The sequence below is a fragment of the Mesorhizobium kamtschaticum genome (assembly GCF_056174585.1).
This window is the reverse complement of record NZ_CM149691.1, coordinates 1,746,287-1,800,511: the sequence shown is the minus strand read 5'-3', so window position 1 is coordinate 1,800,511 and position 54,225 is coordinate 1,746,287. Positions and strand designations below refer to the sequence as shown.

60 protein-coding genes, 1 tRNA gene and 1 pseudogene (2 of these 62 only partly in view) are annotated in these 54,225 nt (G+C 62.7%); 23 read left to right on the top strand and 39 right to left on the bottom strand.

Features of this window, described 5'->3' with window-relative positions; all coding sequences use genetic code 11:
* The 4 genes from AC0V7N_RS08845 to xylF form a co-directional block, all read right to left on the bottom strand.
* A protein-coding gene (locus tag AC0V7N_RS08845) for a CHASE domain-containing protein (protein WP_475456521.1) crosses the window boundary here: on the bottom strand, window positions 1-1,574 show its 5' portion. Its footprint begins 67 nt before the window's first position; 1,574 of the gene's 1,641 nt are visible here — the first part of the coding sequence; it begins with the start codon at window positions 1,572-1,574; the stop codon falls past the left edge of the window.
* Between the two features lie 151 nt (window positions 1,575-1,725).
* Window positions 1,726-2,538: an ATP-binding cassette domain-containing protein gene (locus AC0V7N_RS08840; protein ID WP_475456519.1), complete on the bottom strand. Its 813-nt coding sequence runs from the start codon at window positions 2,536-2,538 to the stop codon at window positions 1,726-1,728.
* A 13-nt stretch (window positions 2,539-2,551) separates the two neighbouring features.
* Window positions 2,552-3,904 carry a sugar ABC transporter permease gene (locus AC0V7N_RS08835; protein WP_475456517.1) on the bottom strand — a complete coding sequence of 451 codons (1,353 nt, stop codon included), beginning with the start codon at window positions 3,902-3,904 and terminating at the stop codon, window positions 2,552-2,554.
* 142 nt (window positions 3,905-4,046) lie between these two features.
* The gene (gene xylF, locus AC0V7N_RS08830) at window positions 4,047-5,087 is read right to left on the bottom strand and encodes a D-xylose ABC transporter substrate-binding protein (RefSeq protein ID WP_475456515.1); all 1,041 of its coding nucleotides are present in this window, start codon (window positions 5,085-5,087) and stop codon (window positions 4,047-4,049) included.
* Window positions 5,088-5,357: 270 nt separating this feature from the next.
* On the opposite strand from xylF, the gene AC0V7N_RS08825 reads away from it, so the two are divergent.
* Both AC0V7N_RS08825 and AC0V7N_RS08820 read left to right on the top strand, forming a co-directional pair.
* The gene (locus AC0V7N_RS08825; protein ID WP_475456514.1) at window positions 5,358-6,602 is read left to right on the top strand and encodes an ROK family protein; all 1,245 of its coding nucleotides are present in this window, start codon (window positions 5,358-5,360) and stop codon (window positions 6,600-6,602) included.
* 15 nt (window positions 6,603-6,617) lie between these two features.
* A complete protein-coding gene (locus tag AC0V7N_RS08820; RefSeq protein WP_475456512.1) occupies window positions 6,618-6,962 on the top strand; it encodes a DUF6881 domain-containing protein in 345 nt (114 codons plus the stop codon).
* 15 nt (window positions 6,963-6,977) lie between these two features.
* On the opposite strand, the gene phoB is transcribed toward AC0V7N_RS08820, so the two are convergent.
* From phoB to AC0V7N_RS08785, 7 genes are all read right to left on the bottom strand, one after another.
* Window positions 6,978-7,667, bottom strand: coding sequence for a phosphate regulon transcriptional regulator PhoB (gene phoB, locus AC0V7N_RS08815; RefSeq protein ID WP_032917568.1), 690 nt, complete (start codon window positions 7,665-7,667; stop codon window positions 6,978-6,980).
* Between the two features lie 19 nt (window positions 7,668-7,686).
* Window positions 7,687-8,394: a phosphate signaling complex protein PhoU gene (phoU, locus tag AC0V7N_RS08810; protein ID WP_010911897.1), complete on the bottom strand. Its 708-nt coding sequence runs from the start codon at window positions 8,392-8,394 to the stop codon at window positions 7,687-7,689.
* 25 nt (window positions 8,395-8,419) lie between these two features.
* Window positions 8,420-9,223 (bottom strand): phosphate ABC transporter ATP-binding protein PstB, encoded by an 804-nt coding sequence (pstB, locus tag AC0V7N_RS08805; protein WP_027041877.1) that lies wholly within the window; start codon window positions 9,221-9,223, stop codon window positions 8,420-8,422.
* Window positions 9,220-10,071 carry a phosphate ABC transporter permease PstA gene (gene pstA / locus AC0V7N_RS08800; protein WP_475456509.1) on the bottom strand — a complete coding sequence of 284 codons (852 nt, stop codon included), beginning with the start codon at window positions 10,069-10,071 and terminating at the stop codon, window positions 9,220-9,222. Before pstA ends, pstB begins: the two co-directional genes overlap by 4 nt.
* A gap of 3 nt (window positions 10,072-10,074) precedes the next feature.
* Window positions 10,075-11,058 (bottom strand): phosphate ABC transporter permease subunit PstC, encoded by a 984-nt coding sequence (gene pstC / locus AC0V7N_RS08795; RefSeq protein WP_475456507.1) that lies wholly within the window; start codon window positions 11,056-11,058, stop codon window positions 10,075-10,077.
* Between the two features lie 66 nt (window positions 11,059-11,124).
* Window positions 11,125-12,180, bottom strand: coding sequence for a phosphate ABC transporter substrate-binding protein PstS (pstS, locus tag AC0V7N_RS08790; protein WP_475456505.1), 1,056 nt, complete (start codon window positions 12,178-12,180; stop codon window positions 11,125-11,127).
* Between the two features lie 529 nt (window positions 12,181-12,709).
* Window positions 12,710-16,882, bottom strand: a complete 4,173-nt coding sequence (locus AC0V7N_RS08785; RefSeq protein ID WP_475456503.1) for a PAS domain-containing protein — start codon at window positions 16,880-16,882, stop codon at window positions 12,710-12,712.
* A 216-nt stretch (window positions 16,883-17,098) separates the two neighbouring features.
* Between AC0V7N_RS08785 and AC0V7N_RS08780 the strand changes: the two genes are divergently transcribed.
* Window positions 17,099-17,419 carry a hypothetical protein gene (locus AC0V7N_RS08780; protein WP_475460253.1) on the top strand — a complete coding sequence of 107 codons (321 nt, stop codon included), beginning with the start codon at window positions 17,099-17,101 and terminating at the stop codon, window positions 17,417-17,419.
* Between the two features lie 42 nt (window positions 17,420-17,461).
* On the opposite strand, the gene AC0V7N_RS08775 is transcribed toward AC0V7N_RS08780, so the two are convergent.
* Together AC0V7N_RS08775 and AC0V7N_RS08770 are read right to left on the bottom strand one after the other, a co-directional pair.
* Entirely contained in the window at window positions 17,462-17,698 is a 237-nt protein-coding gene (locus tag AC0V7N_RS08775; RefSeq protein WP_475456501.1) for a hypothetical protein, read from the bottom strand.
* Window positions 17,699-17,827: 129 nt separating this feature from the next.
* Entirely contained in the window at window positions 17,828-18,742 is a 915-nt protein-coding gene (locus tag AC0V7N_RS08770) for a DUF2865 domain-containing protein (RefSeq protein WP_475456499.1), read from the bottom strand.
* A gap of 323 nt (window positions 18,743-19,065) precedes the next feature.
* Here AC0V7N_RS08770 and AC0V7N_RS08765 point away from each other — a divergent pair, with 323 nt between their 5' ends.
* Window positions 19,066-19,281 carry a hypothetical protein gene (locus AC0V7N_RS08765; protein WP_475456497.1) on the top strand — a complete coding sequence of 72 codons (216 nt, stop codon included), beginning with the start codon at window positions 19,066-19,068 and terminating at the stop codon, window positions 19,279-19,281.
* A gap of 95 nt (window positions 19,282-19,376) precedes the next feature.
* Here AC0V7N_RS08765 and tolA read toward each other — a convergent pair whose 3' ends face one another.
* The 8 genes from tolA to AC0V7N_RS08725 form a co-directional block, all read right to left on the bottom strand.
* Window positions 19,377-19,748 (bottom strand): cell envelope integrity protein TolA, encoded by a 372-nt coding sequence (tolA, locus tag AC0V7N_RS08760; RefSeq protein WP_475456496.1) that lies wholly within the window; start codon window positions 19,746-19,748, stop codon window positions 19,377-19,379.
* 269 nt (window positions 19,749-20,017) lie between these two features.
* Complete coding sequence (locus tag AC0V7N_RS08755) at window positions 20,018-20,860, bottom strand: glutathione binding-like protein (RefSeq protein ID WP_496627792.1); 843 nt, start codon at window positions 20,858-20,860, stop codon at window positions 20,018-20,020.
* A gap of 29 nt (window positions 20,861-20,889) precedes the next feature.
* The gene (locus AC0V7N_RS08750) at window positions 20,890-21,471 is read right to left on the bottom strand and encodes a VOC family protein (protein ID WP_475456492.1); all 582 of its coding nucleotides are present in this window, start codon (window positions 21,469-21,471) and stop codon (window positions 20,890-20,892) included.
* A gap of 647 nt (window positions 21,472-22,118) precedes the next feature.
* Complete coding sequence (locus AC0V7N_RS08745) at window positions 22,119-22,550, bottom strand: hypothetical protein (protein WP_475456490.1); 432 nt, start codon at window positions 22,548-22,550, stop codon at window positions 22,119-22,121.
* Between the two features lie 142 nt (window positions 22,551-22,692).
* A complete protein-coding gene (locus tag AC0V7N_RS08740) occupies window positions 22,693-23,757 on the bottom strand; it encodes a hypothetical protein (RefSeq protein WP_475456488.1) in 1,065 nt (354 codons plus the stop codon).
* A gap of 198 nt (window positions 23,758-23,955) precedes the next feature.
* Window positions 23,956-24,030 (bottom strand) — tRNA-Glu (locus tag AC0V7N_RS08735).
* 90 nt (window positions 24,031-24,120) lie between these two features.
* Window positions 24,121-24,528, bottom strand: coding sequence for a VOC family protein (locus AC0V7N_RS08730; protein ID WP_475456486.1), 408 nt, complete (start codon window positions 24,526-24,528; stop codon window positions 24,121-24,123).
* A gap of 39 nt (window positions 24,529-24,567) precedes the next feature.
* Complete coding sequence (locus tag AC0V7N_RS08725) at window positions 24,568-24,951, bottom strand: fimbrial protein (RefSeq protein WP_475456484.1); 384 nt, start codon at window positions 24,949-24,951, stop codon at window positions 24,568-24,570.
* A gap of 26 nt (window positions 24,952-24,977) precedes the next feature.
* Here AC0V7N_RS08725 and AC0V7N_RS08720 point away from each other — a divergent pair, with 26 nt between their 5' ends.
* Both AC0V7N_RS08720 and rpoH read left to right on the top strand, forming a co-directional pair.
* Window positions 24,978-26,018 carry an RluA family pseudouridine synthase gene (locus AC0V7N_RS08720; protein WP_475456482.1) on the top strand — a complete coding sequence of 347 codons (1,041 nt, stop codon included), beginning with the start codon at window positions 24,978-24,980 and terminating at the stop codon, window positions 26,016-26,018.
* A gap of 211 nt (window positions 26,019-26,229) precedes the next feature.
* Window positions 26,230-27,141 carry an RNA polymerase sigma factor RpoH gene (gene rpoH, locus AC0V7N_RS08715; protein ID WP_172223104.1) on the top strand — a complete coding sequence of 304 codons (912 nt, stop codon included), beginning with the start codon at window positions 26,230-26,232 and terminating at the stop codon, window positions 27,139-27,141.
* A gap of 85 nt (window positions 27,142-27,226) precedes the next feature.
* On the opposite strand, the gene AC0V7N_RS08710 is transcribed toward rpoH, so the two are convergent.
* The 4 genes and pseudogenes from AC0V7N_RS08710 to AC0V7N_RS08695 form a co-directional block, all read right to left on the bottom strand.
* Window positions 27,227-28,075, bottom strand: coding sequence for an MBL fold metallo-hydrolase (locus AC0V7N_RS08710; RefSeq protein ID WP_475460251.1), 849 nt, complete (start codon window positions 28,073-28,075; stop codon window positions 27,227-27,229).
* Between the two features lie 168 nt (window positions 28,076-28,243).
* Window positions 28,244-28,903, bottom strand: a complete 660-nt coding sequence (locus AC0V7N_RS08705; RefSeq protein ID WP_475456480.1) for a peroxiredoxin — start codon at window positions 28,901-28,903, stop codon at window positions 28,244-28,246.
* 163 nt (window positions 28,904-29,066) lie between these two features.
* Window positions 29,067-29,428, bottom strand: a pseudogene (locus tag AC0V7N_RS08700) (cell division protein ZapA).
* A 10-nt stretch (window positions 29,429-29,438) separates the two neighbouring features.
* The gene (locus AC0V7N_RS08695; RefSeq protein ID WP_195177939.1) at window positions 29,439-29,711 is read right to left on the bottom strand and encodes a DUF4164 domain-containing protein; all 273 of its coding nucleotides are present in this window, start codon (window positions 29,709-29,711) and stop codon (window positions 29,439-29,441) included.
* Window positions 29,712-29,973: 262 nt separating this feature from the next.
* Between AC0V7N_RS08695 and tkt the strand changes: the two genes are divergently transcribed.
* The 7 genes from tkt to AC0V7N_RS08660 all read left to right on the top strand — a co-directional run bounded on the left by tkt (window position 29,974) and on the right by AC0V7N_RS08660 (window position 39,408).
* Window positions 29,974-31,965 (top strand): transketolase, encoded by a 1,992-nt coding sequence (tkt, locus tag AC0V7N_RS08690; RefSeq protein ID WP_475456477.1) that lies wholly within the window; start codon window positions 29,974-29,976, stop codon window positions 31,963-31,965.
* 159 nt (window positions 31,966-32,124) lie between these two features.
* Complete coding sequence (gene gap, locus AC0V7N_RS08685) at window positions 32,125-33,135, top strand: type I glyceraldehyde-3-phosphate dehydrogenase (RefSeq protein WP_475456475.1); 1,011 nt, start codon at window positions 32,125-32,127, stop codon at window positions 33,133-33,135.
* Window positions 33,136-33,330: 195 nt separating this feature from the next.
* Window positions 33,331-35,214, top strand: a complete 1,884-nt coding sequence (locus tag AC0V7N_RS08680; protein WP_475456473.1) for a potassium/proton antiporter — start codon at window positions 33,331-33,333, stop codon at window positions 35,212-35,214.
* Between the two features lie 158 nt (window positions 35,215-35,372).
* Window positions 35,373-36,569, top strand: a complete 1,197-nt coding sequence (locus tag AC0V7N_RS08675; protein ID WP_475456471.1) for a phosphoglycerate kinase — start codon at window positions 35,373-35,375, stop codon at window positions 36,567-36,569.
* Window positions 36,570-36,696: 127 nt separating this feature from the next.
* Window positions 36,697-37,722 (top strand): class I fructose-bisphosphate aldolase, encoded by a 1,026-nt coding sequence (locus AC0V7N_RS08670; protein ID WP_475456469.1) that lies wholly within the window; start codon window positions 36,697-36,699, stop codon window positions 37,720-37,722.
* A gap of 170 nt (window positions 37,723-37,892) precedes the next feature.
* A complete protein-coding gene (locus AC0V7N_RS08665) occupies window positions 37,893-38,633 on the top strand; it encodes a DUF899 domain-containing protein (protein WP_475456468.1) in 741 nt (246 codons plus the stop codon).
* A gap of 61 nt (window positions 38,634-38,694) precedes the next feature.
* Window positions 38,695-39,408, top strand: a complete 714-nt coding sequence (locus AC0V7N_RS08660; protein WP_475456466.1) for an SGNH/GDSL hydrolase family protein — start codon at window positions 38,695-38,697, stop codon at window positions 39,406-39,408.
* A gap of 29 nt (window positions 39,409-39,437) precedes the next feature.
* Here the strand turns inward: AC0V7N_RS08660 and AC0V7N_RS08655 are convergent, their stop codons facing one another.
* Together AC0V7N_RS08655 and AC0V7N_RS08650 are read right to left on the bottom strand one after the other, a co-directional pair.
* Complete coding sequence (locus AC0V7N_RS08655) at window positions 39,438-39,599, bottom strand: hypothetical protein (RefSeq protein ID WP_080512074.1); 162 nt, start codon at window positions 39,597-39,599, stop codon at window positions 39,438-39,440.
* 116 nt (window positions 39,600-39,715) lie between these two features.
* Window positions 39,716-40,669, bottom strand: coding sequence for a ring-cleaving dioxygenase (locus tag AC0V7N_RS08650; RefSeq protein WP_475456463.1), 954 nt, complete (start codon window positions 40,667-40,669; stop codon window positions 39,716-39,718).
* A 309-nt stretch (window positions 40,670-40,978) separates the two neighbouring features.
* Here AC0V7N_RS08650 and AC0V7N_RS08645 point away from each other — a divergent pair, with 309 nt between their 5' ends.
* The 4 genes from AC0V7N_RS08645 to AC0V7N_RS08630 all read left to right on the top strand — a co-directional run bounded on the left by AC0V7N_RS08645 (window position 40,979) and on the right by AC0V7N_RS08630 (window position 43,095).
* Window positions 40,979-41,146, top strand: a complete 168-nt coding sequence (locus AC0V7N_RS08645; RefSeq protein ID WP_081850348.1) for a hypothetical protein — start codon at window positions 40,979-40,981, stop codon at window positions 41,144-41,146.
* Between the two features lie 84 nt (window positions 41,147-41,230).
* On the top strand, window positions 41,231-41,821 hold the full coding sequence (locus AC0V7N_RS08640; RefSeq protein ID WP_475456462.1) for a DJ-1/PfpI family protein: 591 nt from the start codon (window positions 41,231-41,233) through the stop codon (window positions 41,819-41,821).
* Between the two features lie 74 nt (window positions 41,822-41,895).
* A complete protein-coding gene (locus AC0V7N_RS08635; protein WP_475456460.1) occupies window positions 41,896-42,303 on the top strand; it encodes a hypothetical protein in 408 nt (135 codons plus the stop codon).
* A 72-nt stretch (window positions 42,304-42,375) separates the two neighbouring features.
* Entirely contained in the window at window positions 42,376-43,095 is a 720-nt protein-coding gene (locus AC0V7N_RS08630; RefSeq protein WP_027041910.1) for a helix-turn-helix transcriptional regulator, read from the top strand.
* Between the two features lie 62 nt (window positions 43,096-43,157).
* Here the strand turns inward: AC0V7N_RS08630 and AC0V7N_RS08625 are convergent, their stop codons facing one another.
* From AC0V7N_RS08625 to AC0V7N_RS08610, 4 genes are all read right to left on the bottom strand, one after another.
* Complete coding sequence (locus tag AC0V7N_RS08625; protein ID WP_172223075.1) at window positions 43,158-43,853, bottom strand: DUF1013 domain-containing protein; 696 nt, start codon at window positions 43,851-43,853, stop codon at window positions 43,158-43,160.
* Between the two features lie 182 nt (window positions 43,854-44,035).
* A complete protein-coding gene (locus tag AC0V7N_RS08620) occupies window positions 44,036-45,118 on the bottom strand; it encodes a helix-turn-helix transcriptional regulator (RefSeq protein WP_475460249.1) in 1,083 nt (360 codons plus the stop codon).
* 363 nt (window positions 45,119-45,481) lie between these two features.
* Window positions 45,482-45,622 carry a DUF1127 domain-containing protein gene (locus tag AC0V7N_RS08615; RefSeq protein ID WP_081850349.1) on the bottom strand — a complete coding sequence of 47 codons (141 nt, stop codon included), beginning with the start codon at window positions 45,620-45,622 and terminating at the stop codon, window positions 45,482-45,484.
* Between the two features lie 217 nt (window positions 45,623-45,839).
* On the bottom strand, window positions 45,840-46,850 hold the full coding sequence (locus AC0V7N_RS08610) for an NAD(P)H-quinone oxidoreductase (protein ID WP_475456456.1): 1,011 nt from the start codon (window positions 46,848-46,850) through the stop codon (window positions 45,840-45,842).
* Window positions 46,851-46,972: 122 nt separating this feature from the next.
* Between AC0V7N_RS08610 and AC0V7N_RS08605 the strand changes: the two genes are divergently transcribed.
* The 3 genes from AC0V7N_RS08605 to AC0V7N_RS08595 all read left to right on the top strand — a co-directional run bounded on the left by AC0V7N_RS08605 (window position 46,973) and on the right by AC0V7N_RS08595 (window position 48,800).
* The gene (locus AC0V7N_RS08605; protein WP_475456454.1) at window positions 46,973-47,167 is read left to right on the top strand and encodes a DUF1192 domain-containing protein; all 195 of its coding nucleotides are present in this window, start codon (window positions 46,973-46,975) and stop codon (window positions 47,165-47,167) included.
* 90 nt (window positions 47,168-47,257) lie between these two features.
* The gene (locus tag AC0V7N_RS08600; RefSeq protein ID WP_475456452.1) at window positions 47,258-48,505 is read left to right on the top strand and encodes an MFS transporter; all 1,248 of its coding nucleotides are present in this window, start codon (window positions 47,258-47,260) and stop codon (window positions 48,503-48,505) included.
* Window positions 48,506-48,536: 31 nt separating this feature from the next.
* Window positions 48,537-48,800: an ArsR/SmtB family transcription factor gene (locus tag AC0V7N_RS08595; protein ID WP_027031521.1), complete on the top strand. Its 264-nt coding sequence runs from the start codon at window positions 48,537-48,539 to the stop codon at window positions 48,798-48,800.
* Window positions 48,801-48,836: 36 nt separating this feature from the next.
* Here AC0V7N_RS08595 and AC0V7N_RS08590 read toward each other — a convergent pair whose 3' ends face one another.
* From AC0V7N_RS08590 to AC0V7N_RS08570, 5 genes are all read right to left on the bottom strand, one after another.
* Entirely contained in the window at window positions 48,837-49,301 is a 465-nt protein-coding gene (locus tag AC0V7N_RS08590; protein WP_475456450.1) for an SRPBCC family protein, read from the bottom strand.
* 18 nt (window positions 49,302-49,319) lie between these two features.
* The gene (locus AC0V7N_RS08585) at window positions 49,320-49,694 is read right to left on the bottom strand and encodes a nuclear transport factor 2 family protein (protein WP_475456448.1); all 375 of its coding nucleotides are present in this window, start codon (window positions 49,692-49,694) and stop codon (window positions 49,320-49,322) included.
* 23 nt (window positions 49,695-49,717) lie between these two features.
* Window positions 49,718-50,044, bottom strand: coding sequence for an ArsR/SmtB family transcription factor (locus AC0V7N_RS08580; protein WP_475456446.1), 327 nt, complete (start codon window positions 50,042-50,044; stop codon window positions 49,718-49,720).
* A 5-nt stretch (window positions 50,045-50,049) separates the two neighbouring features.
* The gene (locus AC0V7N_RS08575; protein ID WP_475456444.1) at window positions 50,050-50,706 is read right to left on the bottom strand and encodes a glutathione S-transferase family protein; all 657 of its coding nucleotides are present in this window, start codon (window positions 50,704-50,706) and stop codon (window positions 50,050-50,052) included.
* A 121-nt stretch (window positions 50,707-50,827) separates the two neighbouring features.
* Window positions 50,828-51,664 (bottom strand): alpha/beta fold hydrolase, encoded by an 837-nt coding sequence (locus tag AC0V7N_RS08570; protein WP_475456442.1) that lies wholly within the window; start codon window positions 51,662-51,664, stop codon window positions 50,828-50,830.
* A 94-nt stretch (window positions 51,665-51,758) separates the two neighbouring features.
* Between AC0V7N_RS08570 and AC0V7N_RS08565 the strand changes: the two genes are divergently transcribed.
* The 3 genes from AC0V7N_RS08565 (at window position 51,759) to AC0V7N_RS08555 (ending at window position 53,189) form a co-directional block, all read left to right on the top strand.
* Window positions 51,759-52,280, top strand: a complete 522-nt coding sequence (locus AC0V7N_RS08565) for a winged helix-turn-helix transcriptional regulator (protein ID WP_475456440.1) — start codon at window positions 51,759-51,761, stop codon at window positions 52,278-52,280.
* A 76-nt stretch (window positions 52,281-52,356) separates the two neighbouring features.
* Window positions 52,357-52,590 carry a hypothetical protein gene (locus AC0V7N_RS08560; RefSeq protein WP_475456438.1) on the top strand — a complete coding sequence of 78 codons (234 nt, stop codon included), beginning with the start codon at window positions 52,357-52,359 and terminating at the stop codon, window positions 52,588-52,590.
* A gap of 167 nt (window positions 52,591-52,757) precedes the next feature.
* On the top strand, window positions 52,758-53,189 hold the full coding sequence (locus AC0V7N_RS08555; RefSeq protein ID WP_027053935.1) for a GlcG/HbpS family heme-binding protein: 432 nt from the start codon (window positions 52,758-52,760) through the stop codon (window positions 53,187-53,189).
* 9 nt (window positions 53,190-53,198) lie between these two features.
* Here AC0V7N_RS08555 and AC0V7N_RS08550 read toward each other — a convergent pair whose 3' ends face one another.
* The 3 genes from AC0V7N_RS08550 to AC0V7N_RS08540 form a co-directional block, all read right to left on the bottom strand.
* Window positions 53,199-53,600, bottom strand: coding sequence for a hypothetical protein (locus tag AC0V7N_RS08550; protein ID WP_095201239.1), 402 nt, complete (start codon window positions 53,598-53,600; stop codon window positions 53,199-53,201).
* Between the two features lie 243 nt (window positions 53,601-53,843).
* Complete coding sequence (rpmF, locus tag AC0V7N_RS08545; RefSeq protein WP_008834724.1) at window positions 53,844-54,026, bottom strand: 50S ribosomal protein L32; 183 nt, start codon at window positions 54,024-54,026, stop codon at window positions 53,844-53,846.
* Window positions 54,027-54,166: 140 nt separating this feature from the next.
* Window positions 54,167-54,225: the 3' end of a biosynthetic peptidoglycan transglycosylase gene (locus tag AC0V7N_RS08540; protein ID WP_475460247.1), read on the bottom strand. 703 nt of this gene lie beyond the right edge of the window; 59 of the gene's 762 nt are visible here — the last part of the coding sequence; its start codon lies off the right edge, out of view; it ends in the stop codon at window positions 54,167-54,169.

The following is a 54,225-nucleotide window of genomic DNA, read 5'->3' as shown; positions in this document are numbered from 1 at the left end:
CCGCGCAGTTCGCGCGTGACATTGAGGTCGATCAGCTTGGTGCCGAATCCGGTCTCGGCCGGCGCCTCGACTTTCTTCTTTCCGGCCTCTCGCCAGTTCAGCGCCAGCGTCCGCTCGCGCCCACGCCCTTCCACCGACCAGTCGACCTTGAGCGCCCAATCACTCCTGAGCGAATTGGCGGAATTGCCGGCTTCGCCATATTTCAGCGCATTGGTTGCCAGTTCATGGAAGGTCAGGCCAAGCGCCTGCGTCGTGGTCTCGTCGAGCAGCACCTCCGGCCCGGACAGGAGACCCTCGGGCAAGTCCTTGCCGAACACCTGGCCTAGCTCGATGCGCAGGAGATCGGCGAGATCGGCCTTCTGCCAGCGCGAGCGCGTCAGCATGTCCTGGGAGGCCGCCATCGCCTGCAGCCTCGCCGAGAAGGATGCCGAAAACTCGCTGACGTCGGTCGCCCGCGAAGCCGTCTGCCGCGCGATCGCCAGCACCCTGGTGATCGAATTCTTGATGCGATGCTTCATCTCCTGCAGCATCAGGTCCTTTTCGAGCAAGCTCCTTTCGGTCGTCTCGTGCAGGCGCGATGCCGCCTCATAGGCCCGCTCCTGATAGCGCGCCACCAGCGCGATGGCGCCCGCCGCCAGCAGGCCGAACAGCCCCAGCATCACCGGAATGGCGCGCGACGACGGCTGCGAGAAGGCGCTGGTCGGCCTGAACAGCACGATCCACGGCCTGCCGGCCACCGTGATCTTGCGGGTGACCAGCAACCGGTCGCCAAAGGATGAAGCCGGCGGCGTCTCCGACCGGAACAAGAGGTCGTCGCTGTTCACCGCGCCGTCATAGATCTCGGTGTTGACCGGCAGCAGCGGCGCACGGCTGAGTGCGATCTGGAACAGGTCGCGGGCCCGGAAGGCCGCGTAGAGAAAGCCCGCGGTCGAGGATCGCGATGCGTTGATAACCTCCGGAGCGGTTTCGACATTGAGCCGCACAAAGACCAGGAAGCCGGTAAAGGTCTGTGTCGCACCCGTGCCCTCGCCCAGCTGCACCAGCCCGCTCGCGTGCTGCTGGTCGTCGGCCATTGCCTTCTCGATCGCCGCGCGCCGCACCGGTTCGCTGAACATGTCGTAGCCGATGGCGGCCTGGTTGGACGGATCCAGCGGCTCGAAGAGCATGATGGGCGCGCGCCAGGGCTGTGTCGTGTCCGGATAGACCGGATGGCTGGCGCCAAAATCGTGGAGGATGTCGCGTTCGACCGCCGCCTCGTCGCCCGTCTTGACGAGCCCGAGGAAGCCAATGCCGCGCAGGCCGGCGAAATTGTTGTCGACATCCAGCGCGTTGAAGAACGCCTTGAACTCGCTCTGGGAGATGTCGCCATTGCGGGCGTCGAACAGCGCCTGTGTCGATCGCAAAAGCGACAAATGCAGGTCGATCCGGCTCTCGATCCTGTTGAGGGCGTCGTCGGCAGCCGCTTCGAACTTGATGCGGGAGGCTTCCTGCGTCGCGAAATAGGCGAACCCCGCCATGGTCATGCTGATCAGCGCAACGGCGATGAACGCGACAATCGGAAAGAGTTTCTTCAACGGATGATGCGGTCCATGAGCAATACCGGACCTTTATGGGCAAGTCGCCGGGCCAACACAATGGCAAGGCCAAGCCATCGCGATCACTGGCATATCACGTGACCGGCAACCGGCCATGCCTGATCAGCCCATACCGGGCCGCCGGCAGACCTCAGGCCGCGATCTTCAGCGCGCCCGGCCCGGGAATGGCGCCCGGAGGACATTTGCCCAGGATGATCATGCCGAGCACCTCGTCCTGCGTCACATCGGTGGTGCGTGCGGTGCCGACGACCTGGCCGTTCTTCATGACGCAGACCCGGTCGGCCAGTTCGAACACATCGTGGATGTCGTGGCTGATCAGGAAGATGCCGATACCATCGGATTTGAGCTGCTTGACCAGTTCGCCGACCTGCGCCGTTTCCTGCGGACCAAGGGCTGCCGTCGGCTCGTCCATGATCAGGATACGGGCGTTGAACAGGATCGCGCGTGCAATCGCCACCGATTGCCGCTGGCCGCCAGACAGCTTGATCACCGGCTCCTTGAAGCGCTGGAAGCGCGGATTGAGCCGGCCCATCACCTTGCGTGCCTCGGCCTCCATCGCAACGTCATCGAGCGTGCCCCAGGCGGTCATCAGCTCGCGGCCGAGGAACAGATTGGCGGCAGCGTCGACATTGTCGGCCAAAGCAAGCGTCTGGTAGATCGTCTCGATGCCGTATTTCTTGGCATCGCGCGGATTGGAGATCGAAGCCTCCTCGCCATTGACGAATATCTGGCCGGCATCGCGCTTGTAGGCGCCGGACAGGATCTTGATCAGGGTCGATTTGCCGGCGCCATTATGGCCGAGCAGCGCCATCACCTCACCCGGGAAAAGATCGACGGAGGCATCGTCAACGGCTCGGATACCGCCAAAGGCGATGGAAATGTTGCGCATGTCGACCAGCGGCGTGCCCACGGGGGCGGTTGCGGGAGCGATTTTGTCAGCCATGAACTTTCTCCCCCTAAACGCGCTTGCGGTAAACAGTGTCGAGCCAGACAGCAATGACCAGCACGGCGCCGACGACGATGCTCTGCAGCGGCGAGTCGACGCCGAGCAGCACCATGCCAGACTGCAGCGACTGCATCAAAAGCGCACCGAGCATGGCACCGATGATCGTTCCCGAACCGCCGGCAAGCGAGGTGCCGCCGATGACGGCCGCGGCAATGACAAGCAGCTCATCCAATGTGCCGAGCACGTTGGTCGACGAGTTCTGCCGGGCGGACGAGATCGCGGCGGCGATCGTCGCCAGCACGCCCATGATCATGAACACCTTCATGGTGATCCAGCGCGTGTTGATGCCGGCGAGATTGGCGGCCTCCGGATTGCCGCCGATGGCGAAGACATAGCGGCCGAAACGGGTGCGGCTGGTGACGAAGGTCATGATCAGCCCGACCGCGATCGCCATCAGCACCGGGATGGCAATGCCGTGGGCGATGAACAGGCCGCCTTCGGGAACCGTGATGTTGTTGGCCGCTGCATAGCGGTTCACGATGCCGATCGGCCACGGATAGGAATTGGCGAGCCAGACAGCGCCCATGATGATGGCGCAGGTGACCGCGCCGAGCAGCGTCTCGGCCCAGATCGGGCGCAGCGGAAAGCGGAAACGCTTGCGCTGGACGCGTCCGTTGAACAGGGCAAACACCACCGCCAGGCAGGCGACGATGCCGACGACCCAGCTCCATGTCGCTCCGATCGATCCTGCCGGCCCGCCGCCCATCAGCTGGAAGGTGGCATCCATTGGCGCCACGGTCTGGCCTGACGTGACCCACCAGGCGGCACCGCGCCAGATCAGCAAACCGCCCAGCGTGACGATGAAAGCCGGCACTTCGAGATAGGCGATGATGAAACCTTGAAAGGCGCCGATCAGCAGCCCGAGCGCCAGGCCGATGACCAGTGCCAGAACCCAGATCCACGGATTGCCGAGTTCGAGCCCGACGAACCGCACCAGGAAATGCACCTGAGCAAAGCCCATGACCATGCCGATCACGCCTTCGGCGGAGCCGACGGACAGGTCGATGTTGCGCATGACGATGACCAGCACCATGCCGCAGGCCATGATGGCGACGGCGGATGTCTGCACCGACAGGTTCCACAGATTGCGCGGCGTGAGAAAGGTGCGGCTGTCGAAATCGAGCGGATTGACGCCGAGACGCAGGCTGGAAATCACGTGCAGCCCGATCCAGATGATCAGCAGCGCGCCGACCATGCCGAGCATGCGGGTATCGATTTCGGTTGCCTTCAGGAACCGCGCCAGCGCGCCGAGTTCCGACGCACGCGCGGTGTCGGCCTGCGGGTTGGACGTCGTATCGGTCATGATTTCCTCCCACCGGCTTGCCGTCTGACGCGGATGCCGAGACCAGCCTAGAAGCTATCCGCGCGATGCGGAAACACAAATCTTTTTGAGAAAACGCCGCGGCTTTGGGCCGCGGCGTTTTCATTGCTTCAAACGGTCAAGCTCAGTTGCAGGCCGCGACGCTGCCGGCGGCGACGCCCGCGCAGACTTCGTCCTTCTTGATCCAGCCGGCGTCGATGACGACTTTGAGATTGTCCTTGGTGATGGCGACCGGGGTCAGGAACAGCGACTTGACGGTGTTGCCACCAGGCGTCGTGAAGTCCTTGACGCCGGCGATGTCGGTCATCTTCTTGCCATCGGCCAGCTGCGAGGCGATCTCGGCGGCGTTCTTGCCGAGTTCGCGCGCGTCCTTCCACACCGACACGGTCTGGGTGCCGAGAGCGATGCGGTTCAGCGCGGCATGGTCGCCGTCCTGGCCCGACACCGGCACGGTGCCGGCGAGCCCCTGCGCCGTCAGCGCCGCGACAACGCCACCGGCTGTGCCGTCATTGGCGGCGACCACGGCATCGACCTTATTGTCGTTGGCGGTCAGGAACTGCTCCATGTTCTTCTGGGCGTTGGCGGGCAGCCAGCCGTCCGTATAGGCCTCACCGACATTCTTGATCTTGCCGCTGTCGATGGCCGCCTTGAGCACTTCCATCGAGCCCGAGAACAGGAAATCGGCGTTCGGATCGGCACCCGAGCCCTTGATGAAGACATAGTTGCCTTCCGGCTTGGCCTTGAACACCGCAGCCGCCTGCAAGCGGCCGACTTCCTTGTTGTCGAAGGTCAGATAGAAGACGTCCTTGTTCTCGATCAAGCGGTCATAGCCGACGACCGGAATGCCTTCGTCCAGCGCCTTCTGCACGGCCGGGCCGATGGCCGAGGCATCCTGCGCCAGGATGATCAGCGAATTGGCGCCCTGCGAGATCAGGCTTTCGACATCGGTAAGCTGCTTGCCGGGATTGGACTGCGCATCGGCGGAGATGTACTTGTCGCCGGCGGCCTCGATCGCCTTCTTCATGGCGGCTTCGTCGGTCTTCCAGCGCTCTTCCTGGAAGTTGGACCACGAGACGCCGATGACCTTGTCCTTCGCCTGCGCGACCGACACAAGCGTCAGCGACATGGCGACACCCGCCAGGATGGCGGCTGTGAATCTCTTCATGATATTCCTCCCTGCGCCGAGTATGGCGCGACCAAACTGGCCCGAAGGCCGGCACAGAGGCTCTATTTTTTCGAGCCTCGAAAAAACACTGATCCAACACCGGAACGCTGTCAACAACGATTCTGATGGATTTTGATGCCCTTGTGAATTTTTTTCGAGCCTCGGAATAAATAAATGACAGGACGGGCCGCTTCTGCCAGTATTTGACCGTGTCGTCGGCAGCGTTCGAGGGGCCGGAGGAACCGCGGCGACCAGGAGGATGTGGGAAAGATGTCGGTCGGAATCCGCCACGACGATCTGCGCCGGCGCAACCGCGCCATGGTGATTACGGCCGTGCGCCGGGCCGGTCGGCCCTCGCGCACCGAGATCGCAGCGACCACCGGCCTCAGCCATTCGACCATATCGGCGATCTCTTCCGACCTGATCGGCGAAGGCATACTGGCCGAGAGCAAGCCGAGCGAGGCCGGCGCACTGAAACGCGGCAGGCCGCAGGTCGGCCTCGGCCTCAATCCGGAGGCCGCGGCTGTCATGACCGTGGTGCTGTCGCTGAATTTCCTCTCCGTCGCCGTCATCGACTATGCCGGCCAGGTGGTATCAGAGGAACAGCGCCGGCTGGACACGCTGACCATGTCGCGCGAAGCGCTGATCGGCGAATGCGTCGCCATCGTACGGCGGCGCCTCGACGATCCCGATATCGACGTGCGCAGCGTCGCTCGCATCGCGCTGGCGATCCAGGGCATCACCGACACCGAGGCCCGGGCGATGCTCTGGTCGCCGATCACGCCGCAGACCGACATCGCCTTCGCCGACATACTCGAAGCCGAGTTCCGCATCCCCGCCACCATGGAGAACGACTGCAACATGATGGCGGTGGCGCTGCGCTGGCGCGATCCCGAGCGCTACCGCGACGACTTCATCGCCATCCTTCTGTCGCACGGCATCGGCATGGGCCTGGTGCTGAAGGGCGAGCTGTTCACCGGCACTCATTCCTCGGGCGGCGAGTTCGGCCACATGATCCACCGGCCAGGCGGCGCGCTCTGCCGCTGCGGGCGCCGCGGCTGCGTCGAGGCCTATGCCGGCAACTATGCCATCTGGCGCAACGCCAGGCAGCTCAGTGAGGACACCGAGCCGGTCGCCGACGTCAGCGACACGCAGATGCGGGCACTCGCCGCCACCGCAAGGGAAAGAGACGGACCTGAGCGCGAAGCCTACCGCAAGGCCGGCGAGGCACTGGGCTATGGCCTCGGCAGCCTGTTCGCGCTGATCGATCCCGCACCCGTCGCCATGGTCGGCGTCAGTGCCGCCGCCTTCGACCTGATCGAGCCGGCATTGCGCGAGGCCATCGCCCAGACCGCCGGCGGCCAGCACTCGAAATCGATTTCCTTCGACACCGAACCGAACGAACTGCCGCTGATCCGCGAGGGCTGCGCCATGCGTGCGCTGACCTTCGTCGACCAGGAGATTTTCGCACCGGGCGTGCAGGCACGAGCTGGCGCCGGAAAGAGCGTGGCCTGAGCACGACCGATGTCCATGATGAAGAGCTACAAGAACCGACTTGGCGTGACATATTACCTGCCGGACTTCGGCCCTCCCGTTCACTGGCTCATGAATGTCTCGTCCGGAGACCCGGATCTGCCAGTCGTGTACTATTTCGAATGCGATGCTGAGAACCTTGGTTGTCGGGCAATCCACGTATACGCCGATGGTCGCGTGCTCCTCGCATATCCCGGAGGCCTCAACGGCGATCACCTGCCCGAAGGGGAACTGCCGACAGTAGAAGAGGTCGAGCAAGGTGACTGGCAAGTCCGCGAGATCACCAAAGCTGAATTCGACGCGCTTTGGGCTGCGCTGTCTCGCCTGGAAGGCACCGAGTGAACCCCAGACCGCCGTCTAATCTTCCCGAATAGCGTAGCCCGCACCGCGGATGGTGCGGATGACGTCCGGCATGCGGCCATTGTTGACCGCCTTGCGCAGCCGGCCGACATGCACGTCCACCGTGCGCTCGTCGATGTAGATCGTCTCGCCCCAGACATTGTCGAGCAGCTGGCTGCGCGAGAACACGCGGCCGGGATGGCGCATCATGAATTCGAGCAGACGGAATTCGGTCGGCCCGAGCCGGATCTCGCTCTTCTTGCGATAGACCCGGTGCGATTCACGGTCGAGCACGATGTCGCCGACCTTGAGCACACTGGACAGAACTTCCGGCTTGGCGCGGCGCAGCAGCGCCTTGACGCGAGCCATGAATTCCGGCGTCGAGAACGGCTTGACCAGATAGTCGTCGGCGCCGGTGGAGAGCCCACGTACGCGGTCGCTTTCTTCACCCCGCGCGGTCAGCATGATGATCGGCAGCCGCTCGGTCTCGGGCCGCATCCGCAGGCGCCGACAGAGTTCGATGCCGGACACCGCCGGCACCATCCAGTCGAGCACCAGAAGGTCGGGCACGTTCTCCTGCAGGCGGATTTCAGCCTCGTCGCCGCGCGGCACCACCTCCACCTGGTAGCCTTCGGATTCAAGATTGTAACGGAGCAGCACCCCCAGCGGCTCCTCATCCTCCACCACCATAATGCGTGGCGCGATCATCGATTGGTCACCTCTTGCGTCAGGCCGCGGGCGCCGACATCGCCGTCTCGTCCTGCTTGGGACGATTAGCGGGCAACTGCGTGCCGGTCAGGACATAGTAGGCGTTTTCGGCAATGTTGGTCACGTGGTCGCCGATGCGTTCGAGATTCTTGGCGCAGAACAGCAGATGCGTGCAAGCCGTGATGTTGCGCGGATCCTCCATCATGTAGGTCAGCAGTTCGCGGAAGACGGAGGTGTATTTGACGTCGATGCGTTCGTCGTCGGCGCGCAGCTTCGCCAGTGCCGCGGCATCGCGCGCCGCATACTCTTCGATCACGCCCTGCACCTGGATCAGCACCAGCTGTGCCATAGCGTCGATGGAATGCGACAGGTCGCGCGGCGTGGCGCTGAGACCGACGGTGCCGACGCGCTTGGCGATGTTCTTGGCAAGGTCGCCAATGCGCTCGAGATCGCCAGCCATGCGGATCGAGCCGACGACATGACGCAGATCGTCGGCCATTGGCTGGCGCTTGGCGATCAGCGTGATGGCGCGGTCGTCGAGTTCGCGCTGGCGCGCGTCCATGATGGCATCGTCGGAGACCACGCGCTGTGCCAGCGCATTGTCGGAATTCAGCAGCGCCTTGGTGGCGCCACCGACCATCGAGCCGGCTAGATCGCCCATGTCGCTGATCAGCCTGCTGATCTGTCCGAGATCCTCGTCGAAGGCTGCGACTGTGTGTTCGGCCATGATCCTGGTCCTCGTATGCGTGAGATCAGCCGAAGCGGCCGGTGATGTAGTCTTGCGTGCGCTTCTCGCGAGGCGACGTGAAGATCTTCTCGGTTTTGTCGAACTCGACCAGTTCGCCCAGATACATGAAAGCAGTCTGCTTCGAGACGCGCGCCGCCTGCTGCATGTTGTGGGTGACGATGACGATCGTGTAGTCGGCCTGCAGCTCGTCGATCAGCTCCTCGATCTTGGCGGTCGACAGCGGGTCGAGCGCCGAGGCCGGCTCGTCGAGCAGGATGACTTCCGGCTTCACGGCCACGGTACGGGCGATGCACAGCCGCTGCTGCTGCCCGCCTGACAGGCTGAGGCCGCTGGCATTGAGCTTGTCCTTGACCTCGTTCCACAGGGCTGCGCGCTTCAGCGCCTGCTCAACGCGGCCGTCCATCTCGGCCTTGCTGATCTTCTCATAGAGCCTGACGCCGAAGGCGATGTTCTCATAGATCGACATCGGGAACGGCGTCGGCTTCTGGAACACCATTCCGATCTTGGTGCGCAGCAGGTTGAGGTCTTGCGAACGGTCGAGAACGTTCTGACCGTCGAGCAGCACCTGGCCCTCGGCGGTCTGCTTGGGATAGAGTTCATAGATGCGGTTGAAGACGCGCAGCAGCGTCGACTTTCCGCAACCCGACGGTCCGATGAAGGCGGTGACACTGCGCTCGGGCAGCGATAGCGTGATATCCTTCAGCGCCTTCGACTGGCCGTAGTAGAAGTTGAGGTTCTTGACCTCGATCTTTACCTTGGCGGCTGCCTCGGCGGCGATCGTCATGTCTGGAGACAACATCTGGCTCATTTGTCCTCTCTGCGTCCGGTCAGGCTGCGCGCAACGATGCTGAGCGCGAGAACCGTCAATGTGATGATGAGTGCGCCAGTCCAGGCCAGCTGCTGCCATTCCTCGTAAGGGCTGAGAGCGAACTGGAAGATGGTGACTGGCAGGCTGGCCATCGGCGCGTTGAGATTGCTCGACCAGAACTGGTTGTTCAGCGCCGTGAAAAGAAGGGGTGCCGTCTCGCCGGAGATGCGGGCGATGGCCAGCAATATGCCGGTGACGATGCCCGACATTGCGGCGCGGTAGGCAACCGACTTGATGACCACCCAGCGCGGCGCACCGATCGCGGTGCCGGCTTCGCGCAAGGCGTTGGGCACCAGGTTGAGCATATCTTCAGTGGTGCGCACGACGACCGGGATGACCAGGATGGCAAGCGCGACGGCGCCGGCGATCGCCGAGAAGTGCCCCATAGGCCGCACCATCAGCTCATAGACGAACAGGCCGATAATGATCGACGGCGCCGACAGAAGGATGTCGTTGATGAAGCGCACCACGGTGGTGAGTTTCGAGAAACGGCCGTATTCAGCCATGTAGGTGCCGGCCAGCACACCGATCGGCGTGCCGACGATGATGCCGATGATGGTCATGACGATGCTGCCGTAGATAGCGTTGAGCAGACCGCCGGCATCGCCGGGCGGCGGCGTCATTTCCGTGAAGACCGCAAGATTGACACCTGAAAGGCCCTTGTAGAGCAGTGCGCCGAGGATGAGCGCCAGCCAGGCAAGGCCGATGCCGGCGGCGGCAACGCACAGCGTCATCATCACGCCATTCTTGCGCTTGCGGCTCTGGTGAAGCGACGTGGCTGTCGACATCGGTCAGGCTCCCGTGCGGGCGTCGATGCGCATCAGCATGTAGCGTGCGATGGCAAGGATCAGGAAAGTGATGACGAACAGGATGAGGCCGAGCGCCACCAGCGAAGAGGTGTAGAGATCGCCGACCGCTTCGGTGAATTCGTTGGCGATGGTCGCGGAGATCGTCGTTGCCGGCGCGAACAGCGAGGTCGAGATGCGGTGCGCGTTGCCGATGACGAATGTCACCGCCATGGTTTCGCCGAGCGCGCGGCCGAGGCCGAGCATGACGCCGCCCATGATGCCGATGCGGGTGTATGGGATGACGACGCGGCGGGTCACTTCCCAGGTCGTGCAGCCAATGCCGTAGGCCGATTCCTTCAATACGGGCGGCACCGTGTCGAAGACGTCCTTGGTGATCGAGGTGATGAACGGCAGCACCATGATGGCCAGGATCATCGACGAGGTCAGCAGGCCGATGCCATAGGGCGGGCCGGCAAACAGGCTGTTGAGGCCAGGTACGCCGTGGAACACGCTGATGATGAAGGGCTGCACGGTCGTCTGCAGGAACGGTGCCAGGACGAACAGGCCCCAGATGCCGTAGATGATTGAAGGGATGCCGGCCAGCAATTCCACCGCCATGCCGATCGGGCGCCGCAGCGGGCGCGGGCAAAGCTCGGTGAGGAAGATGGCGATGCCGATGCCGAGCGGCACGGCGATCAGGATGGCGATGGCTGAGGTGATGATGGTGCCGTAGATCGGCGCCAGGGCACCGAATTTCTCCGTCACCGGGTTCCAGCTCTCGCTGGTCAGGAAGGAGAAACCGAAGGTCGAGAGGGCTTGCCAGGAGCCGGCAAACAGCGAGATCGCAACGCCGCCGAGCAGGACCAGCACCAGGATCGCGGCAGCGCGGGTCATTCCATGGAAGATCGAGTCGGTCAGCGCGAAGCGTCGGACGGTGGCATCGCGCGAACTTCTAACGGCTGGCAAGGCTTCCTGGACAGCGCTCATGTCAAGCTCGGCTCTTTGAGTGAAGGAAAAGGAGCGCCGCAGGGCGCGGCGCTCCTTCAGGGGATGTTACTCGCCGGCGTAGACGGGCTTGCCGTCGGCCTGGATGTCGGCCTTCCACGAAGCCTTGATCAGGTCGACGACGCTGTCGGGGATCGAGACATAGTCGAGCGCCTTGGCGGTTTCCTTGCCGTCCTTGTAGGCCCAGGCAAAGAACTTCAGGGCTTCGCCGGTGGCGGCGGCATCATCCGGAGCCTTGTGGATCAGGACCCAGGTCGAGGCCGCGATCGGCCAGGTGGTGTCGCCGGGCTCGTTGGTGATGATGACGTTGAAGTTCTTGGCAGTCTTGAAGTCGGCATTCGAAGCGGCAGCGCCGAAGGATTCGAGCGACGGCTCGACGACCTTGCCGGCTGCATTCAGCATTTTGGAATACGACAGGTTGTTCTGCTTGGCATAGGCGTATTCGACATAGCCGATGCCGCCGTCCGTCTGCTTGACGGTGTTGGCAACGCCTTCGCTGCCCTTGGCGCCGACGCCCGTGGGCCATTCGACGGCGGTGTCCGAACCAACCTTGTCCTTCCAGTCGGGCGAGAGCTTCACCAGGTAGTTGGTGAAGTTGAAGGTGGTGCCCGAGCCGTCCGAACGATGCACGACGGCGATCGCGGTCGACGGCAGCTTGAGGCTGGGGTTCAGCGCCTTGATCGCGGCATCATCCCAGGTGGTGATGGCGCCGAGATAGATCTGGGCAATCGTCTTGCCGTCGAGAACCAGTTCGCCCGGCTTGACGCCCGTGAGGTTGACGATCGGCACGATGCCGCCCATCACCATCGGGAACTGCACGAGGCCGTTCTTTTCCAGATCGGCATCGGACATCGGCTTGTCGGTGGCGCCGAAAGTCACGGTCTTGGCGATGACCTGCTTGATGCCGCCGCCGGAACCAATCGACTGGTAGTTGAGGCCGATGCCGGTGTCCTTCTTGTAGGTGTCGGCCCACTTGGCGAACACCGGATAGATGAAGGTCGAGCCGGCGCCGGAAAGGTCAGCTGCCATGGCTGCGGAAAGGGTGAAGGTAGACGCTGTAGCCATTGCAATAGCAACGGCCGTCGAGCGGATGAAATGTCTCATGTGGCCTGCTCCTGTTCGGAAGATGGTCTCTCGGCGCCATTCTAACCAGCGCCCGCTGAGGCCAATAGCCTTCGATTATTACAGTCGCATGACAGTTTCATGTCACCCCGGTAACGCGTCGTCGGCGCCTCGAAAGACGACAGCGACCGGTACCAGCGGCATGGTCCGGGTTTACCCTCTGAATCAGTGAGTTGAGCGGTCCCGAGGCTACAGCTCCCGTCGGATTCGACGGGGCTGGCTTTGGCAAAGAAAATCCGGACGGGAGTGCGTTGCTCGAGGCCAGAGCGTGTCGTGGCCGGGCCATCGCCAAAAACAGGTCCGTTGGGGTAGGTTGACGCTGTTCCATACTGGCGGTCGCTGCTCCCGCCCGTAACTGCAAGGGCGGAATTCGATTTTGCTATTGTCCCGGCTGGGCGCCGCCTTTGATATGGTGCGATCGCACCATAGGCATTGCACGCAGGGGTAGCAGCAAATCGGCGATTGATTCCCTCGGCTTGCCTCTTCGGATCCCTGAAACCGGCGGCGGATGCTATCCCGCGTTGCGCCGGACCTGGCTGCCGGCGCCTATCCAGCGCTCGACTTTCTCCAGCAGGGCCCTGGGGCTGATCGGCTTGGGCAGATAGTCGTCCATGCCCGCCTCCAGGCAGCGTTCGCGATCACCCTTGAGCGCATGCGCGGTGACACCGACGATCGGCACATGCGTGCCGGTTTCCTCTTCCAGCCGGCGGATCGCGGCGGTCGCCTCGAGCCCGCTCATCTCCGGCATCGAGACATCCATCAGGATCATGCACGGATTGAGCTTGCCGAAGGCGTCGAGCGCCTTGCGGCCATTGCCGACGATCTCGAAGCCGTAGCCGGTCTCGCCGAGGATCTGGGTGAAGACCATCTGGTTCACTTCGTTGTCCTCGGCCACGAGGATATCCAACCTGTGTCCGCCATCGCCGGTGGCGGGCAGCCGGGGACGAACCGGCGGCGGCTGCAATTGCGCGCGTTGTTCGGACGGCGCCAGCGGTGGCCGCTGGGGGGCAGCGAGCGCCTCGCCTGCGGGCGGCTGCGCGGTGTGGCCGTCCGTGGTGTGGCGATGGCGCTGGATGGTCGCCACCAGCGTTTCCAGAAGCACGGAGGAGCGCGCCGGCTTGATCAGCTGGGCATCGATGCCGAGATCGCGGTAGCTGGTGTTGGCGAGTGACTGGTCGACCGAGGTCAGCATGATGATCGGCGTGTCGGCGAGACCTTCGGTGTTGCGCACGATGCGCGCCATTTCGGCGCCGCTCATCTCGGGCATCTGGTAGTCGAGCACCACGCAATCCACGGCCACGCCATAGGCAGCGGCGGCGATCAGCACCTTCAGGCCCTCGGCGCCGCTCTCGGCCGCACAGGAATCGAACGTCCACGAGACCATCTGCTCGGTCAGGATGGCCCGGTTGACGGCATTGTCGTCGACGATCAGCACGCGTGCGCCCGTCACGTCCACCGGCATGATGCGCTGCCCGTTCTGCTGACCGGCCCTGGGCAGCGTCACGGTGAACCAGAAGGTCGAGCCTTTGCCCTCGGCGCTCTCGACACCGATGGTGCCGCCCATCAGCTCGACCAGCCGTGAGGTGATGGCAAGGCCAAGCCCGGTGCCTTCGTGCCGCCTTGTCGAGGAGGTGTCGACCTGGCTGAATTTTTCGAACACCAGTTTCAGTTTTTCCTCGGGGATGCCGATCCCGGTGTCGGTGACCGAGATCGTCAACCTGGTTCCGGTCGGGACCCTCTCGCCGGTCACGTCGACCAGCACATGGCCCTCATCGGTGAATTTCACCGCATTGCCGACGAGGTTGGTGACGATCTGCCTGATGCGGCCGACATCGCCGATGAACAGGCTTTCGAGCCTCGGCTCGACACGCACGATGAGCTCGAGGTCCTTTTCCTTGGCGCGCGTCGACACCAGCGTCGCCACATCCTCGATCGCCTCGGCAAGGTTGAAGGGCGCCGGATCGAGCACCATCTGGCCGGCATCGATCTTGGAGAAATCCAGGATGTCATTGATGATGGTCAAGAGCGCGTTGCCCGACTTGACGATGATGTCGGTGAACGTCTTCTGCTTCGGATCGAGATTGGATTTAGCCAGGAGTTCCGCCATGCCCAGCACACCGTTCATCGGCGTGCGGATCTCATGGCTCATATTGGCGAGGAATTCCGACTTGGCGCGGTCGGCGAGCACGGCGCGCTGGCGCGCCTCGCTGAGTTCGGCCTCGCGCATCTTCAGTTCCGTGATGTCGGTGGTCGATCCTATCAGGTAAAGCGAACCGTCCGACGCGATCATCGCGCCCTTGCGCGCGAACTGATGCCTGACGCTGCCGTCGGCAAGCCGCACGGTCTCCTCGATCTCCTGGGTGTCGCCGGTGCGCAGCACGGCCAGATCGCCGGCCACGAAAGCCTCGCCGTCCTCCCCGAAAATCTCGATGTCGGTCTTGCCTATCGCAGCTTCCCTGCTGAGACCGGTCAGATCGCACCAGCCCTTGTTGACATAGAACTGCCTGAGATCGGAGCGCTTGGCGTAGATCGACACCGGCACATTGTCGATCAGGCTGCGGAACACCTCGTTCTCGCGCATGCTCTCTTCCAGCGCCCGCTCGCGCGCCTTGACGTCGGTGATGTCGGTGCTGGAACCAACCAGGTGCATCGATCCGTCGATGGCCACCAGCCGGCTCTTGCGCGTCATCAACTGCCGCACCGTGCCGTCGCGATGGGTGACGGGCTCCTCGACCTCGAGGCCCTTGCCGGTTACGACGACCTCGGTGTCGTCATGGCCGTAGCTTTCCGCGTCTTGCGTGCCGAACAGCTCGCGGTCGGTCCGGCCGATGACGTCTTCCTTGGCCAAGCCCGTGATCGCGCACCAGGCCTTGTTGACGAATTCGATGCTCAGGTCCTGCGCCTTGATGAAGGCGGCCACCGGCAACTCGTCCATGACATGCCGGAAGAGATCGATCTGGCGCATCGAGTCGCGCAGCGCCGCCTCGCGGCTCTTGATGTCGGTGATGTCGACGCGCACGCCGATGAACGTGCCGTCATCGGTGCGCATGTCGTAGACCTGGTACCAGCGCCCATCGGCATTGAGGCGCTCGTAGGACGAATTTGGCAGATGGTAGCGCGCCAGCACGCCGTCGGCCCAGCGTTCGGTGTCGACGTCGTAAAGCTTGTCGAGCTCGGGATCGCCACACGAGCGGAAATAGCCGACCGCATGGCCGAACTCCAGCGCCTCGCGGAAGGTACAGCCGGGCTGCCAGACGGGCTTTAGCGCCGGCAGCGAGTCCTGCAGCTTGCGGTTGGCAAAGACGAACTTGTCGTCGCGGTCGTAGATGATCACTCCGGCCGGCAGCGATTCCAGCACGCTGGCGAGATGCTTGCGCGCATCCTGCGCCTCGGTCTCGCGGCCCTTCATGTCGGTGACGTCTACATAGGAAATGAGCCGCTTGCCGCCGGCCAGCGGTGCCAGCGATGCGACAAGCGTGCGCCCGTCATTGTGTGGCAATTGCCTGGAGCCGGCAACGCCGGCCCTGATTTCGGCTTCGCGCTCGGCGGTATGACGTTGCCAGGCAATTTCATCGGCGCCGTAAGGGTCAATGCCTCGGCTGGCTTCCATCAACTCGCGAAAGGCCGAGCCGATCCCGGCGCGGCCTGGATCGATCCTCCAGAAGTCATAGAAGGCGCGATTGATGACTTCGGCGCGCATATCGGCATCGAGGACGAGAACGCCGATCGGCATCTGATCGATCATTGTGCGCAGATTGACGAAGGTCTCGGCGATCTTGGCGTTGGCGCTTTCGATCTCGGCATCGCGACGCTTGAGTTCGGTGACCTCATAATAGGTCAACAGCCGCTTGCCCCCGGACAGCGCCGTCACCGAGAACATCATCGTCCTCCCGCTTGCATGGACAAATTCGCGTGGCGCGACAGAGCCGGCGCGAATCTCCTCGATACGGGTGGCGAGGTAGTGCTGCCACTGCTGTTCGTCGATGTCGCCATAGATGCCATTGCGGCGGTTGAGGTCCATCAACTGGCTGAACGGAGCGCCGACGGTCACGGCACCATCCGCAATCCTGGACAGATCGCGATAGGCCTTGTTGACGATCAGCGTGTCGAGCTTGGCATCGAGAAGCACGACGCCCATGTGCATGGCGTCCATTGTCCGTTCGAGATCGGCAAGATGCCGGTCGGGTTCGCTGCCCGGCAACGGGTTATGCTCCGCGGTCTCGAAGGCACTGGCCAGCGCGGTGACGTTGCGGCCTATGCCACGATAGCCGGCAAATTTTCCGTCGCTGTCAAACCGTGGGAAGCCTGACGTCAACACCCAGCGGCAGTCGGCGCCGCCTCCCTTCAGTTCGTAGACGAAATCGCGGAACGGCCGGCGCGCCTGCAGATCCTCCAGATGCGCTGTCGCGCTGTGGTTGCCCTTCAGGACCTGATTGAGGAAATCGAAGCGGAACCGGCCGAGCACATCGGCCGGATCGATACCGGTGGCCGCCTGGTAGGTGGGAGAAAGCCAGGAGAATCGCAGTTCGGCGTCGGTCTCCCAGATCCAGTCCGAGCCCGCCTCGACCAGTTGGCGAAGCGCGGCGGCCGAATCCATGTCCGCGCGTGGCGGCGCATCGCGGTGCACCGCCTTGCCGGACCCACGCTTGCCGCGCGCGCCGATTGCTTCGTCCGCTTCCGCCATGCTGTCCCCACCCCGAAAATCAAGGCCGAACCCTCCCTCCGCGGTTCGTCGGCGGAATGTGCCCGAGAAGCATTAACGATCCGCTAACCTTAACGGCGCAACCACCACGTTCCTCCTGCGTTATTCCGTCAGGTTGTCGGGTGGACCAAGGCCGCGTTATAAGCCCGTGCAGGGGTGTTGCTTATGATTGGACGGATAGGGCCTTTCTTGCTGGGCGTGGTGCTGCTTTTCGGCAGTGGCTGTTCGCGCACCTATGACGGCACGGTCATCATTCCGCGGCCGCTCGACGCCAGGCGCTTCTGGGACCGGCCGCCACCCAATATCGACTACGCACCGCAGGCCGACAACGGCGCCTTCCCGGTGCCGCCACCGCCGCCCGGACGATTTTCCGAACGCAGGGTTTTTAAACCTGGCATGCAGAGACGGCATCAGACGAGATTTTCACCGCCGCCTCCCCCGCCCTCGGACCCGGAAAAGCAGTTGGCGTGCAAGAACGTAAGCGCGCCGGGACAGCGGATCCGCATGGTCTGCGAATAGGCGCAATTCAGGGCAAGCCCCGGAGCCCCACCGCGGAGAGGGCTATAGCGATGCCGCGCCCTTCTTCGGTTCCTTCGCTCCAAGCTTGTCGAGCGCAAGCCGAACCTGACGCAAATCGTCCTGCCAGCCGTCATCATCGCCCATGGAACTCTCCGACGCGGCCCGCTGCAGGCCGCGCGCCTCGGATTCGATCTCACGCAGTTCGGCAACCTTCTCGTCATTGGTCAGGGAGCCGTTTTCGACGATCTCCAGAACCCGCATTTCCCTGAACGTGGCCATGGCGTTTCTCCTGGCTGATGTCGATCACAACGCCGTGAGCGCCCCTCTGTTCCAGATGGGTCCTATAGCCGGCTGCACCACGACAGCCCGCTGCGAACCTTTATCGGACGGATGCGCAGAGAGGGGCGGTCATTCAGCCGGGAAGAAGGCCGGGCCGACCACGCGCACCGGCCGCGTGCTGGCCTCGATCGACTGCTCCTGAGCGGCACCCGGGGCTTCTGTCCCGGATTGCGGGATTGCCGCAACGCTGCCGACGTCCGGGCTGCCGACGTCCGGCTTTCGCTGTGGCAGGGGAATGATGGCATTGCTCATGTTTGCCGGCGTCACCGTCCTTGCCCTCAGTTCCGCGACCCGCTGGTAGTAGCGCTTGACGTCGCAGGCCTTGAAATTGGCATCGTCCCGGTAGCGGAAAGCCGACGGCAGTTCGGTATACGGTTTGCGCGTATCAAGCGCGACCATCTTTTCGGTTTCCAGACTGGCATCGCTCAGCGTGTAGAGATCGACAGCCGGATCATCACAGATGTAACGGCACTGATCGGCCATATCCTTGACATCGTCGCTGCCGGCGAATTGCGACTTTGGCGCCGGAAAGAAGTATCCATCCGACAGGCGCACGCAAAACAGCATTGAATTGCCGGCATAAATTGCTCCGCCCGCTGTGGACTGGGCCTTCGATGCCGGGCGCTGATCCTTCGCCCCGCAGCCGAGCGCCGCCAACCGTGCCTGCAGGCCGGAAACATCCCGGCCGGAACCGGCCGCGATCTGGCGCAGCACCTCCGTCCGGTTTCTGGCAAGATCCGCACAAGCGTTGAAGAAGCCGCCCGCGGCACTTTGCGCCGTGCACCTGCGCTGCCTCTCCAGGCCCTGGATCGCGGCAAGCTGGCGGCGCAGCTGCGCCAGTTCGGGACTCACGCCCCCGCCGCGGCCACCAAGCAACTGACCTCTGATCGCGCTGCAGCTATCCGCATAGGAGGACGTCGTGCCGAGCGCAAAGGCGGCCACCGTCACCAGGGCGATCATCATGAGAAGCCAGGAGCGGATCATCGGGACGACATTGTCCTTGCTGTTGACGGACTGGAATCACATTCTTTCGACTTGGCTAATCTTCGAATAAATGAGCTATATCTAATACTTGAAGAGTTATGGCCTGAAACAGACTTTCATCTAGTGTAATAGGATGGCCCCTGTAAATTCGATATTACATTTTTATTTCAAGATTGAGACGAACCCGAAAACAATGCGGTGAGACCGGCGGCTGTCGGAATTGCGAGGCCGTAGGCCCGGGCGACCGATCAATCTGGCGTTACTGGCGCCTGACGCTGAAACCTTTGCCTGACTGCGGCGTTGATGGGCAGAGGAGAACGCAGATGTCGATCCACTTCACGGTATCGGAACTGACAAGGAACCTTTTCCATTCTCTCGGGCTGGATTATGAGCGCGCGCCACGACCGCTCAATCCCGAGCAAAACCTGTTGCTGGAGTGCTATCTGGCCGGGCAAATCCCAGAATCGGCCTGGAGCGACTATGTCTTCGAGACACCGGACCTGGCACGGCATGCCGAAGTTCGGCGCCTGAGCCATTGAGCCATTGGTCGTGAAAAGCAGCCTGGCGGAGGCGTGAAGCCTTGCCGGCGATGCGCTTTAGTCACGCGATTTCTCGATGAGGTCGGCGCGAATCGCTATTGCTTCGGCGAGGCCAGTTGCAACGTGAAAACGTTGCCGCCGATGCCCTGTGCCAAAACAGGTGAAAACGTCAGGGGCGTGCAATCCTTGACGGCAGCGATGGCCGCCTCGACGAACGCCTTCCGCGCCCTGTCATCGCCGGCCACCTTGGCGGCGGTGGGCCGCGGCGGACCGATCAGCGAGCCGTCGCGCCTGAAGCTGAAGCTCAGGGTTACAGTCGAATTCCCGGCATCCGCCGGCGGCGTCCAGCACGCCTGGATCGCGTCCCCGACATCATCCATCGTGTTGAGCGTCGCTGCCTGTGACGGGAGAAGCGTTCCAGCCAGCATGCCACTGGCCATCATCAGCATTGCCGCCACGCATTTCATCGCAAGCCCTCATCTCATCCAGGTCGGCATTCCAAGCCGAATCCGTTGAAGGGATGTTAGAGCCAACACCGGCGGTGACAATATCGTGGCGCGAAAAGTTGATGCTCCGGCGCTGCCTGATCACCGTCGCGCGATGTCCTGGCATGAGGCCCGCTAAAAGCAAAAAGGCCGGCACGGAGCCGACCTTTCCTTCCGCCGATAGTGCGCCAGTACATCCGTGGTCGCGCGGCGAATTCCCAGCAGTAGACAGGGCTTAGGTTAACGAATCCTTAAGCTGAGGCCTTCGCCTGCGACCGCACATGGGCGATGTAGCCACGCACGTCGCCGGCCGGCTCGGCGTAGGCTTTGCCGAGCTTCTTCTCGATTGCTGCCATGTACTCCTTCGCCCATTTGGGCAAGGCGTAGTCGATGACCGCCAGGAACTCGAGCGTTGCCGCCAACCGGATATCGGCGATCGACGGGATCTTGCCACCGATGAACGGCTTGCCGTCCCTGAAGAAGCTGTGAAAAACCTCGAGGGGCTCGGCGATCGCGGCCATGGCGGCCTTCTGTGCTTCCGACTTCTTGTCGGGATGAGCATCGCTGTGGCCGACCTCGCCGGCATAGTGCGGGAAACCGAGCGCCGGATAGGTGGCGCGCGCCACATAGGGGTAGAGCGTGCCGATCAGGTAGAACATGGCGCTGTCGACCATCGCCCGCTTGGCCGGCGCCTTCGGATAGAATTTCTCCAGCCCGTGCTTGTTGGAGAGATACTGCATGATGGCGCAGCTTTCCCAAAGCACGCCTCTGGGCAGCCCCTTGTCCTCGATCATCGGTGTCAGATGCGCCGGATTGCGCGCCATGTATTCGGGCGAGCGCGTGTGGCCCCAGGCGTCGGTCTCGGCGGCGTCGAACCCGGCCGCGCGGGCGAACACCCGCACGGTCATGTTGTTGACGCTCGGCTTCAGCATGCTGAGCTTCAGCGCCGGCTTTTTCGCCGATTTCGCCTTGGCCTTGGGTGCGGACGTCTTGGCCGCCGGCTTTGCCGCCGCCTTCGCGGCAGCCTTTGGCGACGGCTTGGCGGCTGCCTTGGCCGCAGGCTTCTTTGCGTTCTTGGTCACGGTCTTTGCCATTGTGGTCCTCCCTCTGTTTTTGTTGGCCGTCAGTATGGGTTCTTCGGCGCCCGGTCCTCCGACAAGGTCGCGCGGGAGCTCTCGACAAGCGCCTGGATCGCGTCGGCAAGGTGCACCTCGGCAATGTTGTAGTCGCCGCGCGCAACGCGCAGCCGGTGCGCCTGCATCAGCACGTCGGCGTGGGTGAAACCCGCCGGCGGCTCGAAGCGGTAGGAAGCAAGCTCGATCAGCAGGCCGAGCGGATCCTCGAAATAGATCGAATCCATGAAGCCGCGATCCTTGACGCCGCTGTGCTTGATGCCGCGCTCGTCGAGTCGGGCGACCGCATGCAGAAAGGTGACGCGCGACACCGCAAACGCGATGTGGTGGACGCAGCCCGGGTCGGTCGGCGTGCGCCGCTTCTGCGGCGTGCGGCTCTCATCGGTAAAGACGGTGATCAGCCGGCCGTCGCCCGGATCGAAATAGAGATGGCTTTCGCTGGCCTTGTCGAGGTTGGGCTGCTCGAAGATGAACGGCATGCCGAGCACGCCCTCCCAGAAATCGATCGAGGTCTGGCGCCCAGCGCCGACCAGCGTGATGTGGTGGACGCCCTGCGCTTGCAGCTTCTGCATTGGCCTTCTCCCCGTGGCCTCGATTGCCCGTCAGGATCTGCCTGGCACCCGGCATTCTGTGCGCCGCTTGAGCCGTGCCTCGAAATCCATGACGTGATGCTAATGCAATCGGCCCCGCCGCGCCAGAAGCGGCGAGCCTTATCGTTGCAAGACGGTGAACCGCTCTTGGTAAAAGCCTGCAGGATCTATTCAAGAGATGGCGAACGCGATCGCAACGCGGAAGCCGCCCTCATCGCGTCCTTGCCGAAGCGGCGGCTACGCGACGGCCTTGAGCTCAGCTTCCACCAGCATCCCAAGGCCGCCACATTCGGCGCACGCGATGGTCTTCCCCGGGCAACTGATCTGGTGCGTCCCTTGCGGGCAGCAATGCCCTTTTGACGCAGACCATCTCGAGCAATCGAAAACCTTGCCGCCGCCATGGCAGCGCGAGCAAATCATGTTCCTTGACGCCATTCCAACTCTACCCAAACCCAAAATCCGCTGTCCGCAGATGTTACCCCGCCTCGTAAGTAACAGGGATTGTTGCGCTTTCAAGCGTCGCGGGCTGACTTAAATTGGGGGTATTCGGGCATGCGGAGCCGCCGGGTCGCGGGCGTCGCCAGTCAAGAGCACCCCACATAGGGTGCCTTGTCTGAGTGCCGCCAATGCTAGTCGAGAAATCTGATCTTCGTGAAGGACATCATCTCTCCCATCACGTTGCCGCTGTCATCGACCTGCTGCCCTTGCCCAACTGTAACGGTCACGCGTTTTCCCTTGTAGCGGGACGGCATCACGGTTTGCTCGTTCCAGCTTTCGCACTCGGGCGCGGCACACAGGCCGACTTGCTCCACCTTCTTGCGATCGACAATGGTCAGGTAGCAATTGTCGCCACATTCGAAACCTCGAATGGTGCCGGTGATCTTCCTATCCTTGGAGAACGACGGACCGCACTGGGCAATCATGGCCGCGGAAATGAGGAGCGGCAAAGCCAATTGTTTCATGCAGCCAACTTGCTGCAACATGCCGTATTGCGCAAGCATCACATCTGCCGGAAAATCCTTGGTACGCCCAAGGGGGATCGAACCGACGACCTCTTGCATGCCATTCAAGCGCTCTCCCAACTGAGCTATGTGGTGCCCTCACCGGATCAGTTCCGGATCCAATCGTCCGTTAGTCCCTATGAACCTTTTGAGGGTTCGCTTCATCGATATTGACGTGTTGCGAGGCCAATGTACGCAGGCGCTATTTCTGGACCTTAGGAGGGCTTGTAAACCAATGCCCTTTGGCGCCGGCCTTATCCCCATAAACTTCCGCAAGGTCGCTTGCTCCTTCACTCCTCCGCCCATCGATTAGGTCGAACTGTCGTGTAACTGGATCAAATCGCAGCACCTCTGGGCCAAACAGACGAATGGCCTTCATAGTTTCATAGGGCTCTGTACACACAGGTCGGTCCAGATACGGCGGTGCAGCCCCTGTATCCACTGCATTCCCCGCATCTGCTGCTAGGTCGGGAGCTTCGGATAGTGCATCCACTTCTTTCAACCGGTCGGCAAGATATTTCTCTTGCTGTTCCTTCGTCTGGTCACACGCGTACGCTGTGCCGTCGCGACGCAGCGTAACGACACCGTCTAACGCCGTTATGACATTTCGCATCAGAAATTCTGTCGTGGCATTCGAGAACACATCCCACCCTGAAACCAACATGTACGTTGGAAGTGTCAGAGTATTAATTTTCTTATCATTCGTCCAAACGAACGTTGAATTCATTCCCCATATACCAGATCCGAACCTACTAACGTTTCTAATTTCAATGATCTTTCCCGGTGATGCGGGGGAAACTTCGTGAACGTATATGTACTCCGGCCAACCGATTTCCATGGCGGAACTATCGTGCGGTTTGTCCGCCCGCAAGTAGATGAGGCAACCAGTTCTATAGCCGCCCAGGATCAATAGTGCGTCATTTGGCGATAGGCGAACTTCTCGCACATTGTCTATGTTGCCGTCGGCCCATGCATCCCACTCGCAGGGCTGAGATGCTTCCTTAATCGACGACTTGCCAAGGTAAGAAGCCGTGGCAGACAAGCTGGTAGGCAAATTCCCATCGTCGATCACGTTCAAAAATTTGGTGAGCGGATCCGCTGGGGCAAATTTTACAAATAGCGAGTTCCAATTATCTAAGATTGCGACAACGCTTCCTGGCACTGCGCCTATCCAAACGAGGAGGCTCAGAGAAAGCGTTCCGGCCACAGTAACAGGCGTTACAGCGCGTTTTGCTAAGATCCACAGGTTACGTAGCCGCTCTCCCATCGACTCCCCCAATTCATATAATTTATGCCGATCTCACGGGTCTTAACCAGATCAAGTGCAGGCGTGCGAGCGCTTTGTTCATTAGCGTTCAGTCGGGTTGCCGACTTCATGCGAGTGTTGTCGGCTACTTCCGCATTGTGCTTATTTGACTGTTATTTGATGATTTGGAAGGTGGTTGACCTAACCATTTGAAATCCTTGGTACGCCCAAGGGGAATCGAACCCCTGTTCCCGCCGTGAGAGGGCGGTGTCCTGACCGCTAGACGATGGGCGCGCTCAAGAACCGGCGATATAGGCTGACGGCTGGGAAAAAGCAACTGGGGTTCGGCGGCTTTACAGCAGCAAGCGAAAAGCCGCCCGCGCTTTACCGTTTCGGCTCGATCAGGTCCCAGAGATTGCCGTGGAGATCGGCGAAAACCGCGACCGTGCCATAGGGCTCGAAACGCGGCGCCTCGTGGAATTCGACACCCTTTTCCAGCATCGCCGCATGGTCGCGCGTAAAGTCATCGGTTTCGAGGAACAGGAAGACCCGGCCGCCAGTCTGGTTGCCGATGCTTTGTCTTTGCGCCTCATCAGACGCCTCGGCCAAAAGCAGCCTGGCGCCCTGCCCCTTGGCCGGCGCCACCGTGACCCAGCGCTTGCCGCCGCCGAGATCGACATCCTCGAGGGGCAGGAAACCCAGCCGCCCGACATACCAGGCAATCGCCTCGTCATAATTGCGGACAACCAGTGCGACAGTCGCGACACGACGATGTTCGGCAAAGCCGGTCATTTCAGCGACACGCTTGTTTGTTGCATGGTTGCGGCCAGCCTATTTGTTGCGAATTGCAAACTGGCCGATCAGCCTGCGCTCGGCGATATCATAGACGAAGATCGCGCGACCGCCGTCGGCAAGCTCGGCGTCGATCGAGATGCGATTGCCGGACAGCGACTGGCTGACCACTTTTGCGCCGACCGGCAGCACGATGTCGCCGCTCAACGGCTCGCCGGCGGGCACCTGGATATCGCCAGCCAGTGGCGGGGTCACCGATGGCGCTTTGCGGGCTTTGTAGACAATCGCCGCGATCACCACCATAAGGGCCAGCAGCAGCAGGCCGAGATTGATGGCCATGAAGCGGACGAGCTTGCCACGCATCTTTTCGACCTCGGGGTCGAGCGGCTTTTCCTGATCTTCGTCGGCATCGGGCCGGGCCATGGCAGATATTCCGGAACGGTTTTTCGATGAGCGCTCATAGCGAAGAGGACCCTGAATTGATAGAGGCGGCACCAACTGTGCTTGTGGCGGGCGTTGAAGCGGCCGGACAGCGCCTCGATCAATGGCTGGCGGCGAGCCTCGGCCCGGACATGTCGCGCAGCCGCGTGCAGATGCTGATCCGGCAGGGCGCGGTTTCCATCAACGGCAAGCCGGTCGACGAAACCAAGCGCAAGATGATCGCAGGCGAAAGTGTTGCGGTCGCGATGCCGGAACCGGAACCGGCCGCGCCGCAGGGCGAGAACATCGCGCTCGATGTGCTCTATGAAGACGACGCCCTGATCGTCATCAACAAGCCGGCAGGGCTTGTCGTGCATCCCGGCGCCGGCAACTGGACCGGCACGCTCGTCAACGCGCTGATCCATCACTGCGGCGACAGCCTGTCCGGCATTGGCGGGGTGCGCCGGCCGGGCATCGTGCACCGCTTGGACAAGGAGACCAGCGGCGTCATGGTGGTGGCCAAGACCGACCGCGCCCATAAGGCGCTATCGGAAGCCTTCGCCGATCATGGCCGGAGCGGCGATCTGGAACGCGCCTATCTGGCGCTGGTCTGGGGCATACCACAGCGGCCGACCGGAACGGTCGATGCGCCGCTCGGCCGCGCCGCCGACCGGGTGCGCCGTGCCGTGGTGCCGGAAGGCCGCGACGACGCCCGCCATGCCATCACCCACTTTGCCGTCCAGGAGCGCTTCGGCGAGAACCAGCAGGAATTCGCCACGGCAAGCCTGGTCGAATGCCGGCTGGAAACCGGCCGCACCCACCAGATCCGCGTCCACATGGCCCATATCGGGCATCCGGTCGTCGGCGACCCCGACTACGGCCAGGCCTTCCGCACCAAGGCTAACCGGTTGCCGGAACCCCTCAAAGGTCAGGTCAAGGCATTTTCGCGGCAAGCTTTGCATGCCTGGCTTCTTGCATTTCGTCACCCGGATACCCATTTACCTCTGAGGTTCGAGGCGCCGATACCGGGGGACATGGAGGAACTCGTCGGCGGCTTTCGCAAACTCTGAACCTGTCACCGTCAAGCCCGAAACCAGCCATCAAAAAACCTGACTGGCATTGTTCACTTCAGCGTGACACACTGTTTCGTGTTGAACAAATGCCTGTCTTTTCTGGTTTTGTTCCTGTATAAGATTTGATGTCGCGAGCGAGCCTTTTGGTGTTCGCGTCACATGCCCGCCGCGTTTCGGGGGCATCACTCCAATGAGAGGGGGCGCTATCATGGCCCAGTCATTACCCAGTATTGTTTCCGGCGAAGGCGGCCTCAGCCGCTACCTGGAAGAAATCCGCCGCTTTCCGATGCTTCAGCCGCAGGAAGAGTACATGCTCGCCAAGCGTTACGCCGAGCATGAAGACACCAGCGCTGCGCACAAGCTCGTCACCAGCCATTTGCGGCTCGTCGCCAAGATCGCCATGGGCTATCGCGGCTACGGCCTGCCGATCGGCGAAGTGATCTCGGAAGGCAATGTCGGCCTCATGCAGGCCGTCAAGAAATTCGAACCCGAGCGCGGCTTCCGCCTCGCGACCTACGCCATGTGGTGGATCAAAGCCTCGATCCAGGAGTACATCCTGCGCTCGTGGAGCCTGGTCAAGATGGGCACGACCGCCAACCAGAAGCGCCTGTTCTTCAACCTGCGCAAGGTGAAGGGCAAGATCCAGGCTCTGGACGACGGCGATTTGAAGCCCGATCAGATCACCGAGATCGCCACCAGGCTGAACGTGTCCGAGGCCGAAGTGGTGTCGATGAACCGCCGCCTGTCCGGCGACGCCTCGCTCAACGCGCCGATCCGGGCAACCGAAGGCGAATCCGGCGAATGGCAGGACTGGCTGGTCGACGACCACGAAAGCCAGGAAGAGATGCTGATCGAGCAGGACGAGCTGGAAAACCGGCGCGGCATGCTGTCAGGCGCTCTTGCCGTGCTCAATGAGCGCGAACGGCGCATCTTCGAGGCCCGTCGCCTCGCTGAGGAGCCGCTGACGCTGGAAGAGCTGTCGGCCGAGTTCGACATCAGCCGCGAGCGCGTGCGCCAGATCGAGGTGCGCGCCTTCGAAAAGGTGCAGGATGCCGTCAAGGCCGCCGCCAAGCGCCAGACCCAGGCGCTGCGCACCATCGAGGCCCAGCCGGCGGCTTAGAGCCGGGTTCGGCCAGGAAATATCAAGGCGGCGTCAGGAAACTGGCGCCGCCTTTTTCGTACACCGCAGCCAGGCTGCGATTGCCTCAAAGCCCATCCAGCGGAAACTTCAGATACCGCCGGCCATTGGCTTCCGGTTCCGGCAGGCGGCCGCCATTCATGTTGACCTGCAGCGCATGCAGGATCAGCCGCGGCATCGGCAATGTCTTGTCGCGCGCTTCGCGTAGCGCCACGAACTCAGCCTCGCTGTTGGCGGCAACCAGATGGATGTTGCCGGCCTTCTGTACGGCGACCGTGCTTTCCCACAAGGCCGCGCGGCCACTGGCCTGATAGTCATGGCCGACGAAGACGCGCGTCTCGTCGGGCAACGCCAGTATGTCCTGGATCGAGCGCCACAGCCGCGCGGCACTGCCGCCGGGAAAATCCGCGCGTGCCGTGCCGCTGTCGGGCATGAACAGCGTATCGTGCACGAAAGCAGCGTCGCCGACCACATAGGTGATCGAGGCCAGCGTGTGGCCGGGTGAGAACAGTACCTTGACTGGAAGGCTGCCGATCGCAAACGTCTCGCCCTCTGCGAACAGCCGGTCCCACTGCGAACCGTCGGCTGGAAAATCCGGCCAGTTGTAGATCACCTTCCACAGCTTCTGGACATCGACGATCCTGTCGCCGATCGCCGTCGGCGCCCCGGTCTTCTGTTTCAGATAGTGTGCAGCCGAGAAATGGTCGGCATGCGGGTGTGTGTCGAGTATCCACTCGAGCTCAAGCCCGTTCTCCTTGACGAAATCGAGCAAGGCATCAGCGCTCTTCGTACCCGTCGCGCCGGATCTCTCATCGAAGTCGAGGATCGGATCGATGATCGCGCACCGCTTCGTCGCCGGATCGGTGACGACATACTGGATGGCCCCGGTCGGCTTGTCGTAAAACCCCCTGACCATCGGCCTGGCCAAAGTTACGTCCACGTCCGGCTCCCTCACCCATCGCCGGCGGGAACGATTTTCTCCACCAGCACCCATTGTGGGCATGGTTGTCCACCCCGGCGAGCCAGTCAAGCATGACTTGGCCCGCAAGGTCGGAAAAGCCAAAAGCTGTTCCGATACGTCGTTTCAGGCGGACGGCTGTTTGGTCTTCCTGAGATAGGGCAGGATGGTCTCGAAGGCGCCGAAGCGCTTGATCGCATCCTCGTTGGAAACGGCGGCGGTGATGATGACGTCCTCGCCCTGTTTCCAGTTGGCTGGCGTCGCCACCTGATGCTTGGCGGTGAGCTGCATGGAATCGACCGCGCGCAGGATCTCATCGAAATTGCGGCCCGTGGTCATCGGGTAGGTCAGCACCAGCTTGATCTTCTTGTCCGGCCCGATGACGTAGACCGAGCGCACGGTGGCGTTGTCGGCGGGCGTGCGGCCTTCCGAGGTCTCGCCGGCGCCGGCAGGCAGCATGTCGTAAAGCTTGGCGACCTTGAGGTCCTTGTCGCCGATCAGCGGATAGTGCACCGTTTGGCCGGTCGCCGTCTTGATGTCGGCCTGCCATTTGTCGTGGCTCGCAACCGGATCGACGGAGATGCCGATGATCTTGACGTTGCGTTTTTTGAACTCGCCTTCGAGGCCCGCCATGGTGCCGAGCTCGGTCGTGCAGACCGGCGTGAAATTCTTCGGGTGGCTGAACAGGATCGCCCAGCCGTCGCCGATCCAGTCGTGAAAATTGATCGCGCCTTGGGTGGTCTCGGCCGTGAAGTCCGGCGCTATGTCGTTGATACGAAGGCTCATGGTCCCTACCCCTGTGAATGCCGCCGGATGGCGGGTTCCGACCCTTTTACCACTCCCGCGGCGACCTTCAAAACGTAGAGATCGCCGGCAGCGATGCAGGCCGCGAAAAATTTTCGCAATTTGTTGGGGAATGCAGAAATTTCGCTGCGGACGCTGAAAGAGTCTAGGATTTCACCGCCAGCGTCGACGTCAAATCTTCCATGCGCTGCGCCAGCGCGCCGAGCGCGTTGGTCAGCACGCTGTCGCTCTTGTCGGCCTTGGTCAGCGCCTCGTCGCGCGTCTTGCGCAAGGTCAGCACTTCGCTCTCCATGCCCTTGACGCGCTTCTGCAGCTCCGAGAGTTCGTCCATCACCATGATGCCGGCCATGACGGTCAGCCGCTGGTCGCCGATTTCGCCGAAGGAATCTTCAGATGCGAGACATAGCGGTCGAAACGCTCGGCGAGGTCGATCAGATGTTCTTCCTGGCCCTCGTCGCAGGCCATCCGATACTGTTTGCCGTCGATTGAAACCGTGACCTGTGCCATGGGCCAGCTCCTATCTGTCCAACACGGCGCGGATGGTTTCCATGGCGGTCACCAGCCGTCGCGAGACTTCCTTGTTGGCGTCCTCCAGCCGTTCGGAGCGTGCTTCGGAATTGTCGAGTTCCTGCGCCAGCCGCGAGCGGTCGGCATTCATCCGCTGCACTTCGGCCTCGGCTTCCGAGTAATCGCGCTCATGCTCCAGCTTGGCCGCGACGGCATTTTCCAGCCCCTCGATGGCCTTGCCCAGCCTGGCGATGACTTCCTTGAGTGTGGTTTCCCCGGTCATGGCCTTCGTCCTGTGCCCTGCCCATCACCGAATCGTTCGCGTTCAGAACGCCTTATCCCGGAAACATTAGGCACCGGGTGAAGGCAACGTCAACAAAGCTCTCGCGACTGTCCCCCGCTAACGCTAATGTAGGCTCGCCACCGGCATCACAAGACCGGCAAATGTGCACCCGATTTGTTGACTAAAAGCCCGCGCCTGCTATGTGTCGCGCACCCTTTTCAAGGGCTCTCCCAAGCCCCAAACCCCCATTTCTGGAGGAACCATGACGTCGCGTGAACAACATGACCGGATGGCCAATGCGATCCGCTTTCTCTCCATGGATGCCGTCGAGAAGGCCCAGTCCGGCCATCCCGGCCTGCCCATGGGCTGCGCCGACATCGCCACGGTGCTGTTCACCCGCTTCCTGAAATATGATCCCAAGGCCCCGCACTGGCCCGATCGCGACCGCTTCATCCTGTCGGCCGGCCATGGCTCGATGCTGCTCTATTCGCTGCTGCATCTGACCGGCTACGAGGACATGACCCTCGACCAGATCAAGCACTTCCGCCAGTTGGGCTCGAAGACGGCAGGCCATCCCGAATACGGCCACGCCACCGGCATCGAGACGACGACCGGTCCGCTCGGCCAGGGTCTCGCCAATTCGGTCGGCTTCGCGCTCGGCGAGCGCATCATGAACGCCGCCTTCGGCAACGACCTCGTCAACCACTACACCTATGTACTGTCCGGCGACGGCTGCCTGATGGAAGGTGTTTCCCAGGAAGCCATCGCGCTGGCTGGCCATCTCAAGCTCAACAAGCTGATCGTCTTCTGGGACAACAACAACATCTCGATCGACGGTCCGGTCTCGCTGTCCGACAACACCGACCAGGTCGCCCGCTTCCAGGCCTCCGGCTGGAATGCCAGCCACATCGACGGCACCGATCCGGAAGCCATCGCCTATGCGATCGAGGCCGCCCGCCATTCCGACAAGCCGACGATGATCGCCTGCAAGACGACCATCGGCTTCGGCGCCCCGACCAAGGCCGGCACCAACAAGGCGCACGGCTCGCCGCTCGGCGCCGACGAGATCGCCGGCGCGCGCAAATTCTTCAACTGGGAGTCGCCGCCCTTCGAGATTCCGGCCGACATCCTCGATGCCTGGCGCACCGCCGGCAAGGGCAGTGTCAAGGCGCGCACCGACTGGGAAGGCCGCCTCGCCAAGGCCGAGCCGAAGCTGAAGGCCGAGTTCGAGCGCCGCCTCAGTGGCAAGCTGCCGTCCAACTTCGACGCCGTCATTGACGACTACAAGAAGAAGCTCTCGGCCGACAAGCCGAAGGTCGCCACCCGCAAATCGTCGGAAATGGCACTGGAAGTCATCAACGGCGCCGTGCCGGAAACCATCGGCGGCTCCGCCGACCTGACCGGCTCCAACAACACCAAGACGAGCCAGACCAAGAACATCACGCCCGACGATTATGGCCAGCGCTATGTCCACTATGGCATCCGCGAGCATGGCATGGCCGCGGCCATCAATGGTCTCACGCTGCATGGCGGCCTCATCGCCTATGGCGGCACCTTCATGTGCTTCTCCGACTATGCCCGCCCGTCGATGCGGCTGTCCTCGCTGATGGGCATCCGCTCGATCTTCGTCATGACCCATGATTCCATCGGTCTGGGCGAAGACGGCCCGACCCACCAGCCGGTCGAGCATCTGGCGGCACTGCGCGCCATCCCGAACCACAACGTCTTCCGTCCGGCCGACGCGGTGGAAACCGCCGAATGCTGGCAGATCGCGCTCGAATCCGAAAAGACGCCGTCGACCCTGGCGCTGACCCGCCAGAACCTGCCGACGGTGCGCACCGAGCACTCGGCCAAGAACCTGAGCAGCCAGGGCGCCTACGAACTGGCCGCGGCCAGCGGCGAGGCAGCGGTGACGATCTTCGCCACCGGCTCCGAGATCGAGATCGCCCTTGGCGCCCGCGACCTCCTGGAAAAGCACGGCCATCCGACCCGCGTCGTCTCGGTGCCTTGCTTCGAGCTGTTCGACAAGCAGAGCGACGACTACCGCAAGAAGACGATCGGCAACGCGCCGATCAAGATGGCGATCGAGGCCGGCATTCGCCAGGGCTGGGATCATCTCATCGGCTCGGACGGCATCTTCATCGGCATGACCGGCTTCGGCGCCTCGGGCACGATCGAACAGCTCTACCCGCATTTCGGCATCACCGCAGAGGCGGCGGCCAAGGCAGCGGAAGCCCGCCTGCACGGCAAATAACGGATTGAGGCGCGCCTCCCACGAAACCGCATGCGGCGATTTCGTGGGCTGGCCCAACCTAATCGATTTAAATCCATGCCTTGGATGGCTGGATTCTTCGGCCGTCCGCCGCTATGAAGCTGCGGACCAAATTACCTTCCAGCTCCCAGGGAGAGAAAAATGACCGTCAGAGTTGCCATCAACGGATTCGGCCGAATCGGCCGCAACATCCTGCGCGCCATCCATGAATCCGGCCGCAAGGACATCGACGTCGTCGCCGTCAACGACCTCGGCCCGGTCGAGACCAATGCCCACCTGCTGCGCTACGACAGCGTGCATGGCCGCTTCCCGCACGAGGTGAGCGTCGATGGCGACCAGATCACCGTCGGCAAGGAAAAGTTCAAGGTCACCGCCATCAAGGATCCGACGCAGCTGCCGTGGAAGGAACTCGGCGTCGACATCGCGCTCGAATGCACCGGCATCTTCACCGCCCGTGACAAGGCCGCCGCCCATCTGACCGCCGGCGCCAAGCGCGTGCTGGTCTCGGCCCCTGCCGACGGCGCTGACTTGACCGTCGTCTACGGCATCAACCACGACAAGCTGACCAAGGACCACATCGTCATCTCGAATGCGTCCTGCACCACCAACTGCCTGGCGCCGCTGGCCGCCGTGCTGCACGAGACGGTCGGCATCGAAAAAGGCATGATGACGACGATCCACTCCTACACGGGCGACCAGCCGACGCTGGATACCATGCACAAGGATCTCTACCGCGCCCGCGCTGCTGCCCTGTCGCAGATCCCGACCTCGACCGGTGCCGCCAAGGCGATCGGCCTCGTCCTGCCCGATCTCAAGGGCAAGCTCGACGGCATCTCGATCCGCGTGCCGACGCCTAACGTCTCGGTCGTCGACTTCAAGTTTATCGCCAAGCGCGCGACCACGGTTCAGGAAATCAACGAAGCGGTGATCGCCGCTTCGAACGGCAAGCTGAAGGGCATTCTCGGCGTCACCCACCACCCGAACGTCTCGATCGATTTCAACCATGATCCACGTTCGTCGATCCTGGCACTCGACCAGACCAAGGTGATGGACGGCAACTTCGTTTCGGTGCTGTCCTGGTACGACAATGAATGGGGTTTCTCCAACCGCATGGGCGACACTGCTGTCGCCTTCGGCAAGACCATCGCCTGATCGCAGACCCATCTTTTAGAGACCTGAAACGCCCGGCATCGTCCGGGCGTTTTTATTTGCCGAAGTAGCAGCTCCCCATCGCCGGAAAATCAGCGGCCTAGGGCAAAAAACCACCCTCCTGCCTTGCACTGGCCATGCCTTCGCCCCACTCTCCGTTGAATCGGGAAGCAGAGGAATTCGAGGGGCAAATCACGGATGGAGCATGCGATCTATCTCGTCACGCTGGTTGGCACAGCTCTTGTCGTCGCCGCCGCGTTTTCGAGCCTGATTGCCTTCCGCTTCGGCGCGCCCCTCCTGCTTCTGTTTCTCTGCATCGGCCTTGCCACCGGAACCGACGGCCTCGGCATCGAGTTCGACAATGCCCGCATCGCTTATTTTGCCGGCTCACTGGCGCTCGCCGTCATCCTGTTTGATTCCGGGTTCGGCACGCCGCTCAATGCCCTGCGGCAGGCGGCAGGCCCGGCGCTGTCGCTGGCAACCGTCGGCGTGCTTCTCACCACCGGCCTGTTCGGCGCGGCCGCCTACTATCTGCTCAACCTCAGCTGGCTGGAATCCTTCCTGCTCGGTGCAGCCGTCGCCTCGACCGATGCGGCCGCGGTGTTCTTCCTGCTGCGCGCCGGCGAGATCAATCTGCGCGAGCGCGTGCGCTCGACGCTCGAGGTGGAATCCGGCACCAACGACCCGATCGCCATCTTCCTGACCATCACCCTGGTCGAGATCATTGCCGCCCACGCCAATCCCGAAACCAATGTCCTGGTCACCAACCTGATCCTCGGCTTTCTCATCAATATGGGCGTCGGCGCCATTGTCGGCGTGCTCGGTGGCCTCGCCATCGTGCGTCTCGTCGACCGGCTCAATCTCGACCACGGCCTCTTGCCGATCTTCGTGCTGACCCTGTCGCTGATGGTCTTTGCCGCCGCCGGCGCCATCGGCGGCTCGGGCTTCCTGGCGGTCTATATCGCCGGCCTGATTGCCGGTAATTCCGACATCCGCGCCGTCACCATCCTCAAGCGCTTCCAGGACGGCATGTCATGGCTGGCGCAGATCATCATGTTCCTGATCCTTGGCCTGTTCGCGACGCCCTCCCAGTTTCCGGCGATCATGGTGCCGGCGATAGCGCTTGGCCTGTTCCTGATGTTTGTCGCGCGGCCGATCGCGGTCTGGCTCTGCCTGATCCCGTTCCGCCTGCCACGTCCCGAAGTCGCTTTCGTCTCCTGGGTCGGCCTGCGTGGCGCCGTCTCGATCCTGCTCGCCATCACCCCACTGCTCGGCGGGCTGGAGAATGGCCGCGTCATCTTCAATGTCGCCTTCATCATCGTGCTGGTGTCGCTGGTCGTCCAGGGCTGGACCGTCGGCCCGCTGGCGCGCCGCCTTGGTCTCATCGTGCCGGCTCGCCTCGGCCCGCTCGACAAGGTCGAACTTGAACTCCCCGGCTCCGCCCATCACGAACTTCTCGCCTATCGCGTGGCGCATGGCAGCCCGGTGGCGCGCGGCGAGCGCATTCCGCGCTGGGCACGGCCCTCGCTGGTGCTGCGCGACGGCCGTTCGATGCGCTTCCAGGACATGGGGCGGCTGGCCGCCGGTGACCAGGTCTACATCTTCGTGCCGGACCGCTATCCGCGCCTGCTCGACAAGCTGTTCGCCAGCCGCGCCGTCGTCGATCCGGAAGATGCCGATTTCTTCGGTGCCTTCGCCGTCGACCCGGCCCGCTCCGCCGCGGAGCTGGAGACAGCTTACGCTCCGGGCCTGACCGAGGCGGAGCAGAAGCAGACCGTCGGCGCTCTGGTCACGGCGCGGCTTGGCGGCCATGCCGAATATGCCGATCGCGTGCTGATCGGCCAGATCGAGCTGATCGTCAGGGATGTCGACGACAAGGGCAGGATCACGGGTCTCGGCCTCTCCTTTGAGCCGACCGCACCGGTGGCGCGGGTACCGGTGTTCCTGAGCGCCGGTGAGATGGGGGACCGTCTCGGTGCGTTTATCCGCAACTGGCGCAAGCCGACCGAGACGCAGGTAGAAGCGGCTCAGGCGGATGCTCCCCCTGAACCGCCGGTTGAAAAGGCAACGACCGGGAGCTGACAAGGGCGATCGTTTGCCTCGCCCCATCCGCACGGCACGATCTTCACGCACTATGTCCCCGCCCGCCTCAAAATTTCGCACCGCGCCGCGGCCAAAGCCTTGCATCGTCACCGATGCGGGGTATGGTCCCGGCGATTTTCCCGAGGAAAGGAACCGGCATGGCCGCCTTCAAGACACTGGACGATATCGGCAACATCAGCGGCAAGCGCGTGCTGGTGCGCGTCGACCTCAACGTTCCCGTCGCCGACGGCAAGGTCACCGACGCCACCCGCATCGAGCGCATCGCGCCGACCATCGCCGAATTGTCCGGCAAGGGCGCCAAGGTCATCCTGCTCGCCCATTTCGGCCGGCCCAAGGATGGCCCCTCGCCCGAATTCTCGCTCGAGCCGATTGCCAGGGCGACAGCCGAGGTGCTCGGCCGTCCCGTCGGCTTTGCCTCGGATTGCGTCGGCGACACGGCGGGAAGTGCTGTCGCCGCCATGAACAAGGGCGATGTGCTGCTCTTGGAAAACACCCGCTTCTACAAGGCCGAGGAAAAGAACGACGCCGCCTTTACCGAACGGCTCGCCGCCAACGGCGACATCTTCGTCAACGATGCCTTTTCAGCCGCGCACCGTGCCCATTCCTCGACCGAGGGACTGGCGCGTCTGTTGCCTTCCTTCGCCGGCCGCACCATGCAGGCCGAACTCGAAGCGCTGGAGAAGGGCCTGGGCAAGCCGGTCCGTCCCGTCGTCGCCATCGTCGGCGGCGCCAAGGTCTCGACCAAGATCGACCTGCTGATGAACCTGGTGAAGAAAGTCGACGCGCTGGTCATCGGCGGCGGCATGGCCAACACCTTCCTCGCCGCGCGCGGCACCGATGTCGGCAAGTCGCTGTGCGAGCATGACCTTGCCGCCACCGCCAAGCAGATCATGATCGAGGCGGCCGAGGCCGGTTGCGCCATCATCCTGCCGGTCGACGGCGTCGTCGCCAAGGAATTCAAGGCGGGTGCCGCCTGCGAGACGGTCGCCATCTCCGACGTGCCGGCCGACGGCATGATCCTCGATGTCGGCGCCAAGACCGTGACCACCATCGGCGAATGGATCGACCGCGCCGCGACGCTGGTCTGGAACGGCCCGCTCGGCGCCTTCGAGATCGAGCCCTTCGACCACGCCACGGTGGCGGCGGCGAAACACGCGGCCGCGCGCACCAAGGCCGGTAAGCTGGTCTCCGTCGCCGGTGGCGGCGATACGGTGGCCGCGCTCAATCATGCCGGTGTCGCCGACGACTTCACCTATGTCTCGACCGCCGGCGGCGCCTTCCTGGAATGGATGGAAGGCAAGCCGCTGCCCGGCGTCGACGTGTTGAAGAAGTAGGCCCAGGCGGGATCGACGGCGCGACGGACGGCGCCCCAAACTTTCAATCGATTCGCGCTTTCCGATGCCATTCCTTTGGCGGTAGACTTCCGTTAAGCGCGGAACGAACCCCTCCAGGAGAAGCATGATGAGCGAACGTCTCGAAGACATTGCCGCCGCGATCGTGGCCAACGGCAAGGGCCTGCTGGCCGCCGACGAAAGTTCCGGCACGATCAAGAAGCGCTTCGACGTCATCGGCGTCGAATCGACAGCCGACAGCCGCCGCGACTATCGCGAGATGATGTTCCGCGCCAAGGACGCGATGACCAAGTATATTTCCGGCGTCATCCTCTATGACGAGACCATCCGCCAGAAGGCCGCCGACGGCACACCGCTGGTAGGCATCATAAAGGCGGCCGGCGCCATTCCCGGCATCAAGGTCGATGCCGGCGCCAAGCCGCTGGCCGGCTTTCCCGGCGACACCATCACCGAGGGTCTCGACGGCCTGCGCGAACGGCTTGCCGACTACTACAAACTTGGCGCCCGCTTCGCCAAATGGCGCGCGGTGATCGACATCAATACCGGCAAGGGCGTGCCCTCGGTCAATTCGATCAACTCTAACACCCATGCGCTCGCCCGCTATGCCGCCCTTTGCCAGGAAGCCGACATCGTGCCCATCGTCGAGCCGGAGGTGCTGATGGACGGCGCCCACGATATCGACACCTGCTACGAGGTTTCCAAGGCGACGCTGATCAAGCTTTATGATGAACTCCATGCGGCGCGCGTCGTCCTCGAAGGCACGATTTTGAAGCCCAACATGGTGCTGTCGGGCAAGAAGTCGGGCACCGTGGACAGCCCCGAAAAGGTCGCCGAGATGACGATAAAACTGTTCCGCGAGACGGTGCCGGCGGCAGTGCCGGGCATCGCCTTCCTCTCCGGTGGCCAGGAAGACGAGGAGGCGACCGCCAACCTCAACGCCATCAACGCCATCGGTCCGCATCCGTGGAAGCTGACCTTCTCCTATGGCCGCGCACTGCAGGCCGCCCCGCAAAAGGCATGGAGCGGCAAGGCGTCGAACGTCGCCGCCGGCCAGGCCGCCTTCACCCATCGCGCCCACATGAATTATCTGGCCGCGCTCGGAAAATGGAAAGCGAGCCTCGAACAAGCCGCCTGATCCCAGCTTTTCCGTCTCTCTTCAAACCCGGGCCAATGCGCCCGGGTTTTTGTTGCTTGTGGATTGGGGAAAGACCTCCTCATTCCTATTTCCTCTGGGCGTTGCCGTCGGCGATGTGTCGGTTTGCGCCCATCCCGAACGTCCTTGGGATGACAGACAGGGAGAAATTCATGCCTCGCAACAAGGTCGTTTCACGCGAAGACTGGTTCCAGGCGCACAAGGCACATCTGGCCCGCGAGAAGGAATTGACGCAACTTCGCCAGCGCATCGCGGCCGAACGGCGTGAATTGCCCTGGCTGAAAATACGCAAGGACTACGTCTTCGAGACCGAGCAAGGGCCGAAGAAACTGGTCGACCTGTTTGGCGCCAACAGCCAGTTGATCGTCTACCACTTCATGTTCGGGCCGGGCTGCAGCCACCATTGCGAAGGCTGTTCCTTCCTTGCCGACCATATCGACGGCGCCAACCAGCATCTCAGGCATCACGACGTGTCGCTGGTCGTGATCTCGCGCGCGCCGCTGGCGGAACTTCTGCCCTACAAGCAACGCATGGGCTGGAAATTCGACTGGGTGTCGTCCTATGCCTCGGATTTCAACTTCGACATGCAGGTGTCCTTCACCGACAGGCAGATCGCCGCCGGCGACACCACCTACAATTTCGAAACCCGTCCGCGGACGTCGAAGGAGCTGCCCGGCACCAGCGTTTTCTACAAGGACGAGAACGGCGACATCTTCCTGACCTTCATGTCGCGCGCCCGCGGCGGCGAGGCACAGATCGGCGCTTACGACTATCTCGACATGACGCCGAAAGGCCGCAACGAAAATGGCCCCTATCATGGCCTGATGGACTGGGTGCGGCTGCACGACGAATATCAGGACAAACCGGCCGGTAAGCCGGACTGCTGTGACTGAAGGCGTTCACCTCGGCCGAAACATGCGCTAAGCCTGCCGCTGATCATTCCACGGTTCCGCCATGCGCTTCCCGGCTCTTCTCACCTGGCTCGCCTTCCCCGTCTATGTCTGGCAGGGGTTGGGCGTGCGCCGCCGCACTTCGCGCATGCTGCCGGCGCAGGGGCCGGTCATGCACGAGATATCAGGCGAGGCGCCTGATATCTCGCTGCTGGTGCTGGGCGATTCCTCCGCCGCCTCGGTCGGCATCGGCAACTCCGAGAACGGCCTTGCCGCGCAACTCGCCATGCTGATTGCGCAGCGTACCGGCCGCGCCGTGCGCTGGCGCGCCGCCGGCTTCAATTCGGCGACGTCGGGCCAGATCCGCGACCATGTCCTGCCCAATCTGTCGGCCGATCCATGGACGCATATCGTGCTTGCCATCGGCACCAACGACACCAAGAATTTTCATTCCGTGCCGCGCTTCAAGAAGGAGTTCGGCGGCCTGCTCTACGCGCTGCGCGCCAAATGGCCGGAGGCGCGCGTGGTGTGGTCGCCGGTGCTGGAATTCACGCGCGCTCCGGCCATGCCGCCGCTGCTGGGCAAGATCCTCGAAATCCGCGCCACCGCAATGAACCGGATGGGTGAACGGCTCTGCCTGGAGCGCGGCGCGGTGCCGGCGCCCCGCCTGCCGATCACCAACCCGGAGGCCGGTTTTGCCTCCGACGGGTTTCACGCCTCGGAGGCAGGCTATCGGGCCTGGGCGGAACACCTCGTCGGTCTGGTGCTTGCCAGCTGAAAACCGGATCCGCTGTTTTCGGTGTAGCGTTAGGTCAAATGCCCGAGCACCGCCGCCAGCGAGATGGCCGCCATCGCCAGCAGCGCCAGCTTCCAGAAATCGCCGCGGCGCTTCAGCCCCGGCCAGCCGATCGGTTTGATCAGCTGGATGACCATGAAGCCGACGATGACAAGGGCGAGGAGTTTCGTCATGTCGCCTTTGACCAGCAACGCGGCCGGCTGTCAAAGCGCGTCGTTTTAGTCTCTGAGAAAGAACGGGCGCCGCATTCCCGAACCGGAACGTGGCGCCCGCCGTTTTGGACGCCGATCTACTTCAGCGGCTTGAGGCCAGCTTCGATCGAGGCGCGCTTTGCTTCGAGGAAAGGCGGCAAGGCAAGGCTTTCGCCCAGCGTCTCCAGCGGCTCGTCGGCGGTGAACCCCGGCCCGTCGGTGGCGATCTCGAACAGGATGCCGTTCGGCTCGCGGAAATAGAGCGAGCGGAAGTAATAGCGCTCGACCTCGCCGCTTGACGGCAGTCGGAATTCGGCCAGACGGGCGGTCCACTGATGCAGCGTCTCCTGGTCCGGCGCCCTGAAGGCAACATGATGAACCGCACCGGCACCTTGCCTTGCCGGCGCCAGCCCGGGCTGCACGGCGACATGAAGCTCGGCTGCCGGCCCACCCGCACCCATTTCGAAGACGTGGACCTGGCCCTCGCCATCCGGCGAGGCATAGTCGCGGACCTTGCGCATGTTCATCACCCGGGTCAGCACCGCCTCGGTGTTGGTGATGTCGGGAACACTGATGACGATCGGTCCCAGCCCGCGGATCTGGTGCTCGGCCGGCACCGGGCTCTGCGCCCAGGGATGGCTGCCGCCCTTGCCGCCATCGCTGACCAGCCGCAGGCGCTGACCTTCGGGATCTTCGAAATCCAGCGACGGGAGGCCACCGATGTCGGCAATCTCTCCTGTCACGATGTTTTCGCCGGCGAGGTGCTGCTTCCACCAGGCAAGGCTTTCCGGGCTGCCGACCCTGAGGCTGGTCCGCGCGATGCTGTTCGTGCCGCGCCGCTCGCGGCCAACCGGCCAGTCGAAGAAGGTAAGGTCGGTGCCTGGCGTCGCTTCGCCGTCGGCATAGAAGAGATGGTAGGCCGATGTGTCGTCCTGGTTCACCGTCTTCTTGACCAGCCGCAAGCCCAGAACCTTCGTGTAGAAGTGAAGATTACCGGGCGCATTGGCGGTGATGGCAGTCAGATGGTGGATTCCTGTCAGTTGCAGGCTCATGGTCGTCTCCCTGGTTTTGGGGAAGAATTTTCTCCTTTCATATCAGAACTGCGAGCACCTCACTAAAGGCCGCTATCCTGACAGTCCGTCGCCATGTGGTGAACAATTTTGTCCTCACTGTCATCCGATTGGTGAACAATCGGTGCTCGCCGCAGACTTGCTGCGGCGGTACGATGACGGCGGAAAACAATGCTCTCCCCCGGCAGACGCATCGAACGAAACTATCGTCGAGTGCCTGACATCCTCCTGACAGACTGCTGTCAGGAGGGGTGTGCGATAGTGTCTCCATCAAGAGAGAGGAGACTGGTCATGAACGGTTACACCATTCTGCGCGGCATGCAGCACTATGTCGGCAAGGTTCGCACCATGCGCAACGAGATCCGCACACAGCGCTTCATGAACTCACTTCCAGCGGACATCCGCAAGGATATCGGCTGGCCCGACATGTATTCGGAACGTCGCTCCCGCGGCAATTGAGGCGAATTTTTCGACTTCGATATTGGACATGGACGCGCCAATGCCCAGATATGGGTACGGCGCGCCGAGGGATGGAGCGAGCTTATGCCCGAACAGAAGACAATCGGCTTCCTCTTCATCGAAGGCTTTGCCGACTGGGAATACGGCTTACTGGCGGCCTCCGCGGTTGAATGGTTCGGCGCCCGCGCCGTCTCGCTGACGCCCGAAGGCAAGCCGGTGACCGGAATCAGCGGTTTTCGGCTGACGCCCGATCGTTCGGCCGGCGTTGACAAAAATGCCGATCTCGATGCTATCGCCGTCATCGGTTCCGATCAGTGGGCGGGCAAGGCGCCGCCGGACGTCGCTGAACTGCTCAACGCCGTCGCAACGCGCGGCGGCGTCGTCGGCGGTATCTGTGCCGGCACGCTGGCGCTGGCCCGGGCCGGCATGTTCGAAGAAGCCAAGCATACCAGCAATGGCCGTGACTGGATCAACGGCCATGAAGCCGGCTATGCTGGCGACAACAACTATCAGGACGTGCCGCATGCCGTGGCCGACGGCAAGATCGTGTCCGCGCCGGGTTCGGCGCCTGGCACCTTTGCCCTTGCCTTTTTGAAGACGCTCTATCCCGAAAGAGGCAGCGATCTCGCACAGATGCGGACGCTGTTTGCCAAGGAGTATGCTGAAGCCTCCTGACAGTATGCTGTCAGGAGGAGCGTGCAATGGTGCAAGATCGAGATACCGCGCGTCGACGGTCGAAAGGACGATCGATGAAAAGTTGGAACGACAGGCTGAACACGCCGGGCATCAATGGCGTCAAGCCGACACCGCGCACGATGGCAGACGTGGTTGCGGGCCAGCCTATGCTGGTGCCGACCGCGCGCCAGGTCGACGATTTCATCCGCTCGATTCCGCATGGCGTCGAGATGGATATTCGCGCGTTGCGCACCGCCCTTGCCATCGAACATGGCGCCGAAGTGACATGTCCGGTCACTATCGGCTATCATCTGCGCACGGTTGCCGAAGCCGCCAAGGAAGACCTTGAGCGCGGCATGACGCTGAGCGACGTCGCGCCGTTCTGGCGTGTGCTCGATGCGAAGACGCCGACAACGAAGAAACTGTCCTTTGGCGCGGAGTTCGTTGCCGCCCAGCGCAAGCGCGAAGGATTGAAACCGTAATGCATGTCATCTGGAAGTGGGCCCAGTTCCGGGACCACGGCATGCATAAAGACAAAACTGGGGAAGCACACGATGCGCCGCGCCGACAGGCTCTTTCAGATCGTGCAGCATCTGCGGGGTGGCCGTCTGGTCACCGCACAGAAGCTCGGCACGTGGCTCGAGGTTTCCGAGCGAACGATCTATCGCGACATAGCCGACCTGCAGTCGACCGGGGTGCCGATCGACGGCGAGGCCGGCGTCGGTTACATGATGAGGGAGGGTTTCGACCTTCCACCGCTGATGTTCACGCGTGACGAAATCGTGGCGCTGGTTGCAGGCGCCCGCATGGTGCGCGCCTTTGGCGGCGCCGCTATGGCACGCGCCGCCGACGAGGCGTTGGTCAAGATCGGCGCCGTGCTACCCGATGCCGAAAAGGACCGCATCGCCCGCACCGAGATCCACACGCCGATGTGGGTGGTCAGCGACGCTGCCCGCGAGGCGATCGACCTGATCGAGCGTGCGGTCGAAAAGCGCCAGGTGCTAACAATCGACTACTCAGACGAAGCCGGCCGCGGCACCGCGCGCGACATCAGGCCGCTCGGCTTGTGGTTTTGGGGCAAGGTGTGGACGCTGGTCGCCTGGTGCGAGATGCGTGACGACTTCCGCGCCTTCCGCATCGACCGCATCGCCTCGGTGGTGATCGCCGGCCGCATCTTCAAACCGGAGCGCGGCAAGCAGCTTGCCGACTTCTACCGGGCGGTGGAGCGCAGCGAGGACTACGGCATGGCGCCGGATCGCGTGGCGCGAAGCTGAGCCCGATCAGACCGCACAAAAAGCCCGCTCGAAGCGGGCTTTTTCTTGAGTTCGCGACAATCTTACTCGTCGTCGTCCGTGTCCGGGGTCTTCGACTTCAAGGCCGAGAGCTTGGCGAACACGGCGTTGGCATCGAGTTCGGCATCCTCGTCCTTCGGCTTTTCCGGAGCCGGCACCAGCCGCTCGGTCAGCGCCGCCGGCAGCAGCGTGTCGCCGACCGGCTGCGCTTGCTCGCGGCCGCGCGAGGCGCGGTTGACTTCCATGTCGAGGTCGATCTGCGAGGCGAGCCCCAGCGTCACCGGGTCCATCGGCTGCAGGTTGGCCGAATTCCAGTGCTTACGCTCACGGATCTGCTCGATCGTCGACTTGGTGGTGCCGACGAGACGCGAAATCTGCGCGTCCTTGAGCTCGGGATGGTTGCGCACCAGCCACAGGATGGCATTCGGCCGGTCCTGACGCTTCGACAGCGGCGTGTAGCGCGGACCCTTGCGCTTGGATTCCGGCACCCGAACCTTGGGGTCGGAAAGCTTCAGGCGCTGGTTCGGGTCTTTCTCGGCGCGCGCGATCTCGTCGCGGGTCAGCTGACCGGTCATGATCGGGTCCATGCCCTTGATGCCTTGCGCCGATTCGCCGTCGGCGATCGCCTTGACCTCGAGCGGATGCAGCCCGCAGAACTGCGCGATTTGCTCAAAGGACAGCGCGGTGTTGTCGACCAGCCAGACGGCGGTCGCCTTGGGCATCAGCAGCGTATTGGCCATTCTAGAAATCCTTCTCGTTCGCCCGCGTTCCCGCGCGGGCGGTGGTTTAGAGCCACCAAAATGGGAAATTCGCGGCCTGTATAACCGTTCCCTGCCTGTTTCGCAACGTTTTTGGAGAGGCCCGGAGGCCCGATACTTTCACAACCGGCAAGCGCATTCGAATGCCCTGACGGTCGGCGACGTCAGCCAAAGGGGCCAGCGCTTTTGAGCAAGGCCACGAGCTGGCTTTGCTGGCGTGTCCCGGTCTTGGCGAATATTCGCTCCAGATAGGTCCGGGCGGTTTTTTCCGTGATGTTGGAACTGACTGCCGCGGCCTTGAGCGCATGGCCTTGCGACAACGCCGTGGCCAGGCGCGCTTCTGCCGGCGTCAGATCGAACAATCCGGCAAGCAGCGTTGGCGAAGGCACGAGCGAACTGGCGCTGAGCGCCGTCGCCGCCACCAGAATGTCGGCGCCCGAAAAGATCTCATGCGCCGAACGGCGCAACGGCAGCATATGCAGAACCATCGGCGGCCGGCTCTCCACCCCCTGCACCGGTATGGAGCGAACCGTCGGCTCCAATTCGTTGCGCGCGGCGACGACGGCCTGCTGGAACAGCCGGTTGGCTTCGGCGTCGGCAATGGCCATACCGCCAAAGGCGGTGGGCAGGAACAGGGAGGACAGGCCGTCGAACAACGCGTTGGCGACCATCACCCGCCCTTTCAGCGACAGGACAGCCGCCGGCAGGCCCATCGCCGTCATGGCGGCAACCGTTCCCTCGGCGCGTTCGAGGCCGAGCCGCCCTGCGATCAGGCCGGCGCGCGCCATGGCCGGCCGCAGACTGTCGAGCACATCCAGGCTCTTTTGATCATAGTCGCCTTCACCGAGCCGTCGCTGGAAGACGAAAATCGCCAGCTCGCCGCTGGGCATCGGTATCGCGGTGCAGGCATGCGCGCCGATACCCATGGCGCGAAGCCGTTTGCGTACCGGATCGTTCTCGATCTCTTCCGGTGTCAGGAAAGCCTCGACATCGACGAAGCTCGCCGGCTGCAGCGCGCACATGCGCGAAACCGCCGTCGAAAACTGCAGCGTATCGCTCGCCAGCAACTCACCTTGCAAATCCTGCAGGAATTCGATCGCCCTGCCGCGCGCGGGCTGGTCGTCACCGAACAGAAACACGGCGCCGCCCACGGAACCGGACACGGAATCGATGTCCTCCAGCACATCAGGCCAGAGATCCGGCACGAAGGCCGCCTCATAGATCCTGTTCGTCAGGTCATCGAACATCGACACGAAGCCTTTCCGGGGCAAGCATGTTTGCCGGAGCCAAACAATCAGCGCTTCAGGCTGGCTGGTCTTCCCTACGTCAACATGCCACGGCAGTCACCGCGGTCAATCTTGGATAAGCAAAATGCCACTGAACGGTTCCGTTCGGGCAGCGCCGTTGAACGGCTTCCTGTCGCCGGTTTTGCGCAACCCGGACGGGGAGGCGCGACGCATTCTTGTAGTTGGCGGGGCAAGTGCCTGGCACCCAAAACGACAAAACCCGCTGGACAAGGTCCAGCGGGCTCGGAACCGGAAACGGGGAACGTCTGCGACGGCTCTACTTCTCAACATCAGCCCGGCCTTGCGGCCGGGTCGTGCTTGAAATCAGATCGCCTGGCGGGCGATCCGCTCGATGTCGCCGCGGTTGATGCCGAGATCGTTGAGCTGACGGGCGTTGAGCTTGTTCAGTTCGCGCACGGTCTCGTTGTACATGCGCCAGTTACGGAAAGCGCGGATCGGGTTCATGGTAGTCCTCCTGATGGGGTGTTCGTTTCGATGCTGCACAGATAGTGATCATCGATGAGGACTTGAACGACCGATTTTGCATAGCAATGATGCAAATGCTGCATTGCACCATTAAGCCTCTGTTCATCTTGTAGGCAGTTAGGCCTTGGCCCAGGAGGTGTCGAGATTCAGGAGGCCGCCATTCGCAGGCCGGGCCTCACCTGAATATCGGCCAGTCCTAGCCGACGTCGAGCACGATCTTGCCGATATGATCGCCCTCTTCCATCCGCTCATGCGCGCGCCAGGCATCCGAGAGTGGGTAAATCATGTCCATGACAGGTGCCACCTTGCGCGTGCCGAGCAGCGGCCAGACCTGCGCCTCCAGCGCCGACGCGATCGCCGCCTTGAACTCGACGGTGCGCGGCCGCAGCGTCGAACCCGTATGGGTCAGCCGCTTGACCATGATCTTGGAAAAATCGGCACTGGCGACAGCGCCGGCCTGCACGGCGATCTGGACGATGCGGCCCTCGACGGCGGCCGCCTCGTAGTTTCGCTGGACATAGTCGCCGCCGACCATGTCGAGGATGAGATTGGCGCCCTTGCCATCCGTCGCCTCTTTCACCGCGGCGACGAAATCCTCCTCGCGGTAATTGATAGCCCGATCGGCGCCGAGCTTCAGGCAGGCGTCGCATTTCTCCTTGCTGCCGGCGGTGGTGATCACATAGGCGCCGAAGACGGAAGCCAGCTGGATCGCCGTGGTGCCGATGCCGGACGAGCCGCCATGCACCAGCAGCGTCTCGCCCTTCTTCAGGCCGCCGCGTTCGAACACATTGTGCCAGACGGTGAAATAGTTTTCAGGCACCGCAGCGGCCTCCGTGTGGGTGAAGCCGGCCGGCAGCGGCAGCACGCTGCCGGTATGAACCTTGACATACTCGGCATAGCCGCCGCCTGGCGTCAGTGCACAGACCCGGTCGCCAATGCGCCAGCGCGATATCTCGTCACCAAGGGCAGCCACTTCTCCCGATACTTCGAGGCCTGGCAGATCCGACGCGCCGGGCGGCGGCGGATAGGCGCCCTTGCGCTGCTGCACGTCGGGCCGGTTGACGCCGGCGGCATGCACCTTGATCAGGATCTCGCCGGGGCCGGGCTGCGGCACGTCGCGCGTTTCCGGTTTCAGCACCCGCGGGCCGCCGGGCTCCGAGATCGCGATCGCCGTCATCGTTGCCGGAATTTTCTGTCCGCTCGCCATGAAGTTTTCCGTCTTTCCTCGCCGCATTCTTACCGGCTGTTTGCATCGACGCCCCTGCCCTATGTATGCTCATTGCCAAATCAGGCAAATGGCCAATCTGGTGTGGCGGAGGAGGAGCAACGATGGCGATCTTCGACGACGAACCCAAGAAGAAAGCGCGTCCGCACGAGATCGGGCAGGATCTGTCGCTGCTCTCCGTCGGCGAGCTGTCCGAGCGCATCGGCATCCTGCGTGACGAAATCACCCGGCTGGAGGCGGAGCTCAAGACCAAGGACAACACCAAATCGGCCGCCGAGGCGCTGTTCCGCCGCGGATAGGCAGACGGGCGTAACGGCCCGCCGCTGAAAAGCCGGAATGCGACTGTCTTCAGACCTTGCGTCCCTCCCAGAGTCCAGCCGGATCAAAAAATGCTCGCATCTTACAGACCGATCCTCTCCCTGCTTCGCGGCACTGCCTTCCTGCTGGCGGCATCGGGGCTGCACGGACTGCTGTTGCCGCTGCGCGGCCAGCTCGAGGGCTTCTCGACCGCGTCGCTCGGCCTGATGGGTACGGCCTGGGCTGGCGGCTTCGTCACCGGCTGCTTCTTCGCGCCGCGCCTTGTGCGCCGCGCCGGGCATGTGCGGGCTTTCGGCGCCTTCGCCGCGTCCGGCGCCATCGTGGCGCTGCTCACCGGGCTGATCATCGATGAATATGTCTGGATCCTGCTGCGCGCCTTCACCGGCTTCACCATGGCCGGCGCCTTCATGGTCATCGAAAGCTGGCTGAACGAGAAAGCCACCAACGAGAACCGCGGCACCGTGTTCGGCCTCTATATGATGGTCACCTATGCCTCGATCATGGGCGGACAGATGATCGTCGCCGGCGGCGACGTGAAATCGGCATCGCTGTTCATGATCACCGGCATCCTGTTTTGCCTGTCGCTGATCCCGACCGCCGTTTCTTCGGCATCACTCCCCAAGCCGCTGCAGGACGTCAAGCTCGACGTCAAGGGGCTCTACGCCAACTCCCCGGTGTCGGCAGTCGCTTGCCTGTTGGTCGGTATCGCCAACGGTGCCTGGGGAACGCTTGGCGCGGTCTATGGCGCCCGCATCGGCATTTCTACCGCCGAGATCGCCTTGATGATGAGCCTTGTCGTCGTCGCCGGTGCCGCCATGCAGCTGCCGGCCGGGCGTCTCTCCGACAAGACAGATCGGCGTTTCGTGCTGGCCGGTGCCGCCTTCGGCGGGGCGTTGGTAGCGCTCTTGATCTTCCTGTTCGAACCGCGCTCAGCCGTCTTCGTCATCGTCTTGACCGCCGCCTATGGCGCTTTCGCCTACACGCTCTATTCGATCGCCGTGGCGCATGCCAACGACCACGCGCGGTCGGAGGATTTCGTCAAGGTGTCGGGCGGACTGCTGCTGCTTTACGGCTTCGGCACCATGATCGGGCCTTTGCTGGCGGCGGCGCTGATGGGCTGGATGCGCCCGGAGGGCCTGTTCTTGGCAACTGCCTTCGCGCATCTGTCATTGGCCGCCTACACGCTGCTGCGCATCAGCCGCCGCGCTCCGGTGCCGATCGGCGATCGCGACGCCTTCAAGACGCAACCGGCCGACCGCTCCGTGACCCCCGAAGCATTGCGGCTTGACCCAAGAAGAAAAGCAGAAGCAGACAGTTGAGATTCGAAAAACTTTGCCTCACAAATGAGGCATGATGTTTTCCGACGCCTTCATGGCGATCGCCGACCCCAATCGGCGCCACCTTCTGGAAGAACTTCGACGCGGTCCGAAGACCGTCAACGAGTTGGCCGCCGGGTTGCCAGTCTCACGCCCGGCCGTTTCACAGCATCTGAAAGTGTTGCTCGACGCCGGATTGGTCAACGCCAAGGCTGAAGGCACACGGCGCGTTTATACGGTAAGCAATGCCGGCTTCCTGAAACTCAACATCTGGCTCGATCAGTTCTGGGAAGCCTGAAACGTCAGCCATTTATCATCAACACCGCCACGATGATCAGGCTTGTACTTTCAGGAAGGCGCCGAGCGCATCGAGCAGTTCACCCGTTCCATGCTCACGCGTGGCCGGGGTGTCGTGGCCGTCGAGGAAGGCGCCCTGTTCCGTCATCACCAGCCGCGTGCCCCCTGCTTCCGCCACAAGCTCGATCGTCGCCAGCGACACAGAGACGCGGGTTTCACCAAACAGCAGCTCATAGCTGTAGACGATGCGCTGGTCCGGCACGATGTCCTGATAGACCGCGTTGAAGAAATGCATCTGCCCATCGCTCGGGCATCCGGCATTGACCTCCTTGCCACCGACGCGGAAGTCCATTTCGTGTCGGCTGGGCATCGGGTCGTGGGGATCGACGAACCAGCGCCGCTTGGCATCTGGTCTGCTGAACGCTGAAAAGACTTTCGCCGGCGCCACAGGATAGCTCCGCTCGACGACAAAGGTGGAGTGGACGACGGATCGTTCGGTCATCGATTGGGTCCTCGTTGGTCAGCTTGATTGGTTCTGTGGGATGAAGACACCGCCGCGATATGCAGCGCCGAAATAGACCTCGACGCTGTGCAGGCGGTCGTCGCGAAACGCGTGCAGCTCCGTGTTGCGGAAGGTCTTTCCATCTACCGTTTCACACCGGCAGAGAACAAAAGCGGCATCCCCGTCTTCGCAGATCCGCTCGATGGTGATCGACTTGAAAGCGGGACTGTCCGGCCAGCAGCGCGCGAAATAGGCCGCGCGGTCGATGGCATCGTCATAGGGACTGGTGAACGTGAAGTCGTCCGTCAGCATCGTCTTGGCAACACCGCGCTCGTTTGCCTGATAGGCGGCAAAATAGCGGCGGATCAACTGCGCCCTGTTTTTGGCAGCCATGGTCGTTCTCCCTGTTGTTCCGCTCATTCTCTCTCGGTGAGAAAATCGCCGAGCCGGTCCAGCCGGCGCTCCCAGACGAGACGCCGCTCGTTGATCCAGTGTTCGGCCGCTCTCAGCGCTTTCGGCTCGATCTGGCAGGTGCGCACGCGCCCCAGTTTTTCCGAGCGCACCAGGCCGCTCGCCTCCAGCACGTTGAGATGCTGGACGACGGCCGACAGCGACATCGCCAGCGGCTCGGCCAGTTGGCTGACCGAGGCGGGGCCGCGCGACAGCCGGTCGACCATCTGCCGCCGCGCCGGATCGGCAAGCGCCTGGAACATCAGGTCGAGCTGGGCGGGATCGTGCAGCATCGCGGTCAGCCATTATTGTAGGGGAAGAACTTGAAGTAGGGCTGCGCCTCCTCGATCACCCTGGCGAAGGCAGGGCGCTGCAGCAGCCGGTCGTGATAGCGTTTCACGGCTGGATATTTGTCGCCGAACGGCTCGACCTTGTTGGCATAGAAGAGCGCGGGCGATGCCGCGCAATCGGCCATGGTGAAGGCGTCGCCCACCGCCCAGCTCCTCGACTGCATCTCCTGTTCGATGATGGCGTAGGAGGCGCGCAGCTGGCCGCGCGCCTGCTCGACGCCGAACGGATCGGTCTTGTCGAGCGGCCGCAGCCGGTCGCCGACGATCTTCTGCATCGGCTCCTGCACATAGAAATCATAGAAGCGATCCGCCTGGCGGACCGCCAGTGCCAGATCGACGCCGGCGGGGACGAGGTCGACCGGCCCCGGATAGTGCGCGGCCAGATATTCGACGACGATGGTCGATTCCAGCACCGTGCGGTCGCGCGCATGGTCGCGCAGCGCCGGCATCTTGCCGGTCGGCGAAATCTTCAGGAAGGCCGCCCGCGATTGCTCGTCGCCAAGGTCGACAATGACCGGGTTGAAGGCCGTGGCGTTCTCGTAGAGCGCGATCAGCGGCTTCCAGCAGAAGGAGGCCAGCGGATGGAAATGCAGCGTCAGGGACATTCTGTGCTCGTCTGTTTCTGGTTCATCGATGGGCGGGTGCTGTGCGTCGCCAAAGTCAACACTGAAGCATTTACTTAACTATTGCGATAGGCCTTGTCCGTCAAGGCCGACCGGCGAGGTCCTAATTGGACCTGATATGCGCGACGATGGCGGCTTCCAGCGCCGGCCAGTCTTGCGGATGCAGTTCGTGGCCGCCGCCCTCGACGCGAAGCAGTTTCGCGCCGGCGACCGTCTTGGCCAGCATCTCGCCGTGTTCGACCGGAAAGATCGGATCTGATGTGCCATGGACGACCAGCAGCGGCGCCGCCATCTCCGGCAAGCGGCCCTTCCATGCGTCACCGCCCTTGAGCGAAAAATGATTGGTTGCGCTCAGGAATCCACCGGAGCGGTCGTAATCCTGTTCGATGAAGGCTCTCATCCCGGCCTCGTCGAACGGATGTGCGGTGCTGGCGATCGCCCTGGCATCCCTGACCATGAAGTCGATCACCTGGCGGCGGTCCGACCAGTCGACATCACCACCCGCGGACGAATGTTCGATATAGGCGTCGGTCGTCTGCGGCAGATGCGAGGTGTCCATTCCCACCGGTGAACTGCTGATCACGGTCAGCGACGCGACGCGGGAAGGATGCTTGAGCGCCACGAGTTGCGCTATCATCCCACCCATCGACATGCTGGCAACATGCGCCTTGCCGATGCCGTGGCTGTCGAGCACACCGATTGCATCGTCCGCCATGTCGTCGAATGTATAGGGCGGCACGCCCGGCGGATATTTGGTCGAGTGGCCGGTATCGCGATTGTCGTAGCGGATCACGTACAGGCCGGCATCCGCCAGCTCCCGGCAAAATGCCTCCGGCCACCACAGCATCGAGGCCATCGCGCCCATGATCAGCAGCAGCGGGGGATTTTCCGGGTCGCCGAAGGTTTCGGATATGATCTCGGGGCGATTGATCGCGGTCATTGTAGTGTCTCCTTAACTGATTGCATTTTGCAATCGGTTGCACCATAATAAAACTGATACGATAATGCAACTGGTTTTGTGTGGAGAGAATCGAATGAGCCTCGATCGCCGATCCGGCTGTCCGATCAACCTGTCGTTGGAAGTGTTCGGCGACCGCTGGAGCCTGATCATCCTGCGCGACATGATTTTCGGCGGCAGGCGGCATTTCCGTGAGTTACTCAACGGATCGATGGAAGGCATTGCCTCCAACATCCTTGCCGACCGGCTGAAACGGCTGATGGAGTTGGGCATGCTGACCAAGGCCGACGATCCCTCACACAAGCAGAAGGCTATCTACAGCCTGACCGAGATGGCCATCACTCTGGTGCCAATCCTGGCCCATCTCGGCGCCTGGGGCCGGGTCTGGCTGCCGACCAGCGAGGAACTCTCGATCCGCGCCGAGCTTCTGGAAAAGGGCGGGCCGCCGATGTGGGAGAAATTCATGGACGAATTGCGCCATGAGCATCTGGGTACACCGCTCGATACGACGTCCGGTCCTTCTGTCCGCGCGACCCTGCGGGCCGCCTATGAAGCCGTGGTCGCCAGCAAGGCTCTCAGCGCCAGCCCGGCCGCCTGACCAACTATTTTTCCCGCTGGGAGGCCGGCTCTGCTAGAAGAAACGGAAACCACAATTCACGGGATTGGATAAGGTCTTGGTTGAGAACTCTCGGGATGCTGCCCGCGCGCGCGCAGATTTGCGCTTCAAGAAACAGGAAGAGGCGGCGACCGTCCGCCAGAAGGCAATGGCGGAATATGCCGCCGAGAGCGACGCCCGCAAGGCCAAGACCGACAAGCTGCGGGCGCTCCGCCTCGCCAAGGAAGCCGACGACCTCGCCAACGCGCCGTCAGTGCCCGCCAAGAAGCCTGCCCGCGCAAAGAAGAAGTAAGCGCGCCGCTCTCCGGTAACCCGAGCTGCTCGCCTGTCGCCGTTCGACGGCGCCATCCAGACAGCCGCCCTTCGTCTCACGGCTTTGCGAGAAGCAATTTCAACCGAAACCGGGATTGCTTCGGCCGGCCGGCCGCCGATGATTGCCTCTTTCAACAGGAGATTGCCATGACCGCACTGCCGCTCGAAAAAGCCAGGCAAATCATCGATGCCGCCTTCGCCAAGGGCGCCGATCTCAAGCTCAAGCCGCTGGGCGTCTCGGTGCTTGACGCTGGCGGCCATCTGGTCGCCTTTCAGCGCCAGGACGGCGCCTCGTTCCTGCGCCCGCAAATGTCGGCGGGCAAGGCCTATGGCGCGCTGGCCATCGGCATGGGCTCGCGCAAGGTCGAGGCCTTCGCCAAGGAGCGTCCGCATCTGGTCGCCGGTATTTCCGACGTATCGGGCGGACGCGTGCTGCCGGTGGTCGGCGGCGTGCTAATCCGCGACAAGGCCGGCGCCGTCATCGGCGCCGTCGGCATATCAGGCGACACGTCGGACAATGACGAGGCAGCGGCCATCGCCGGCATCGAGGCCGCCGGCTTCACCGCCGATCCGGGCTGAGCCCATAGTCTAGTTGACGTTGATGTCCCGGCTCGCCGACCGCATCGACACCGCGAACCCGGCCAGCACATCGAACAGCGCGATGATCATCAGCGTGAAGAAGATCGAGTGCGCCGCGCCCTTGACCAGCAGGAACTCGACCAGGAAAGCGACGAAGACCAGCGTCGACAGGAGATGGTCCATGATCGAGGCGCTGGTCGTGCGCGCCGACTTCACCATTTCGAGGAACAGGAAGATCAGCCCGATCAGGATCATCAGGTCGCCGAGCGTCATCGAGAACACCCCGCCCGACATCATGCGGAACGAGAAGATCTCGCTCGCCCACGGATCGTCACCGCCGCCGAAAATTCCGAGCAGGCCGAGATTGTAGAGAATGAAAGGCACGATCAAAAGCGGGACGGCACCGAACATCTGGCGTCTCCATATGGGGGCACCTCCTGTAGAATGCGCCACAGCCACGCCGTCAAGATTTTTCGTAAAAAGCCGCCAACACGGTCGAAGACCGGATGCAACAAACCATGTCAGCCGGCTTGCCCGGCTGACATGGCTTCGGCTCGGCATTTGGCCGGCGTGGTCGATCTCTGACTGCCAAACGCAAAAAGACCGGCCAGAGGCCGGTCTTTCTGTAACTCAAACCCAGGGAAAAAGCTGGTCTCAGCTTTCCTTGGGGGTCAGCACCTGGCGACCGCGATACATGCCGGTCTTCAGGTCGATGTGGTGCGGGCGGCGCATTTCGCCGGAATTCTTGTCCTCGACATAGGTCGGGGCCTTGAGGGCGTCGGCCGAGCGGCGCATGCCGCGCTTGGACGGAGAGGTTTTGCGTTTCGGAACGGCCATGGATATGCTCCACTACATGGTCAAAAGCCCCGCCCGCCCTCGTGAAAGGGCCATGTCGGGGCCTAAATCTGAGAAAGTCGGGTGCCTATACACGCCCTGTGCCGTTTTGGCCAGCGCTACCACGAACTTTTTTGAGTTGGCTATTCGAGACAGCCGACATAGGCACCGGAACGGCCGGCACGCCGCTCGATCAGATTGG

Coding starts and splice junctions, on each gene's coding strand:
- AC0V7N_RS08645 (WP_081850348.1), top strand. CDS start 40,979: ATGAACGGTTACACCATTCTGCGCGGCATGCAGCACTATGTCGGCAAG.
- pstC (WP_475456507.1), bottom strand. CDS start 11,058: ATGAGCGCTGTCCAGGAAGCCTTGCCAGCCGTTAGAAGTTCGCGCGAT.
- AC0V7N_RS08765 (WP_475456497.1), top strand. CDS start 19,066: ATGTCGATCCACTTCACGGTATCGGAACTGACAAGGAACCTTTTCCAT.
- AC0V7N_RS08705 (WP_475456480.1), bottom strand. CDS start 28,903: ATGAGCCTTCGTATCAACGACATAGCGCCGGACTTCACGGCCGAGACC.
- AC0V7N_RS08600 (WP_475456452.1), top strand. CDS start 47,258: ATGCTCGCATCTTACAGACCGATCCTCTCCCTGCTTCGCGGCACTGCC.
- AC0V7N_RS08635 (WP_475456460.1), top strand. CDS start 41,896: ATGAAAAGTTGGAACGACAGGCTGAACACGCCGGGCATCAATGGCGTC.
- AC0V7N_RS08695 (WP_195177939.1), bottom strand. CDS start 29,711: ATGACCGGGGAAACCACACTCAAGGAAGTCATCGCCAGGCTGGGCAAG.
- tolA (WP_475456496.1), bottom strand. CDS start 19,748: ATGAAATGCGTGGCGGCAATGCTGATGATGGCCAGTGGCATGCTGGCT.
- AC0V7N_RS08835 (WP_475456517.1), bottom strand. CDS start 3,904: ATGACCGATACGACGTCCAACCCGCAGGCCGACACCGCGCGTGCGTCG.
- AC0V7N_RS08595 (WP_027031521.1), top strand. CDS start 48,537: ATGATGTTTTCCGACGCCTTCATGGCGATCGCCGACCCCAATCGGCGC.
- AC0V7N_RS08585 (WP_475456448.1), bottom strand. CDS start 49,694: ATGGCTGCCAAAAACAGGGCGCAGTTGATCCGCCGCTATTTTGCCGCC.
- AC0V7N_RS08840 (WP_475456519.1), bottom strand. CDS start 2,538: ATGGCTGACAAAATCGCTCCCGCAACCGCCCCCGTGGGCACGCCGCTG.
- AC0V7N_RS08785 (WP_475456503.1), bottom strand. CDS start 16,882: ATGGCGGAAGCGGACGAAGCAATCGGCGCGCGCGGCAAGCGTGGGTCC.
- AC0V7N_RS08820 (WP_475456512.1), top strand. CDS start 6,618: ATGATGAAGAGCTACAAGAACCGACTTGGCGTGACATATTACCTGCCG.
- rpoH (WP_172223104.1), top strand. CDS start 26,230: ATGGCCCAGTCATTACCCAGTATTGTTTCCGGCGAAGGCGGCCTCAGC.
- phoB (WP_032917568.1), bottom strand. CDS start 7,667: ATGATCGCGCCACGCATTATGGTGGTGGAGGATGAGGAGCCGCTGGGG.
- pstS (WP_475456505.1), bottom strand. CDS start 12,180: ATGAGACATTTCATCCGCTCGACGGCCGTTGCTATTGCAATGGCTACA.
- AC0V7N_RS08590 (WP_475456450.1), bottom strand. CDS start 49,301: ATGACCGAACGATCCGTCGTCCACTCCACCTTTGTCGTCGAGCGGAGC.
- AC0V7N_RS08675 (WP_475456471.1), top strand. CDS start 35,373: ATGGCCGCCTTCAAGACACTGGACGATATCGGCAACATCAGCGGCAAG.
- AC0V7N_RS08720 (WP_475456482.1), top strand. CDS start 24,978: ATGAGCGCTCATAGCGAAGAGGACCCTGAATTGATAGAGGCGGCACCA.
- AC0V7N_RS08570 (WP_475456442.1), bottom strand. CDS start 51,664: ATGACCGCGATCAATCGCCCCGAGATCATATCCGAAACCTTCGGCGAC.
- AC0V7N_RS08750 (WP_475456492.1), bottom strand. CDS start 21,471: ATGCAGAAGCTGCAAGCGCAGGGCGTCCACCACATCACGCTGGTCGGC.
- AC0V7N_RS08660 (WP_475456466.1), top strand. CDS start 38,695: ATGCGCTTCCCGGCTCTTCTCACCTGGCTCGCCTTCCCCGTCTATGTC.
- AC0V7N_RS08825 (WP_475456514.1), top strand. CDS start 5,358: ATGTCGGTCGGAATCCGCCACGACGATCTGCGCCGGCGCAACCGCGCC.
- AC0V7N_RS08610 (WP_475456456.1), bottom strand. CDS start 46,850: ATGGCGAGCGGACAGAAAATTCCGGCAACGATGACGGCGATCGCGATC.
- AC0V7N_RS08565 (WP_475456440.1), top strand. CDS start 51,759: ATGAGCCTCGATCGCCGATCCGGCTGTCCGATCAACCTGTCGTTGGAA.
- AC0V7N_RS08730 (WP_475456486.1), bottom strand. CDS start 24,528: ATGACCGGCTTTGCCGAACATCGTCGTGTCGCGACTGTCGCACTGGTT.
- pstB (WP_027041877.1), bottom strand. CDS start 9,223: ATGAGCCAGATGTTGTCTCCAGACATGACGATCGCCGCCGAGGCAGCC.
- AC0V7N_RS08550 (WP_095201239.1), bottom strand. CDS start 53,600: ATGTTCGGTGCCGTCCCGCTTTTGATCGTGCCTTTCATTCTCTACAAT.
- AC0V7N_RS08680 (WP_475456473.1), top strand. CDS start 33,331: ATGGAGCATGCGATCTATCTCGTCACGCTGGTTGGCACAGCTCTTGTC.
- tkt (WP_475456477.1), top strand. CDS start 29,974: ATGACGTCGCGTGAACAACATGACCGGATGGCCAATGCGATCCGCTTT.
- AC0V7N_RS08640 (WP_475456462.1), top strand. CDS start 41,231: ATGCCCGAACAGAAGACAATCGGCTTCCTCTTCATCGAAGGCTTTGCC.
- AC0V7N_RS08670 (WP_475456469.1), top strand. CDS start 36,697: ATGAGCGAACGTCTCGAAGACATTGCCGCCGCGATCGTGGCCAACGGC.
- AC0V7N_RS08655 (WP_080512074.1), bottom strand. CDS start 39,599: ATGACGAAACTCCTCGCCCTTGTCATCGTCGGCTTCATGGTCATCCAG.
- AC0V7N_RS08620 (WP_475460249.1), bottom strand. CDS start 45,118: ATGTTCGATGACCTGACGAACAGGATCTATGAGGCGGCCTTCGTGCCG.
- pstA (WP_475456509.1), bottom strand. CDS start 10,071: ATGTCGACAGCCACGTCGCTTCACCAGAGCCGCAAGCGCAAGAATGGC.
- phoU (WP_010911897.1), bottom strand. CDS start 8,394: ATGGCCGAACACACAGTCGCAGCCTTCGACGAGGATCTCGGACAGATC.
- AC0V7N_RS08725 (WP_475456484.1), bottom strand. CDS start 24,951: ATGGCCCGGCCCGATGCCGACGAAGATCAGGAAAAGCCGCTCGACCCC.
- AC0V7N_RS08580 (WP_475456446.1), bottom strand. CDS start 50,044: ATGCTGCACGATCCCGCCCAGCTCGACCTGATGTTCCAGGCGCTTGCC.
- AC0V7N_RS08575 (WP_475456444.1), bottom strand. CDS start 50,706: ATGTCCCTGACGCTGCATTTCCATCCGCTGGCCTCCTTCTGCTGGAAG.
- AC0V7N_RS08745 (WP_475456490.1), bottom strand. CDS start 22,550: ATGCAAGAGGTCGTCGGTTCGATCCCCCTTGGGCGTACCAAGGATTTT.
- AC0V7N_RS08775 (WP_475456501.1), bottom strand. CDS start 17,698: ATGGCCACGTTCAGGGAAATGCGGGTTCTGGAGATCGTCGAAAACGGC.
- AC0V7N_RS08755 (WP_496627792.1), bottom strand. CDS start 20,860: ATGGCAAAGACCGTGACCAAGAACGCAAAGAAGCCTGCGGCCAAGGCA.
- AC0V7N_RS08630 (WP_027041910.1), top strand. CDS start 42,376: ATGCGCCGCGCCGACAGGCTCTTTCAGATCGTGCAGCATCTGCGGGGT.
- AC0V7N_RS08555 (WP_027053935.1), top strand. CDS start 52,758: ATGACCGCACTGCCGCTCGAAAAAGCCAGGCAAATCATCGATGCCGCC.
- xylF (WP_475456515.1), bottom strand. CDS start 5,087: ATGAAGAGATTCACAGCCGCCATCCTGGCGGGTGTCGCCATGTCGCTG.
- AC0V7N_RS08710 (WP_475460251.1), bottom strand. CDS start 28,075: ATGGTCAGGGGGTTTTACGACAAGCCGACCGGGGCCATCCAGTATGTC.
- AC0V7N_RS08740 (WP_475456488.1), bottom strand. CDS start 23,757: ATGGGAGAGCGGCTACGTAACCTGTGGATCTTAGCAAAACGCGCTGTA.
- gap (WP_475456475.1), top strand. CDS start 32,125: ATGACCGTCAGAGTTGCCATCAACGGATTCGGCCGAATCGGCCGCAAC.
- rpmF (WP_008834724.1), bottom strand. CDS start 54,026: ATGGCCGTTCCGAAACGCAAAACCTCTCCGTCCAAGCGCGGCATGCGC.
- AC0V7N_RS08770 (WP_475456499.1), bottom strand. CDS start 18,742: ATGATCCGCTCCTGGCTTCTCATGATGATCGCCCTGGTGACGGTGGCC.
- AC0V7N_RS08665 (WP_475456468.1), top strand. CDS start 37,893: ATGCCTCGCAACAAGGTCGTTTCACGCGAAGACTGGTTCCAGGCGCAC.
- AC0V7N_RS08605 (WP_475456454.1), top strand. CDS start 46,973: ATGGCGATCTTCGACGACGAACCCAAGAAGAAAGCGCGTCCGCACGAG.
- AC0V7N_RS08625 (WP_172223075.1), bottom strand. CDS start 43,853: ATGGCCAATACGCTGCTGATGCCCAAGGCGACCGCCGTCTGGCTGGTC.
- AC0V7N_RS08650 (WP_475456463.1), bottom strand. CDS start 40,669: ATGAGCCTGCAACTGACAGGAATCCACCATCTGACTGCCATCACCGCC.
- AC0V7N_RS08615 (WP_081850349.1), bottom strand. CDS start 45,622: ATGAACCCGATCCGCGCTTTCCGTAACTGGCGCATGTACAACGAGACC.